53 protein-coding genes, 3 pseudogenes and 1 riboswitch (1 of these 57 only partly in view) are annotated in these 56,409 nt (G+C 61.9%); of the genes and pseudogenes, 37 read left to right on the plus strand and 19 right to left on the minus strand.

Annotated elements, in window-relative coordinates; all coding sequences use genetic code 11:
* Together G3N59_RS26365 and phbB are read left to right on the plus strand one after the other, a co-directional pair.
* Positions 1-127, plus strand: a pseudogene (locus tag G3N59_RS26365) (acetyl-CoA C-acetyltransferase); the annotation flags it as partial.
* Between the two features lie 228 nt (positions 128-355).
* Positions 356-1,099 carry an acetoacetyl-CoA reductase gene (phbB, locus tag G3N59_RS26370; RefSeq protein ID WP_205985757.1) on the plus strand — a complete coding sequence of 248 codons (744 nt, stop codon included), beginning with the start codon at positions 356-358 and terminating at the stop codon, positions 1,097-1,099.
* An 86-nt stretch (positions 1,100-1,185) separates the two neighbouring features.
* Here the strand turns inward: phbB and G3N59_RS26375 are convergent, their stop codons facing one another.
* Positions 1,186-2,415: an MFS transporter gene (locus G3N59_RS26375; protein WP_205985758.1), complete on the minus strand. Its 1,230-nt coding sequence runs from the start codon at positions 2,413-2,415 to the stop codon at positions 1,186-1,188.
* A gap of 306 nt (positions 2,416-2,721) precedes the next feature.
* Here G3N59_RS26375 and G3N59_RS26380 point away from each other — a divergent pair, with 306 nt between their 5' ends.
* The 4 genes from G3N59_RS26380 (at position 2,722) to G3N59_RS26395 (ending at position 5,147) form a co-directional block, all read left to right on the plus strand.
* The gene (locus tag G3N59_RS26380) at positions 2,722-2,982 is read left to right on the plus strand and encodes a hypothetical protein (protein ID WP_205985759.1); all 261 of its coding nucleotides are present in this window, start codon (positions 2,722-2,724) and stop codon (positions 2,980-2,982) included.
* Positions 2,983-3,263: 281 nt separating this feature from the next.
* Entirely contained in the window at positions 3,264-3,755 is a 492-nt protein-coding gene (locus tag G3N59_RS26385; protein WP_205985760.1) for an H-NS histone family protein, read from the plus strand.
* Positions 3,756-3,778: 23 nt separating this feature from the next.
* Positions 3,779-3,916 carry a hypothetical protein gene (locus G3N59_RS26390; protein WP_205985761.1) on the plus strand — a complete coding sequence of 46 codons (138 nt, stop codon included), beginning with the start codon at positions 3,779-3,781 and terminating at the stop codon, positions 3,914-3,916.
* Positions 3,917-4,025: 109 nt separating this feature from the next.
* The gene (locus G3N59_RS26395) at positions 4,026-5,147 is read left to right on the plus strand and encodes a PHB depolymerase family esterase (protein WP_205985762.1); all 1,122 of its coding nucleotides are present in this window, start codon (positions 4,026-4,028) and stop codon (positions 5,145-5,147) included.
* Positions 5,148-5,211: 64 nt separating this feature from the next.
* Here the strand turns inward: G3N59_RS26395 and G3N59_RS26400 are convergent, their stop codons facing one another.
* The 5 genes from G3N59_RS26400 to G3N59_RS26420 all read right to left on the minus strand — a co-directional run bounded on the left by G3N59_RS26400 (position 5,212) and on the right by G3N59_RS26420 (position 11,951).
* Positions 5,212-6,288, minus strand: coding sequence for an MBL fold metallo-hydrolase (locus tag G3N59_RS26400; protein WP_205985763.1), 1,077 nt, complete (start codon positions 6,286-6,288; stop codon positions 5,212-5,214).
* A gap of 128 nt (positions 6,289-6,416) precedes the next feature.
* Positions 6,417-8,315 carry a TonB-dependent receptor gene (locus tag G3N59_RS26405; protein ID WP_205985764.1) on the minus strand — a complete coding sequence of 633 codons (1,899 nt, stop codon included), beginning with the start codon at positions 8,313-8,315 and terminating at the stop codon, positions 6,417-6,419.
* 10 nt (positions 8,316-8,325) lie between these two features.
* Entirely contained in the window at positions 8,326-9,384 is a 1,059-nt protein-coding gene (locus G3N59_RS26410; RefSeq protein WP_205985765.1) for a HoxN/HupN/NixA family nickel/cobalt transporter, read from the minus strand.
* 95 nt (positions 9,385-9,479) lie between these two features.
* A riboswitch (cobalamin riboswitch) is annotated at positions 9,480-9,675 on the minus strand.
* Positions 9,676-9,790: 115 nt separating this feature from the next.
* Complete coding sequence (locus G3N59_RS26415) at positions 9,791-10,393, minus strand: UbiX family flavin prenyltransferase (protein ID WP_205985766.1); 603 nt, start codon at positions 10,391-10,393, stop codon at positions 9,791-9,793.
* A complete protein-coding gene (locus tag G3N59_RS26420) occupies positions 10,386-11,951 on the minus strand; it encodes a UbiD family decarboxylase (RefSeq protein WP_205985767.1) in 1,566 nt (521 codons plus the stop codon). Before G3N59_RS26420 ends, G3N59_RS26415 begins: the two co-directional genes overlap by 8 nt.
* Before the next feature lie 105 nt (positions 11,952-12,056).
* On the opposite strand from G3N59_RS26420, the gene G3N59_RS26425 reads away from it, so the two are divergent.
* The 3 genes from G3N59_RS26425 (at position 12,057) to G3N59_RS26435 (ending at position 15,351) form a co-directional block, all read left to right on the plus strand.
* Positions 12,057-12,935 (plus strand): LysR substrate-binding domain-containing protein, encoded by an 879-nt coding sequence (locus G3N59_RS26425; RefSeq protein WP_205985768.1) that lies wholly within the window; start codon positions 12,057-12,059, stop codon positions 12,933-12,935.
* 134 nt (positions 12,936-13,069) lie between these two features.
* Positions 13,070-14,053 (plus strand): aldo/keto reductase, encoded by a 984-nt coding sequence (locus G3N59_RS26430; RefSeq protein WP_205985769.1) that lies wholly within the window; start codon positions 13,070-13,072, stop codon positions 14,051-14,053.
* 218 nt (positions 14,054-14,271) lie between these two features.
* A complete protein-coding gene (locus G3N59_RS26435; RefSeq protein WP_205985770.1) occupies positions 14,272-15,351 on the plus strand; it encodes a tartrate dehydrogenase in 1,080 nt (359 codons plus the stop codon).
* Positions 15,352-15,377: 26 nt separating this feature from the next.
* Here G3N59_RS26435 and G3N59_RS26440 read toward each other — a convergent pair whose 3' ends face one another.
* Positions 15,378-15,671, minus strand: a complete 294-nt coding sequence (locus G3N59_RS26440; RefSeq protein WP_205985771.1) for a hypothetical protein — start codon at positions 15,669-15,671, stop codon at positions 15,378-15,380.
* Between the two features lie 72 nt (positions 15,672-15,743).
* Here G3N59_RS26440 and G3N59_RS26445 point away from each other — a divergent pair, with 72 nt between their 5' ends.
* Complete coding sequence (locus G3N59_RS26445) at positions 15,744-16,097, plus strand: hypothetical protein (protein ID WP_205985772.1); 354 nt, start codon at positions 15,744-15,746, stop codon at positions 16,095-16,097.
* Positions 16,098-16,306: 209 nt separating this feature from the next.
* Here G3N59_RS26445 and G3N59_RS26450 read toward each other — a convergent pair whose 3' ends face one another.
* The gene (locus tag G3N59_RS26450; RefSeq protein ID WP_205985773.1) at positions 16,307-16,447 is read right to left on the minus strand and encodes a hypothetical protein; all 141 of its coding nucleotides are present in this window, start codon (positions 16,445-16,447) and stop codon (positions 16,307-16,309) included.
* Between the two features lie 59 nt (positions 16,448-16,506).
* Here G3N59_RS26450 and G3N59_RS26455 point away from each other — a divergent pair, with 59 nt between their 5' ends.
* The 3 genes from G3N59_RS26455 (at position 16,507) to G3N59_RS26465 (ending at position 22,359) form a co-directional block, all read left to right on the plus strand.
* Positions 16,507-17,640, plus strand: a complete 1,134-nt coding sequence (locus tag G3N59_RS26455; protein ID WP_205985774.1) for a TPM domain-containing protein — start codon at positions 16,507-16,509, stop codon at positions 17,638-17,640.
* Between the two features lie 67 nt (positions 17,641-17,707).
* Positions 17,708-21,016: a DUF2339 domain-containing protein gene (locus tag G3N59_RS26460; RefSeq protein WP_346777939.1), complete on the plus strand. Its 3,309-nt coding sequence runs from the start codon at positions 17,708-17,710 to the stop codon at positions 21,014-21,016.
* The gene (locus G3N59_RS26465) at positions 21,013-22,359 is read left to right on the plus strand and encodes a DUF3999 domain-containing protein (protein ID WP_205985775.1); all 1,347 of its coding nucleotides are present in this window, start codon (positions 21,013-21,015) and stop codon (positions 22,357-22,359) included. The genes G3N59_RS26460 and G3N59_RS26465 overlap by 4 nt, the downstream gene beginning before the upstream one ends.
* A 79-nt stretch (positions 22,360-22,438) precedes the next feature.
* On the opposite strand, the gene G3N59_RS26470 is transcribed toward G3N59_RS26465, so the two are convergent.
* The 4 genes from G3N59_RS26470 to G3N59_RS26485 form a co-directional block, all read right to left on the minus strand.
* The gene (locus tag G3N59_RS26470; protein WP_205985776.1) at positions 22,439-23,506 is read right to left on the minus strand and encodes a helix-turn-helix transcriptional regulator; all 1,068 of its coding nucleotides are present in this window, start codon (positions 23,504-23,506) and stop codon (positions 22,439-22,441) included.
* Positions 23,507-24,179: 673 nt separating this feature from the next.
* Positions 24,180-25,142, minus strand: coding sequence for a PDR/VanB family oxidoreductase (locus tag G3N59_RS26475; RefSeq protein WP_205985777.1), 963 nt, complete (start codon positions 25,140-25,142; stop codon positions 24,180-24,182).
* A gap of 108 nt (positions 25,143-25,250) precedes the next feature.
* Positions 25,251-26,711: an NAD-dependent succinate-semialdehyde dehydrogenase gene (locus G3N59_RS26480; protein WP_205985778.1), complete on the minus strand. Its 1,461-nt coding sequence runs from the start codon at positions 26,709-26,711 to the stop codon at positions 25,251-25,253.
* Positions 26,712-26,724: 13 nt separating this feature from the next.
* Positions 26,725-27,873: a ring-hydroxylating oxygenase subunit alpha gene (locus tag G3N59_RS26485; RefSeq protein WP_205985779.1), complete on the minus strand. Its 1,149-nt coding sequence runs from the start codon at positions 27,871-27,873 to the stop codon at positions 26,725-26,727.
* A gap of 414 nt (positions 27,874-28,287) precedes the next feature.
* On the opposite strand from G3N59_RS26485, the gene G3N59_RS26490 reads away from it, so the two are divergent.
* The 7 genes from G3N59_RS26490 to G3N59_RS26520 all read left to right on the plus strand — a co-directional run bounded on the left by G3N59_RS26490 (position 28,288) and on the right by G3N59_RS26520 (position 34,736).
* Complete coding sequence (locus G3N59_RS26490) at positions 28,288-29,733, plus strand: cytosine permease (RefSeq protein WP_205985780.1); 1,446 nt, start codon at positions 28,288-28,290, stop codon at positions 29,731-29,733.
* 31 nt (positions 29,734-29,764) lie between these two features.
* Complete coding sequence (locus G3N59_RS26495) at positions 29,765-30,916, plus strand: porin (protein ID WP_205985781.1); 1,152 nt, start codon at positions 29,765-29,767, stop codon at positions 30,914-30,916.
* A 2-nt stretch (positions 30,917-30,918) separates the two neighbouring features.
* Entirely contained in the window at positions 30,919-31,953 is a 1,035-nt protein-coding gene (locus tag G3N59_RS26500; protein WP_277397933.1) for a LysR substrate-binding domain-containing protein, read from the plus strand.
* Positions 31,950-33,206 (plus strand): aromatic ring-hydroxylating dioxygenase subunit alpha, encoded by a 1,257-nt coding sequence (locus tag G3N59_RS26505; RefSeq protein ID WP_205985782.1) that lies wholly within the window; start codon positions 31,950-31,952, stop codon positions 33,204-33,206. The genes G3N59_RS26500 and G3N59_RS26505 overlap by 4 nt, the downstream gene beginning before the upstream one ends.
* A 121-nt stretch (positions 33,207-33,327) precedes the next feature.
* Positions 33,328-33,945, plus strand: coding sequence for a YdcF family protein (locus G3N59_RS26510; protein ID WP_241024200.1), 618 nt, complete (start codon positions 33,328-33,330; stop codon positions 33,943-33,945).
* A 129-nt stretch (positions 33,946-34,074) separates the two neighbouring features.
* Positions 34,075-34,335, plus strand: a complete 261-nt coding sequence (locus G3N59_RS26515; RefSeq protein WP_205985784.1) for a hypothetical protein — start codon at positions 34,075-34,077, stop codon at positions 34,333-34,335.
* A 122-nt stretch (positions 34,336-34,457) separates the two neighbouring features.
* Positions 34,458-34,736 (plus strand): high-potential iron-sulfur protein, encoded by a 279-nt coding sequence (locus tag G3N59_RS26520; RefSeq protein ID WP_241024171.1) that lies wholly within the window; start codon positions 34,458-34,460, stop codon positions 34,734-34,736.
* A 63-nt stretch (positions 34,737-34,799) separates the two neighbouring features.
* On the opposite strand, the gene G3N59_RS26525 is transcribed toward G3N59_RS26520, so the two are convergent.
* Positions 34,800-35,219, minus strand: a complete 420-nt coding sequence (locus tag G3N59_RS26525) for a hypothetical protein (protein WP_205985786.1) — start codon at positions 35,217-35,219, stop codon at positions 34,800-34,802.
* Positions 35,220-35,519: 300 nt separating this feature from the next.
* Between G3N59_RS26525 and G3N59_RS26530 the strand changes: the two genes are divergently transcribed.
* The 8 genes from G3N59_RS26530 to G3N59_RS26570 all read left to right on the plus strand — a co-directional run bounded on the left by G3N59_RS26530 (position 35,520) and on the right by G3N59_RS26570 (position 41,926).
* The gene (locus G3N59_RS26530) at positions 35,520-35,888 is read left to right on the plus strand and encodes a hypothetical protein (RefSeq protein WP_205985787.1); all 369 of its coding nucleotides are present in this window, start codon (positions 35,520-35,522) and stop codon (positions 35,886-35,888) included.
* Positions 35,889-35,911: 23 nt separating this feature from the next.
* Positions 35,912-36,913 (plus strand): Imm72 family immunity protein, encoded by a 1,002-nt coding sequence (locus tag G3N59_RS26535; protein WP_241024173.1) that lies wholly within the window; start codon positions 35,912-35,914, stop codon positions 36,911-36,913.
* A gap of 309 nt (positions 36,914-37,222) precedes the next feature.
* On the plus strand, positions 37,223-38,287 hold the full coding sequence (locus tag G3N59_RS26540) for an Imm72 family immunity protein (protein ID WP_205985789.1): 1,065 nt from the start codon (positions 37,223-37,225) through the stop codon (positions 38,285-38,287).
* Positions 38,288-38,901: 614 nt separating this feature from the next.
* Positions 38,902-39,096, plus strand: coding sequence for a hypothetical protein (locus G3N59_RS26550; RefSeq protein WP_205985791.1), 195 nt, complete (start codon positions 38,902-38,904; stop codon positions 39,094-39,096).
* 40 nt (positions 39,097-39,136) lie between these two features.
* Positions 39,137-39,964, plus strand: coding sequence for a hypothetical protein (locus G3N59_RS26555; RefSeq protein WP_346777937.1), 828 nt, complete (start codon positions 39,137-39,139; stop codon positions 39,962-39,964).
* Positions 39,965-40,090: 126 nt separating this feature from the next.
* A complete protein-coding gene (locus G3N59_RS26560) occupies positions 40,091-40,927 on the plus strand; it encodes a DUF3304 domain-containing protein (RefSeq protein ID WP_241024175.1) in 837 nt (278 codons plus the stop codon).
* On the plus strand, positions 40,878-41,687 hold the full coding sequence (locus G3N59_RS26565; RefSeq protein ID WP_205985792.1) for a hypothetical protein: 810 nt from the start codon (positions 40,878-40,880) through the stop codon (positions 41,685-41,687). Before G3N59_RS26560 ends, G3N59_RS26565 begins: the two co-directional genes overlap by 50 nt.
* Positions 41,688-41,734: 47 nt before the next feature.
* Complete coding sequence (locus tag G3N59_RS26570; RefSeq protein WP_205985793.1) at positions 41,735-41,926, plus strand: PAAR domain-containing protein; 192 nt, start codon at positions 41,735-41,737, stop codon at positions 41,924-41,926.
* Here the strand turns inward: G3N59_RS26570 and G3N59_RS26575 are convergent, their stop codons facing one another.
* Complete coding sequence (locus tag G3N59_RS26575) at positions 41,927-42,682, minus strand: SDR family oxidoreductase (protein ID WP_205985794.1); 756 nt, start codon at positions 42,680-42,682, stop codon at positions 41,927-41,929. It abuts the gene before it with no gap.
* Positions 42,683-42,783: 101 nt separating this feature from the next.
* Here G3N59_RS26575 and G3N59_RS26580 point away from each other — a divergent pair, with 101 nt between their 5' ends.
* A complete protein-coding gene (locus tag G3N59_RS26580; RefSeq protein WP_205985795.1) occupies positions 42,784-43,698 on the plus strand; it encodes an AraC family transcriptional regulator in 915 nt (304 codons plus the stop codon).
* A 15-nt stretch (positions 43,699-43,713) separates the two neighbouring features.
* Here G3N59_RS26580 and G3N59_RS26585 read toward each other — a convergent pair whose 3' ends face one another.
* On the minus strand, positions 43,714-44,571 hold the full coding sequence (locus tag G3N59_RS26585) for an oxidoreductase (protein WP_205985796.1): 858 nt from the start codon (positions 44,569-44,571) through the stop codon (positions 43,714-43,716).
* A gap of 122 nt (positions 44,572-44,693) precedes the next feature.
* Here G3N59_RS26585 and G3N59_RS26590 point away from each other — a divergent pair, with 122 nt between their 5' ends.
* A complete protein-coding gene (locus tag G3N59_RS26590) occupies positions 44,694-45,665 on the plus strand; it encodes a LysR family transcriptional regulator (protein ID WP_205985797.1) in 972 nt (323 codons plus the stop codon).
* A 170-nt stretch (positions 45,666-45,835) separates the two neighbouring features.
* Complete coding sequence (locus G3N59_RS26595; RefSeq protein ID WP_205985798.1) at positions 45,836-47,488, plus strand: hypothetical protein; 1,653 nt, start codon at positions 45,836-45,838, stop codon at positions 47,486-47,488.
* Between the two features lie 24 nt (positions 47,489-47,512).
* On the opposite strand, the gene G3N59_RS26600 is transcribed toward G3N59_RS26595, so the two are convergent.
* Entirely contained in the window at positions 47,513-47,953 is a 441-nt protein-coding gene (locus tag G3N59_RS26600) for a hypothetical protein (protein WP_205985799.1), read from the minus strand.
* A 184-nt stretch (positions 47,954-48,137) separates the two neighbouring features.
* Here G3N59_RS26600 and G3N59_RS26605 point away from each other — a divergent pair, with 184 nt between their 5' ends.
* The 3 genes from G3N59_RS26605 to G3N59_RS26615 all read left to right on the plus strand — a co-directional run bounded on the left by G3N59_RS26605 (position 48,138) and on the right by G3N59_RS26615 (position 53,410).
* On the plus strand, positions 48,138-48,539 hold the full coding sequence (locus G3N59_RS26605; protein ID WP_205985800.1) for an FKBP-type peptidyl-prolyl cis-trans isomerase: 402 nt from the start codon (positions 48,138-48,140) through the stop codon (positions 48,537-48,539).
* 85 nt (positions 48,540-48,624) lie between these two features.
* Positions 48,625-50,592 (plus strand): amylo-alpha-1,6-glucosidase, encoded by a 1,968-nt coding sequence (locus G3N59_RS26610; protein WP_205985801.1) that lies wholly within the window; start codon positions 48,625-48,627, stop codon positions 50,590-50,592.
* A gap of 100 nt (positions 50,593-50,692) precedes the next feature.
* On the plus strand, positions 50,693-53,410 hold the full coding sequence (locus G3N59_RS26615; protein ID WP_205985802.1) for a glucosidase: 2,718 nt from the start codon (positions 50,693-50,695) through the stop codon (positions 53,408-53,410).
* A gap of 19 nt (positions 53,411-53,429) precedes the next feature.
* On the opposite strand, the gene G3N59_RS26620 is transcribed toward G3N59_RS26615, so the two are convergent.
* The 3 genes and pseudogenes from G3N59_RS26620 to G3N59_RS26625 all read right to left on the minus strand — a co-directional run.
* Positions 53,430-53,897, minus strand: a complete 468-nt coding sequence (locus G3N59_RS26620) for a YaiI/YqxD family protein (protein ID WP_205985803.1) — start codon at positions 53,895-53,897, stop codon at positions 53,430-53,432.
* Between the two features lie 105 nt (positions 53,898-54,002).
* Complete coding sequence (locus G3N59_RS37365) at positions 54,003-54,137, minus strand: hypothetical protein (RefSeq protein WP_277397934.1); 135 nt, start codon at positions 54,135-54,137, stop codon at positions 54,003-54,005.
* Between the two features lie 163 nt (positions 54,138-54,300).
* Positions 54,301-54,498 (minus strand): annotated as a pseudogene (locus tag G3N59_RS26625) (SDR family oxidoreductase); the annotation flags it as partial.
* A 1-nt stretch (position 54,499) separates the two neighbouring features.
* Between G3N59_RS26625 and G3N59_RS26630 the strand changes: the two are divergent.
* From G3N59_RS26630 to G3N59_RS26640, 3 genes and pseudogenes are all read left to right on the plus strand, one after another.
* Positions 54,500-54,748, plus strand: a pseudogene (locus G3N59_RS26630) (helix-turn-helix domain-containing protein); the annotation flags it as partial.
* A 217-nt stretch (positions 54,749-54,965) separates the two neighbouring features.
* Entirely contained in the window at positions 54,966-55,403 is a 438-nt protein-coding gene (locus G3N59_RS26635) for a hypothetical protein (RefSeq protein ID WP_205985868.1), read from the plus strand.
* A 142-nt stretch (positions 55,404-55,545) separates the two neighbouring features.
* Positions 55,546-56,409, plus strand: partial view of a LysR family transcriptional regulator gene (locus G3N59_RS26640; RefSeq protein ID WP_205985805.1) — the 5' portion only. It continues 60 nt past the right edge of the window; 864 of the gene's 924 nt are visible here — the first part of the coding sequence; its start codon is at positions 55,546-55,548; the stop codon falls past the right edge of the window.

Here is a 56,409-nt window from a genome sequence, read left to right on the forward strand (position 1 = left end):
CGCATCGGGTTGCCGCATTCTGGTGACGCTGCTGCATGAAATGCAGCGCCGCGACGCGAAGCGCGGCCTGGCGTCGCTGTGTATCGGCGGCGGTATGGGCGTGGCGCTCGCACTCGAGCGTCTGTAACGAGGTTCTGAACCGTTTGCTCTGCCGGGTGCGATCCGGCAACCGGCGGAGCACGGCGTCAATCCAGCAGCAGATTTGTCGCGCATCACTCGATGCAAACAAGAAACCGCGCGATTTATGCCAGGCAGGCTTCGTGTCCCATGCGAAGCCGCCGGCCCACGTAAGACGCGGCGCCTCAAGAGAGACGCTGCGAGGACCACTGATTTTCTTCTCTCGCGGATATACAGGATGACTAAGCGTATTGCATTGGTAACGGGTGGTATGGGCGGCCTTGGCGAGGCCATCAGTGTTCGTCTGCACGACGCAGGCTACAAGGTCGTGGTGACGCACTCGCCGGACAACGCAGGGGCAAAGGACTGGTTGAAGCGCCAGCAGGACGCAGGCCGCGAGTTTCACGCGTACTCGATCGACGTGGCCGATTACGATTCGTGCCAGCGCGGTGCAAAGAAGATTCAGAGCGAAATCGGCCCGATCGATATTCTGATCAACAACGCGGGCATCACCCGCGACATGACGTTCCGCAAGCTCGACAAGGTGAACTGGGACGCCGTGCTGCGCACGAATCTCGATTCGATTTTCAATATCTCGAAGCCGCTTTGCGACAGCATGGTGGAGCGCTCGTGGGGGCGCATCATCAATATTTCGTCGGTGAACGGTTCGAAGGGTGCGGTCGGTCAGACCAACTACGCAGCGGCGAAGGCCGGTATGCACGGCTTCACGAAGTCGCTGGCGCTGGAAGTGGCGCGCAAGGGCGTGACGGTCAACACGATTTCGCCGGGTTATCTCGCGACGAAAATGGTCACCTCGATTGCCCAGGACATTCTCGACACGAAGATCCTGCCGCAGATCCCGATGGGCCGTCTGGGCAACCCGGAAGAAGTGGCGGCGCTCGTGCTGTTCCTGTGCTCGGATGAAGCCAGCTTCGTGACGGGGGCGAACATCCCCATCAACGGCGGCCAGCACATGCAGTAACTGCGTTGGGCAGTAAAGCCGCGCGGTGCAGCCGCGCGGCAAACCATCGATTCATTCGGGCCGGCGCCTTCCAGTGCCGGCTTTTTTTATGCCGTCTTGCGATCGAGCGCGAACGACACCATCAGCACCAGAATGCCGAGCACGGCCAGGATCGCGCCGACCCAACCCGTGGCGAGCCAGCCGAAACCCGCTGCAATCACGATGCCGCCGAGCCACGCGCCCAAGGCATTGGCGATATTGAACGCACTGTGATTGAGCGCGGCCGCGAGCGATTGCGCGTCGCCGGCCACGTCCATCAGGCGCGACTGGAAAGCGGGCGTGCAGGCCGAACCCACGCCTACGCAAAACAGCACCGGCAACATCAGCCAGAGGTGGGGCGCTGCGACCACGAACACCAGCAGCACGACCGTCGTGAATGCATACATGCCGAGCATGGTGCGCTTGAGCCAGCGATCCGCAAACCAGCCGCACGCCATATTGCCGATGATCATGCCGATGCCGATCAACGCCAGTGCCCAGGGCACGTGAAAGCTCGGCAGATGCGTGACCTGGGTGAGCGTGGAAGCCACATAGCTATACACCGAGAAAATCCCGCCGAAGCCCACTGCCGAAGCCAGCAGCGTGAGCAGCACCTGCGGGCGGCCCAGCGCGCCCAGTTCGGTGAGCGGACTGGCCTTGCTCGACAACGGCAAGGTGGGTACCGAATACGCAATCATGCCCGCCGTGATGAGCGCGATGACGGCAACCGCCGCAAAGCACGCCTGCCAGCCCATTGCCTGGCCGAGCCAGGTGGCGGCGGGCACGCCGACGACATTCGCCACGCTCAGCCCCAGCATGACCTTGCCGATGGCGGCGCCGCGTTTATGCGGCGGCACCAGCGCTGCTGCGGCCAATGCGGCGAGACCGAAATACGCGCCGTGCGGCAGCCCGGCGATAAAACGGCTCGCGAGCGCGAAGCCGTAACTATGAAACACCGCGGTCGCGCCATTGCCGATCGCGTAGAGCAGCATCAGCACGATCAGCAGCGCGCGGCGCGGCATTCTGGCGAGCAGCACGGTGATGAGCGGCGCGCCGACCACGACACCGGCCGCATACGCGCTGATCATGTGGCCCGCCTCGGGAATCGTGACGTGCAGATCGCCGGCCATTTCCGGGAGGATGCCCATGGCGGCGAATTCGGCCGTACCGATTGCGAAACCGCCGAGCGCGAGCGAAAGTTCGGCGAGTCCCAGCCCGTGCGGCGGCTCGATGAGTGGCGCGGAAGTGCCGGTTTCGGCGGCTTCGGCGCGCAGGGAAGTTTCTACAGGAGCATTCATCGAATAGGTCTAAAGCGGTCTAAAAGCGTGGGTGCGTGGGTTGCTTGATTCGTGTGATGGAATGTGATCGATAACATTTTGCGGGCGCGCTATTGCCGTACCGTTAAATTCCTGGTCAGTTTCCTGGGAAGGTGTCTTCGCGCGCAGAATCGAATGACATCGTCATGGTGCGAACGAAGTCGACAAACAAGTCCTTTGCTGCATGCATGGCATGCAAGGTTCGGATGAGGCAGTCTGGATGACGACGACGGACAACAGCAAACAGCAGGTCAACAGCGGGTAAAAAAGCAGGCAAAAGCCGAGGCGATGCAAGCAATCGATCAATCGAAAAACGGCGAGTGTTGCGCGAGGCCAACCGCCACGCGTATTTTAGAACATCTGATGTATTCGCGCAGGGCGCACAAAAAGCGCTGGAGCGTCGGCTTGCCGCGCTTTTTTCGATCGTTGCACACACGCTTGCCTGACAACACGCTATTCGATGTTTCGCTGAATGTGGCTCGCGCGACACTTCACGAACGCCATCGCGGCCATGCAGCGCGTTTCATTTTTTCAAATTCTGTATCCTGAAAGCCGAAAGCATTTAGAGCAATCGAATTCCAGCGATTCATGTGCCTGGTAGTTAGCGCGTGAAAGCGATCGGAAAACAATCGGAAAATTTTCCTGGTCAATTAAGACAGATTGGGTCTATGAATAGTGCAATGTGACTCAATGAATTTGCACACGCGGACGCTTTGTTGCCATAATTGACTTGCCACGATGGCAATGCCTATATGGACCAGCCCAAACTTCGAGGTGCAAACGAAGTTTCAACAGGTGTCTGGAGACGAAATCCGATAAGGGAGGTGAGTATGGTGACTTTGGACGCGATCAACCTCAAGATCGCAAAACTGCAGAAACAGGCGGAAACGCTCGTTAAAACGCAATCGTCGGTCGGCCTCACAAAGATTCGCGATCTGATGCATAAGCATGGTCTGAGCGTGGCCGATATCGAAAGTTTTGTCGGCAAAAAGCGCGGCCGCAAGCCGGGCGTTGCCGCCGCGAATGGCGTGGCCAAAGCCCCGCGCGCCGTGCAACACGTGGCGCCGAAATACGCAGACCCGAAATCGGGCGCGACGTGGACCGGCCGTGGCCGTGCGCCGCTGTGGATTCGCGACGTAAAAGACCGCTCGAAATTCCTGATCGACGCGGGCGCTGCGCCCAAAGCGGCAGCAGCGAAAAAAGCTCCGAAAGCGGCAACGAAGCGCGTGACGGCTAAAACGAAACCGGTTGGCGCCAAACGTGGCCGCAAGCCCGGCGCAGCGGCAAAGAAGACGCGTGCTGTCGCGCAGGCTGCTGCCTGAATAGCGTAAATGGCACGAATGGCATGAATGACGTTGAGGCCGGCGGTGTAAAAGGTTTAACCGATCTTTTCCGCGGCCTTCGTCATGGCTTGCGCGAGCCGGCGCAATACCGGCTCGCGCAATCGGATCGCCTGGATTTACCGTACTCCAGAATTGGCTGATTTCGCCGGGCGTCTAGTGTGGACGTCCGCTTTCTTTGCGGCTTTGGGCTGGCTTTGAGCTGTTTCTCTGGCTGTTCTGCCGCGTCGCTTCGCTCTCTCCGCTCTCGCCATGCCCAGGAAAAAGTCCAGCGTCTGGCTTCGAGGTTTAGACCTGCTCGCAAGCGTTATGCGGGCACCGCCGAAGAAAAAAGCCACACGACGTAAAACCGCCGCCATCAAAACCGTCGCCAGCGCGACGGTCAAACGCGCAAAGCGCGCAGCGCCCATTTCCGCAACGCCGCGTAAAGGCACACGCGCCACACCCGCCACGCCTGCAAAATCGGCGCAAAAGACTTTACCGGGCCGCTGGCTGCGCACGTTTTATTCCGCGTCGCCCACTGCCGGGCGTCTCGTCAATCATCTTGCCTACGCGCTGTATTTGCCCGCGTCCCAGCCAGCTAGCGCGGATTTGCCGCTGGTGGTGATGCTGCACGGCTGCAAGCAGACCGCCGAATCGTTCGCACGTGGCACACGTATTTGTCAGCGCGCCGAACGCGCTGGATTTGCGGTGCTGCTGCCCGAACAGGCCAAAACCGCGCACGCGCAAGGCTGCTGGCATTGGCACGACGATCCGGCGCAAACGGAGGCGCCGGCGGTGGCCGCGCTGATCGAATCGCTTGTGCGGGAATATGGTTTTGACGCGCAGCGCGTTTATCTTGCGGGTATTTCGGCGGGGGCGGGTCTGGCGGCGACGCTGGCTATTGCCGATCCGCGATTATTTGCCGCGGTGGGTTTGCATTCGGGGCCGGTATTCGGCGCCGCCACTTCCACGATGACGGCGATGAGCGTGATGCGCCGCGGCACGCGTGAAGATCCGGTGCAGTTGATCGATGCGCGTGTCGATGTGAATGCATACCCCGGCATGCCGACCATCATCATGCACGGCGATATCGACGCGGTCGTGGCCAAACGCAATGCGGAACAATTGACGCGGGAATTTGCGCGGCTGAATCGGCTGATCGACGCGCAGGGTGAATTGCGGGTAGGCGAGCAACGCAGTTATCACCGCGACGGCGCCGATTACACCGATTACGTGAAAGGCGGCCGCAATATCGTGCGCCTTTGTGTCGTGCACGGCCTGGGTCACGCATGGAGCGGCGGCGATCCGCGCGAGCCTTTTCATTCCGCGCGCGGACCGGATGCTACCGGCTTACTCTGGAATTTCTTTCGGCGTCAGCGGCGGATTGTGTAATTTTGGCGGCGGCTAATTGACCGGCTTCTGATTCAATCGTCGCCAGCAATGTTATCCAGACCATTTACGCCGCGCCGCTATCCGAAGCCACCGGTAACCCTTCCGCCCGCCACCGCAACATTCCGCCCGCCAGATTCGCCACCTGCCCGAATCCCGCCTTACCCAGCAAAATACTCGCCTGCGCCGATCTCACTCCCGAGCGGCACACCGCCACCACCGGCCGATCGCGATCAAATTCGTCGATGCGCGCTGTCAATTGCGAAAGCGGCACCAGTTTCGCATCGGGAAGATGCCCGAGTCGATCGATAAACTCCGTCGCTTCACGCACATCGACGATCTGCCACTCGCGGCCGTGCTCCAGCAGCGCCATCGGCTCGATTTCCCAGACACCGCTAAAACGCAGCGTCAACGGCGCCCAGTCCGGCGATTCGTGCACAGGCGCATCGCCTTCCGGCTTGCCGCAGCGCATATTCGCCGGCACGGCAATCGCCATCAGCTTGGGATGCGGCAGATTCAGGTTGTTCATATAGCCCGCGAAATCGCCGAGATCGACATCGCCGCCCAGACGCGGATTGAAACGCCGCTCTTCGGCCACGCTCGTCACGGTGATGCCGCGATAATCGTGCGCCGGGTAAAGCAGACAGTCGCCCGGCAGTGTCAGGATCTGCTCGCGCACGGAGGCGAACAATTGCTCGGGGCTGCCTTCCTGAAAGTCGGTGCGCCCGCATCCGCGGATCAGCAGACTGTCGCCGGTAAAGGCCATGCTGCCGTCGTCCAGCACATAGGTGAGGCAGCCGCTGGTGTGACCGGGCGTTGCGCGCACCTCCAGATAGCGCTGACCGAATCGCACCCGGTCGCCATGATGCAGCGCACGATTCACGCCGTCCGCGCCCACTTTCGCGGCGAGTGCGATCTCGCTGCCGCAGCGCTGACGAAGCCGCCACGCGCCGGTCACGTGATCGGCGTGCACGTGCGTATCGAGTGTCGCGACGAGTTTGAGGCCCAGTTCCTGCAGCAGCGAAAGATCGCGCGGCACCTGCTCGTAGACGGGGTCGATCAGCAGTGCTTCGCCGCTCGCAGGATCGCCGAGCAAATAGGTATAAGTCGACGATACGGGATCGAATAGCTGGCGAAAGATCACGGCGGGCCTCCTTGTGAAAGGTCGCGACGAAAGCGCTTCAAAAACCGCTTCAAATTGGCACTACGGCCCGCATGGTGTTAGTAATCGTTTGATTGCGGGCCGTGGGAAAAAGCGCAGAAAAAGCGCTTTTAGAACGTGTAGCTTACCTTGCCAAACGCCGTTCGTCCCAATGAGTTATAGCCATAGGCCGTTACATACTGGCGATTGAACAGGTTCGCAATCGATGCCGAAAGCGTCAGATGCGTATTCATCCGATATGAGGCGCGCAGCCCCACCGTGAAGAACGACGGCAGATAAACCGCATTGGACTGATCGTCGAACGTCGAGCCGTTATAAAGCAGCGAAACGCCGGTACTCAACGCGTGCAGATGAAACTCGTCCCATGTGTGATCGACGCTCAGACTGGCGGTTTGTCGTGGGCGGCGATTGAGCCAGGTTTGATCGGTTTCGTCCTGTGGATTGAGAAAGCCCAGCGAGAGACTGACCGGCGTCGATTGACCGAGCGTGCCCTTGTAAGACAGATCGATACCCTGAATATGCGCGCGCCCCACGTTCACCGGCAGATACGTTTGCGAATCGTAGGTAATGAGATCGTGCACGCGCGTATCGTAGATCGCTGCCGTGAAGGTGCCGAGCGACGTATTGGCATCGAGCGCGGCTTCGACGGTATCGCTGCGCTCGGGCAGCAGATTCGGATTCGAATAGCCCGGGTAATAAAGATCGTTGAAAGTGGGCAGGCGGAAGGCATTGCCGTACGAAACGCGCGCGGTATAGACCGGCGTGATCGCCCACGCGAGCGCTGCATTGCCCGTATTGACCGTTTGCCCCTGCACGATTTCATGACGGCCCGCGAGAAACAGCGTCACGTTGCCCAGCGTCGCCGCCTGGTGCAGCGAGATGGCCGAGTCGTTGCGCGTGGGTACGCCGCTCGGGATATCGACGGGTAAAAAAGCCTGCTCGCGCGTGAAGTCATAGGCGAGTTTGGTTTCGCCCGAAAGCGCAAAGCCGAATAGCGTATGCCCCGTTTCCTGATGCGTGATCGACGTCGACGTGCTCAGGCGCGTCGAATCGATTTCGTCGGTTGCGAGCGTGGCGTCGTTCGCATAGAGAAACTGGCGGTCGCTCGCATAGCCGATCGATTGATCGAATTGCGTGGTGGGCGTGATGTCGAGGTGGAACGCGAGGCCCGTCGTCAGTTGGTGATCGCGCTGGCGGTCGTCGCCGCCCAGATTGTCATAGGACAGATCGGAGCGGTGATAAAGCACGAAGCTCGAAATCGACCAGTCGCCGTGCGCGTAACCCAGGCGCGCGTCCACGTCCTGGGCGTGATACGGATTGCGGCCGTCTTCGTGGCCATAGGCGCCCGGTTGCGTGGCGTCGATACCCGCCGTGTTGTAGTCGTGCAGGCCGAGCGAATACGTCACGCCGCCCAGCGCGGCCAGCGCTCCTGTCGACGGCAGCGTGCCGGACGTGCGCACTTGCGTGTCGAAGGTTTTGTTCGAGCCGCCGCCGAACGACACGGTGGTCTGATTCGGCTGGTTCGACGCGTGGCGCGTGAATAACTGGATCACGCCGCCCATTGCGTCCGCGCCGAACGATGCGGCGGCCGGACCCGAAATCACTTCGACGCGGTCGAACGACGCCGTCGGCAGATCGGCCCATTCGACCGTGCCCGTGGTTGCCGAGCCAATGCGGATACCGTCGATAAACACCGCCACCTGGCTGGCCGACGAACCGCGAATGCTCACCGCGGCCAGCGCGCCCGGCCCGCCGCTTTGGGAAACCGTCACGCCCGGCAGCGTGGCGAGCGCCTGGGTGATGCTGGGATCGGCGGGCGAAAGGCGATCGAGGTCGGCGCGCGTGAGCACCTGCGTGCTGGCGTAGCGGCCGTCGAACGATTGAGGCAGATGCTGCGTGTCGCCGGTGACGAGGATGTTGGGCAGCGTGGTGTCGTCGGCGTGCGCGGTTTGCCACGCGCAGGCCGTGATCGCGCCGGCCGCGAGCCATGAGAAACGCTTCATAGTCATGGAACCTCGCTTACTGACCGGCCGGATGCACCGGCAGATCGTCGTAACCCTTGAGCCGATAGATGACGAACGACGCCACCCACGCGAACACAAACACGCCGATGATGACGAAGCCCAGGTTATTGAAGTTATCGTTGAGCGTGCCGATGGCATCCCAGAAGAGGCCCTTGAAACCGAACCGGTCGTTCAGCAGCCCGAGCGTTTCAATCCCGCCGATCAGCACCGCCACGGCCACCGAAACCAGCGTGATCGTGAGGTTGTAATAGAGCTTGCGAATCGGCCGCACGAAGGCCCAGTCGTAGGCGCCGAGCATCAGCACGCCGTCGGTGGTATCGACGAGCGACATGCCGGCCGCGAACAAAACGGGAAACACCAGCACTACGCTCATCGACACGCCTTGCGACGCCTGGCTCGCGGAAATGCCCAGCAGACTCACTTCCGTCGCCGTATCGAAGCCGAGTCCGAACAGGAAACCCAGCGGCAGCATCCATGCCGGATTCGACACCAGCCGGAACAGCGGACGAAACAGGCGCGCCAGCAGGCCGCGATTGTTGAGCAGCAGATCGAGATCGTCGTGGTCGTAGGGTTCGCCGCGGCGCACGCGCGTGAAGGCGCGCCACACGCCGCGCAGGATCACGATGTTCATCGCGGCGATCAGGAACAGGAACAACGCGGAAACGCTGGTGGAAATCACGCCGCCGATATCCTTCCAGGCTTCGACGCGGGTTTCCAGCGCGGCGGCCGTAGCGGCGACGGCCGCGGCCACCAGCAGCACCACGGCCGAATGGCCGAGCGCGAAGAAAAAACCGACGGTGACGGGGCGCTGGCCGTCCTGCATCAGCTTGCGCGTGACGTTGTCGATGGCGGCGATGTGATCGGCGTCGACGGCGTGGCGCAGGCCGAAGCCATAGGCGAGCAGGCCGGTGCCGAGCAGCAGCGGATGCGCGTGAAAGGCGATAAACGCCCAGATCCATGCGCCGATGTTGAAGGCGGCAAGCACGAGGTAAATGCCGGTGACGCGGCGGCGCAGACCGCCAGGCGCGGCGGCCGTGGGCAAAACAGTGGACATAAGACAGTTCCTGAGGTCGGGCTGTCCTTGCAACAGGCGCGTGCCCGCGCGAGCGGGCGGCGCTGGCGCATCGGGACACCCCGCCCGGCGCGGCTGCTTGGACCTCGGTCGATGGCAGGTCTCCTGGCTCGCGGGTCGCCGCCCAGGCCGGCCTTCCCGGTTTCCCAGTGGCACGTGTGGCATGGACTCGCCGCTCACAGTTGCGGGGGCAGCCGCAGACTTCAGGCGCGTGCGCCTCTACTGCGTTCCCTTTTGATTCCCTCGCGGGAAACCATCAGCGCGCAAGGGTAGGGGCGCAGGATCGAGGCGTCAACCGCGCGGGCGCGCGGCGTTGCGAAAATGCGCCGGTTGGTCCTCGCAAAGAGGGCAACCGGCGCGACCTCAGTGAAGTCTCATGGGAGGACCGTCATGCCGCCCGCACACTGGGCATATCGCGCCACGCCTCGATGCGCTCGGTGTCGAGGCCGAACTGGTCGAGCGCGCGGCTCACCGAATGATCGACCATCTCTTCCAGGCTCTGCGGCTTCGCGTAGAACGCGGGCACGGGCGGAAACACCACGGCGCCCGCTTCGGTCACCGTCGTCATATTGCGCAGATGAATCAGGTTCAGCGGCGTTTCGCGCACCATCAGCACGAGCGGCAGACGTTCCTTGAGCACGACATCGGCGGCGCGCGTGAGCAGCGTGCTGGTGACGCCCGAGGCGATCTCGCCCACCGTGCGCATCGAGCACGGCACCACCAGCATGCCGAGCGTGCGAAACGATCCCGATGAAATCGACGCGCCTACATCGGCGATCGCATGGACGTGATCGGCCAGTGCGTGGACTTCGTCGCGGGCGAGCGAGGACTCGTATTCGCGCGTGAGTTCGGCCGCGCGCGACATCACCAGATGCGTTTCCACGCCCATGTCGCGCAACAGGCGCAGCGTGCGCTCCGCGTAGATGAAACCCGTTGCGCCCGTCACGCCGACGATCAGACGCTTGCGGCCATCGAGTGCGCGCTTACTCATGATCGTCGCCTGCCTTATCGTCGAACAGCGACGGCGCCCACGGACGCGGATCGACTTCCATGAACTTCGCGCGCTCGAATTCGCCGCGCAGATGGAAGGGCGCCGTGCAGTCGAACACCACCTTGCAGGTCACGCCGCGCGCGGGCAGCGCCGGGTTGAAGTCGGGCGTCTGCGACGGGTCGAGCACGTGGCCGTTCACCTTGGGCAGCACCATCGACGAGACATCGCCCTGATAGCGCGTGGTCATGGCCCAGAGCACGTCGTCGCTGTCGAAGGGATCGACGTCTTCATCGACGAGAATCACGTGCTTGAGCTCCGAATACACGCCCAGCGCGATCAGCGCGGCCTGGCGCGCGCGGCCGTCGTCGAACGCGTTGCGCTTGTTGACCTGCATCACCGCGAGCAGCTTGCCGCCGCCGGCCGTGTGCGCGTAGACCTGGCTCACGAAGCCCGGCATGGCCGCTTCCACGGCGTTGTAGATGCTGGCTTCGGTGGGAATGCCCGCGAGGTTGGTGTGCTCTTCGCCGGGGCCGACGAGCGTCTGCATGATCGCGCCGTGGCGCATCGTCACGGCCTTGACCTTGATGACCGGCAGCGACGGATTGGCCGGGCCGTTATAGCCGGGGAATTCCGGCATCGCGTGACCCGTGTGGGTGTTCTGGTCTTCGACCACGCGCACATTCGGCAGGATTTCCCCTTCGATGACGATCTCGGCGCGCGCGATCGACTTCTGCGCGACGCTCACGCAATCGACCAGTTCGACCGGCGTGCCGCGCAGGCCGCCTGCGATCGACAGTTCGTCGAAACCGAGCGGCGTGGTGGGCGCCTCGAAACACGCGCCGATGTGGATCGCCGGATCGAGGCCCATGTTGATCGAGACGGGCAGCGCTTCGCCGCGCGCTTCGGCCTTCTGGCGGAAGGCGTCGATATGGCGGCCCGGTGCGAAGAAGATCGAGAGTTCGTCGCGGCTTTGCACGCACAGGCGGTGGATCGTGACGTCGGCGTGGCCGGTGTCGGGATCGCTGGCGAGCGCGAGGCCCAGGCACAGGAACGGGCCGGCGTCGCTCGTGGTGTTGGTGGGCGCGGGAATCAGCTTGCGCAGATCGAAATCCGGGTCGCTCGCCAGATGCACGGTCTGCTGGCAGGGCGCGTTTTCGCGCGCCACGGTGACCGGCGCGATGGCGTTGCGCACGGCTTCGGCCATGCGCTGCGTAAGGCGGCGCGACGGCGCATCGAACAGCATGCCGACGCGCTTGCGGCTGGCCATCAGGCCGACCAGCACGCGGCTTTGCGGATAACCCTTGATGTTGTTGAAGATCATCGCCGGACCGAGGCGCGTGGGACGCTCGACCGTGCCGCCCGCGCCGATGCGCTTGTAGACGCCCGCGAGTTGGCCGTGCGGATCGACTTCGTGGCCGGTTTCGAGAAGCTGGCCGGGCTCGTTGGCGATGCGCGCGAGCGCCGAGCGCAGGTCGTTGACGGGCGCGTGCTGTTCTTCTGCGTTGTGGGGAAGGTTTGCTGCGAATTCGTTCTGCTGATGCATGGTGTTGCGGTCCATCCGGGTTGCTGACGGGCTCTATTTGACCCCTTGCGAACGATTGAATCAATAAATCGAAACCGGTGATTTTGATAAGATAATCTTATTTTTAAACCGGAGCCGACGATGGATTTCCGTCACTTCCGCACCTTCGTGATCGCCGCCGAGGAACTGCATTTCGGCCATACGGCCGAGCGTCTGGGGATTGCGCAACCCGCGGTGACGCAGCAGATCAAGGCGCTGGAAACGCAGTTAGGCTTCAAGGTGTTTCATCGCGTGCGGCGCGGCATCGAACTCACCCCGGCGGGCACCGTGTTTCTCAACCATGCGCGCGCGGCGCTCGCGCAGGCCGAAACGGCCGTGCTGGCGGGGCGGCGTGCGAGTCGCGGCGAACTCGGCAAGCTGTGTATCGCCTACGCGAATTCGATCGTGCTCGAACCCGAATTGCCCGCGTTGCTCAAGCGCTTCACCCAGGCGCGCCCCGAGGTCGAACTGGAATTGCGCGGGATTTCGGTGCAGGAGCAGATGAGCGCGCTGGCAGACGAGCGGATCGACGTGGCGTTTTTGCGTTCGCCGCCGGGCCCGCTGCCGGGCTCGATCCGCATCACGCCTTTTTCGCGCACGCCGCTCGATCTGGTGCTCGCGCGCGATCATCGGCTGGCGCGCAGAAAGCGCGTGAGCTTGCGCGAAGTCGCGGAGGATCGCCTGATCGTGGTGGATGATCCGGCCGGCGTGGGCCTTGGGCATCGCGCGCTGGAGCTTTGTCTGGAAGCCGGGTTCGAGCCGGCCAGCACGCTGCGCACGACCGATTCCGTGGGCGTGATGCGCTTTGCAGCGGCCGGTCTGGGCGTGGGGCTCGTGCCGCGCACGCTCGCGCGCTTCGACGTGGAGGACGCCGTCTTCAAGCCGCTGGCGATGGCGAACGGCTTTAGCGAAGTGGTGATCGCCACGCGCGCCTACGATCGGGCGGCGGCCACGCGCGCGCTGCTGGAGATGGCAGTTTAAAAGTACGCGTTCCCAGATGGCGCTCGCCATAGATGAATTTTTCTCACTAGCTCATGCAGCTTCAGGCCGATTGTTGAGCCAGATATTGCGTCCTACACTGCGTGGCATCGCAATTCATCAACGGGAGAGCACGCATGGACAAGCGCACATTGGGCAAGAGCGGCCTGGAAGTCTCGGCGATCGGGCTCGGCTGCATGGGCCTGAGCTTTGGATACGGCCCCGCCACCAGCACGTCGGAAGGCGTGGCGCTGATTCGCGCGGCGTTCGAGCGCGGCGTGACGTTCTTCGATACCGCCGAAGCCTACGGACCGTTCGTCAACGAAACGCTGCTGGGCGAAGCGCTCGCGCCGATGCGCGATCAAGTGGTGATCGCCACCAAGTTCGGCTTTCAGGACGGCGATGCGAAGAAGCCGCTCGACAGCCGCCCCGAGCGCATTCGCGCCGTAGCGGAAGCCGCGCTCAAGCGTCTGAAGACCGATCGCATCGACTTGTTCTATCAGCATCGCGTCGATCCGAATGTGCCGGTCGAGGACGTGGCGGGCACCGTCGCCGATCTGATCAAGGAAGGCAAGGTCAAGCACTTCGGCATGTCCGAGGCTGGCGAGCAGTCGATTCGCCGCGCGCATGCGGTGCAGCCGGTTGCGGCGCTGCAAAGCGAGTATTCGCTGTGGTGGCGCGAGCCGGAAACATCGGTGCTGCCGGTGCTGGAAGAACTGGGGATCGGTTTCGTGCCGTTCAGCCCGCTGGGCAAGGGCTTTCTCACCGGCGCCATCGACGAAAACACGCAATTCGATCAGAGCGATTTCCGTAACGTGGTGCCGCGTTTCTCGGAAGAAAACCGCAAGGCCAATGCGGCCCTCGTGGACGTGCTGGGCGCGATTGCCGCGGGCAAGGGCGCGACGCGCGCGCAGATCGCCATTGCGTGGTTGCTCGCGCAGAAGCCGTGGATCGTGCCGATTCCGGGCACGACCAAGAGGCATCGGCTTGAAGAGAATGTCGGCGCGGCGGCCGTGACGCTCGATGCAGCCGATCTGGCGGCGATCGAAGCGGCGCTCAGGCAGGTCGATATCGTGGGCGACCGTTATCCGGCGCATTTGCAGAGCCGCGTCGGGCGCTGAGTCGGACGTCGACGGCTGACAATCTGGTTGCGCATGCAACCAGATCGATGCGGGAATGCGCGTGACATGCCGCATCATTCACGAATCGTGTTTAATGTCTCCACGCCTCGGGGGCTAATGTTTGTGCGCTTTCTGGGGCATGCTTGCGGTTATCGAAGCGCGCCAATCGGGGCGCGCCACATCGAGTCATCGAGCAAACGAGCAACGGAGAACGAGACATGAGCAAGACCTACCGCATCGCAGCGATTCCCGGCGACGGCATTGGCCTGGAAGTGATGCCCGAGGGCGTGCGCGTCGTGGAGGCGGCGGCAGCAAAATTCGGTCTGTCGATCGAATTCACGCATTTCGACTGGGCCAGCTGCGATTATTACCTCGAGCACGGCAAGATGATGCCGGACGACTGGTTCGCCACGCTCAAGGGTTTCGACGCGATTTACTTCGGCGCGGTGGGCTGGCCCGACAAGGTGCCCGATCATATTTCGCTGTGGGGTTCGCTGCTCAAATTCCGCCGCGAATTCGACCAGTATGTGAATCTGCGCCCGGTGCGTTTGCTGCCCGGCGTGCCGTGCCCGCTCGCGAACCGCAAGCCCGGCGATATCGACTTTTTCGTGGTGCGCGAAAACACCGAAGGCGAATATAGCTCGGTGGGCGGCAAGATGTTCGAAGGCACGGATCGCGAATTCGTGCTGCAGGAATCGGTATTCACGCGTCAGGGCACGGATCGCATTCTCAAGTACGCATTCGAACTCGCGAATCAGCGCGGCCGCAAGAAACTCACGGCGGCGACGAAATCGAATGGCATTTCGATCAGCATGCCGTATTGGGACGAGCGCGTGGCCGCCATGGGCGAGGCTTATCCGGATGTGAAATGGGACAAGCAGCACATCGATATTCTGTGCGCGCGCTTTGTGCTGCAACCGGATCGCTTCGATGTGGTGGTGGCGTCCAATCTGTTCGGCGATATTCTTTCCGACCTCGGTCCTGCCTGCACGGGCACGATTGGTCTGGCGGCATCGGCGAACCTGAATCCCGAGCGCAATTTCCCGTCGCTGTTCGAGCCGGTGCATGGCTCGGCGCCCGATATCTTCGGCAAGGAAATCGCTAACCCCATCGCCATGATCTGGTCGGGCGCGATGATGCTCGACTTCCTCGGCAACGGCGACGCGCAGTTCAAGGCCGCGCACGATGCGATCATGCAGGCAATCGAAAAGGTGCTGGTGGAAGGCCCGCGCACGCCGGATATGGGCGGCGAGGCGAAGACCGGCGATGTGGGCCGGGCAGTGGCGCAAGCGCTTTGATGTAGGACGTGCAGGCCTGCGTGACGTCAGATGCGTCGCGCGGGCGGCCACTGTTGTTGAGGTTGACGCGTGAGCGCCCGTTCGCGTGTTTCCGGAACGCGGCCCATGCGGCCGGGTTCCGGATTGTCGATCAAGATATCCGCCTGATTTTCTATTTCTTCGTCTACGTGGATAGCTGCGCACGTGTCGTAGGCCTTTTCATCCATGCGGATAGGGAGCATGGAGGTTTGGGCGGCCATGTCGATTCTCCAATTCTCTTTGAAACGCATCGGCGATTGCATCTCGATTGAGATGCGCCTGATTGCGGTCGCATTGTCCAATCGATTTTCAGGATGAACCCGCGCGCACCCGGGTTAGCGTTGACGTTTTGCAGGCGTGACCTGGGAGCGAGGATGCGTGAGAAAGGAGAGTTGGCGCGGCGTCTGATCGCGGCGATGCAGGACGGCGCAAGCGGTACGACGTCGGAGCTGGCGGTGCGGGCGCAGGTCGATGTGCGCAGCGTGCGGGCGATTCTGCGCCTGTGGCTGGACGCGGGCATCGTGCAGGTCTCCGAGGTGCTGGCGCCGCGCCGCACGCTGGTTTACCGCTACGGCGACGCCACGCCCGAAGCAGCGGGCGCGGCGGCGGTGCGTCAACCGCGCGTGCGGTCCATCGCCGAGATGCCGCCCGATCGCTGGCCGCAACTCGACCCCGATGTGGCGGCGGCCGTCGACGCGATGGTGCGGGTGAGTTCGCGCGAAGCGTGAAGCAAACCGGCGCGGCTTCGAGCCCGCGCCGCCATGCCTTACGCGTATCCAAAGCGGACGCTTTGCGACCGGCATCCATCAATACCATTCGAATATGCCGAATGGATCAATATCCGCGATGATTATAATCGCGCTTTTTTATCAATTATCTGCGCGTGAAACAATCAAAACGATAAAATCTCGCAGCTTATCGATGTTCAATAAGACGTTCAATAAGTCGCTGCCATATTCAATCCGGTAAAAAATGCGATTTTATCGGCCGAAATAACTTCAAGAGTAAAAGAGACCGGTTGCAGTGCCACCATTAACGACAGGATTGCAGCGCGGCCTGGCCGTGCCTGCTCGCGCATTAATAGGCCTCGCGATGATGCTCGCCTGTGCATGCGCGCGCGCCGACGGTTCGGAGCCAATGCCGGCCGATGTCGCCTCGCAGGCGTTAGCGCCGGTCGTTGCCAGCGCAACGGACGCGTGCTCGCATGTCGTGAACGCCGATGCCGCATCGTCCCCTCAAACGTCCGCTGGCGTTCCCGATCTCGCTGGCCGCGTGACCGACACCACCGGCATCGTCACGGCCGCCTGCAAGGCCGAACTGACGCGCCGCCTGGCCAGTCTCGAAGACACGACGGGTGTGCAACTCGCCGTGCTGCTGGTCGAAACGACCGGCCAGCAGTCGATCGAGCAATACGCCACGGCGGTCTTCGACAAGTGGAAGCTCGGCCAGCAGAACATCGACAACGGCGTGCTATTGGTCGCGGCGCTCAAGGACCATCGCGTGCGTATCGAGGTGGGTTACGGGCTGGAAGGCACGATTCCCGATGTTCTGGCTGCGGACATCATTCGCACGCGCATCGTGCCCGCGTTTCGCAGCGGCCATTTCGAACGCGGTATCAGCGACGCGGTGAACGCGCTGTCGCAGCACTTCGAAGTCATGACGCAGGAAATCCTCGCGCAGCAGGCGCGGGCCGCGCAGATCAAGCCGCCTGCGCCGAAACCCGTATCGCCGATTTTCTGGACCTTGCTTGCGCTCGCGAACGTGGTGTTGGGCGTGGCGGCGGCGTGGCGCAAGCTGTCGTGGAAGATTTTTCTGCCGGGCAGCTACCTGGCTTCTTCGGTTGCGCTGGTCGTCGGGTTGCCGCGCGGCACGGTGGACGCCGGAAGTTGGGGCTGGACCTTGGTGTTTGCGCTGCTGTTGCCGGTGCTGAGCGGCGTGGCGCCGATGTTGCTCGGCATCGGGCTCGTGCGTTCGGCGCGCGTGCGCATCTGGACGGCGGCCATTGCCGCCGTGCTGGGCGTGTGCATCGCCATCGGCCATTCGATGGGTTATTCGGTTGGCCAGGTGCTGGGCGCGATCGGCAGCACGATCGCCGTGGTAGGGCTGATCGTCACGCGCATCGGCGAGCCATTCGGGGTGTGGGGTTCGCGATCGTCGTCGAAATCGTCGTCTTGGTTTGGCTGGTTTTCGAAATCGGGCTCGGGCTCGTCGGGCCGGTTTTCCGGCGGCGGGGGCAAGAGCGGCGGCGGCGGGGCGTCGGATAGCTGGTGATGCCGGCGATGTCGCGGGTTGGGCAAGTCAAAAAATGAACAAGAAAAACGGGAGGTTCTGATTGATTGTGTGGATTCTGGCGGCGCTCGGCTTGGTGGCGGGCATATTGGTCGCGTGGAGTAATGGTGCCGATTCGATGTCGCTCGGGTTTCTGGGCGCCATGGTCGGCGGTGTGATCGGTCTGATACTGAAAAAGCCGCGCAAGAGCAGCACGCCGGCGGTGCAGGGCACGCACGTGTCCTGGCAGCAGAGCGTGAGTGTGCTGCACGAGCGCGTGGCGCGGCTCGAGGCCGAGGTGGCGATGCTGCGCTCGTCGATGGGCGTGGCCGCGCGCGAGGCGACCACGTTCGTGCACGGTCCGGCGGTGGTCGAGCCGCCACCAGCCACGCCGCAACCGGTCGAACCGGTCGCGCCGCCGCGCGAGGCACCGGCGCCCGAGGTCGAGCAGACGCGCGCACCGCAGGCCGAAGCGCCGCGCGAGGAACCCGCGCAACCGGTGCCCGAGGCGGCGTACGCCGAATTCGCCGACGATCAGGCCGCGCCCGCCATGGCTGCGGCCAAGCCCGCCGAACCGCTCAAACCCGCGCAGCCTGCCGAACCCGCCAAACCGAACATCATCGATCGCCTCATCAGCGCGGGGATCGGCTGGCTGCTCGGCGGCAACACGGTCGTGCGCGTGGGGATCATCGTGCTGCTGTTCGGCGTGGCTTTCCTGCTCAAGTACGCCGCCGACAACAGCCTGCTGCCGATCGAATTCCGCATCGCCGGCGTGGCGGCCGGCGCAATCGCGATGCTCGTCGCGGGCCAGCGCATCGGCATGCGCCGCGGCGCTTACGGCATGGTGCTGCAAGGCGGCGGTCTCGGCATTCTCTATCTGGTCGTGTTCGCCGCGGCGAAGCTCTACGACCTGCTGCCTGGCGGCGCGGCGCTCGGTTTCATGATCGCGATCTGCGGGCTGGGCGCATTCCTGGCCGTGCGCCAGGATGCGCGGCCGCTCGCCTTCATGGGCAGCGCGGGCGGCTTTCTCGCGCCCATCCTGCTGTCCAATGGCAGCGGTAACCATGTCGCGCTGTTCTCGTACTACCTCGTGCTGAACATCGGCATTCTGGCGATGGCGTGGTTCAAGGCGTGGCGCCCGCTCAATCTGCTCGGCTTCGTCTTTACCTTCACCATCGGTACGGCGTGGGGCGTGACGGCGTACCGGCCCGAACTGCTCGCGTCCACCGAGCCGTTCCTGATTGCCTTCTTCCTGATCTACGCGGGCATCGCGCTGCTCTACGCGCGTCATCGCGAGATCGCGCTCAAGCACTACATCGACGGCACGCTTGTTTTCGGCACGCCGATCGTCGTCGCGGGGCTGCAGGCCGCGCTGATGCGCAACGTGCCGTTCGGCCTTGCCTACAGCGCCGTGGCGCTCGCGGCGTTCTATCTGGGCGTGGCGGCGTGGCTGCGCCCGCGCCGTGCGCGTCTGGGCCTGCTGTTCGAATCGATGCTGGCGATTGCCGTGCTGTTCGCGACGCTCGCGCTGCCGTTCGCATTCTCCGGCCCGACGACGAGCGCCGCCTGGGCCGTCGAAGGCGCCGCACTCGTCTGGCTGGGCGTGCGCGAGCGACGTCTGCAGCCGTTTTACTTCGGCGTCTTCATGCAGTGCGCGGCCGCCTGCGCGTTCGCGTACAGCATCGCCGAACAAGGCTATTCGACGGGTCTGCCCTTGCTCAACTCGACCTGGATCGCGACCTTGCTGATCGCGCTGGCGGGCGTGTTCACGGGCTGGTGGCTGCACGGCCGCAACGAGGCGCGCGAGTGGCAGCCGTGGCTGCCGCAATGGGGTTTCGTGGGCGCGATCTGGGGCCTGACGTGGTGGCTCGGCGGCGGTAGCTGGGAAATCGTGCGTTTTGCGGCGGTGCATGCCTATCCGGCTTCCTCCGGTTTCCTGCCCGACGCGCTGCTGCTGCTGTTCGTCCTCACGGCATGGCTCGCGCACATCGCGCGCCGCCGGCTGTCGTGGCCGCTCGCCGAGCTGGTCGCGCTGGCGCTCGCACCGGTTATCGCCGTCACGCTGACGCGCGCATTCTTCGCTCAGTGGGTCCCGCTGCATTCGCTGGGCTTTGTCGCGTGGCCGGTTGCGTTTGTCGGCGCTTATGTCTTGTTGCTGCGTCAGCAGCGCGATGTCGCGGAGCATTTTCTCGCGCCGCTGCACACGCTGATGTTCTGGAATCTGTGTGCGTTCCTCGCGCAGGAAGGCTACTGGACGATGCGCGACTGGGTGCCCGAAGGCGCCTGGAGTTGGAGCGCATGGGCGTATGGCATGGGCGCGATGCTGCTGGCCATCGCGGGCGCGGGCTCGCGGCTGCGCTGGCCGGTGCAGCGCTTCGAGCGCGCTTATGTGATCTGGGGCGCGGCGCCGCTCGTCGTCCTGCTGTGGGCGTGGAGCGTGGCGAGCGCGCAGAGCGCCGGCGATGCCTCGCCGCTCGTCTGGATTCCGCTGCTCAATCCGCTCGATGTCGCGCAGATGCTGGCGGTGCTCGCCGTGGTCGTGTGGATCAGACGTCTGCGTGCGCTGGGCGTCACGCTGGAGTTTGCGGCGCTGGGTTACGCGGCGCTCGCGACCGCGTTCCTGTGGTTCAACAGCCTGATTCTGCGCGGTCTGCATCACTATGCGCTCGCGCCCTATGACGTCGGTGCCGTGCTGTCGACGTTCGCGTGGCAGGAGATCTTCATCGCCGGATGGTGCATGATGATTGCGGCTGCGCTGCGCTTCGTGCGCCGCGAAACGGCCGCTCGCATGATCACTTACGCGGCGGCGCCGCTCGTTGCGATCATGTGGTTCTGGACGCTGTTTGCCACGCTCACCGAGGATGGCGGGCGGCTCGCGCGTGTGCCGTTCCTCAATCCGCTCGATCTGCTGGCGATTGCCGTTTTCGCCATCGCGGCCTGGTGGCTTGCGCGCATGAAGCGCAGCCTCAGCCCGACCGACGACTGGCGCGTCGGCATGGCGACGCTCGCCGGCGCGACGCTGTTCCTCTGGCTCAACACCGTGTTGCTGCGCACGCTGAGCCACTGGGCGGACATTCCCTACGACATCGACGATCTGGTGCATTCGACGCTCGCGCAGGTGGCGGTGTCGCTGTTCTGGACGGTCTGTGCGCTTTCGGTGATGGTCTGGAGCACGCGGCGCGGCAAGCGCGTGCTGTGGTTTGTCGGCGGTACGCTGCTGGCGGTCACCGTCGTCAAACTGTTTATCTTCGATCTCTCGCACGTGCAGGGCGTGCAGCGCATCGTGTCGTTTATCGGCGTGGGTGTGTTGTTGCTGGTGATCGGCTATTTTTCGCCGCTGCCGCCGAAGCAGGTGCTGGCCGAGGAGGCGAAATCATGAAGCTGGCCCGACTCGCGCTGGGCGGCGCGCTGCTCGTTGCGGCGGGCGCAGCGCCTGCCGCCGATCCTCAGTTCGCGCATCGATACGCGATCGAGCTGACCGGCAATGCGGCCTACTACACGATGACCGTGCCGCAGAGCGTCTACGCCGCGAGCGCGCGCGGCGACCTCGGCGATCTGCGCGTTCTGAACGGCGCGGGCGAGCCGGTTGCCTACACGCTCGACAGCGCGGCGCAGCCGCTCAACGTCAGCCGCGCGCGGCGCAATGTCGAATGGTTCGCGCTGCCGGGGGCGAATGTCGACGCGTCGGGCGGCCCGCTGGGCGTGACGATCGCCGCCGATGGCTCGTTGCACGCGCGCGCCCAGGCGCAGAATGCGGGCGCGGCGCAGCACGGCGAGCTGGTCGATCTGGGCCAGGATCACGCGAACGTCGACGGCCTCTGGATTCATCTGCGCAACGATGGGTATCAGGGCCGCGTGACGGTCGAACAATCCGACGACCTGCGCGCATGGGAACCGCTCGGCGATACCGAACTGCTGCGCCTGAGCCGCGACGGCAAACTGCTCGTGCAGGAGCGCGTGGATATCGAAGGGCTGCGGCGGCGCTATCTGCGGCTGCATTGGCTCGACGACGCACCGGAGATCGGCGCCATCGAAATCGAAACGTCGTCGCGCGCGGCGGCCAATCCCGATTCCGACGCCACCCGCGAGCAATGGCGCGACATGCGCGTGCGCGCGGGGCAAACGGGCGGCGAATATCTGTTCGACACCGACGGCGCCTATCCCGTCGACGCGCTGCGCTTCGGCCTGCCTCAACGCAACACGCTGGCGAACGCGACGATCTACTCGCGCAGCGGCTCGCAACAGCCGTGGCTGGCGGTGGAGAGCGCCTCACTGTTCCGCCTCGAAGACAAGCAGGGCGAGAAGCGCAACGAGCCGATCAAGTTCGCCGCCAACACCGACCGGCACTGGCGCGTGCTGGTCGATACGCGTAGCGGCGGTATCGGCGATGGCTTGCCGGTGATTGCAGTAGGCTGGCGCGCGGCGCAACTGACGTTTCTCGCACGCGGCAACCCGCCGTTCGAACTGGCGATCGGCAACCGCACGCTCACGCCCGTGGCAATTTCGCGCGATGAGTTGCTGCCCGGCGGCACGCAGGAAATCGCGCCGGCGCGGCTTGGCGAAGCGCAAGCGGTGAGCGCGCCGGAACCCGGGCTTGCCGATGCGGATCAAGACCACGACGCGCGACGGCGCTACGTGTTGTGGGGGGCGTTGATTGCCGCGGTGAGCGTGCTGGCGCTGCTGGCGTTGAAGCTGGCGCGCGGGAGCGCGAGCGGCAAATAGCGGCAAATAGCCGATGAATGCGCGCGGGCGTGATGAGCGGTCCGCGCGATTCGTGCTTCTGTGAAGAGTCTGCGCGCGCTCAGGCCGCGCTATCTTCGGCGGGCGGTTGCGCGGCGCTTTGCATATCGGCGGGTTGCGCCGCGCGGCACAGCGCCGTGAGCCAGACATCCTCGCCATGGGGCGCGACGCGCGCCTGACCCTGTTCTACCACGAGGCGCCAGGTATCGTCGGGCAGCGACGCGCGATAGAGCACGCGATAATCGGCGCGACGCGCGAGTGCATCGTTGACGGCGCTTTCGCGTGCGGCGCGATCGTCGGGATGAATGTGCTGCGACAACTCGATGTAGTGACGCGGCGCCTTGGCCGGATCGACGCCAAAGAGACGACACCATTCGTCCGAGACGATCAGTTCGTCCTGCGCGCGCAGCCAGCGCCACGCGCCCACGCCGGCGATACGCGCGGCGTCGTTGAGCAGTTGCAGACGGCGTTGCAGCGCGGATTCCGCATCCTTGCGCGCGCTGATATCGATGGTCGTGCCCACCACGCGTACGGGGCGGCCCGCATCGTCGAGCAGCGTGGCCACGCGCGATTCGATCCAGCGAATCTGTCCATCGGGCAGGATGATGCGGAAGTCCCACACGCGCGGCGCCTTGCTCGCGACCAGATCTTTCAGGGCATCGGCATTGAGCCAGATCGAATCTTCAGGGTGAAGGATTTCCCAGAACTCTTCATTGCTGTGGATTTCGCGGCCGTAGAGCTTTTCGCAGTTGCTCGAGTAGATGAGTTCATCGGCGACCAGATTCCATTCCCACGTGACGATGCCGGCCGCCTCTTGCGCGTGCTTCATGCGGGCTTCGTTGGACATGATCTCGGCGGTGTAGCGGCGGCGCAGATCGGTCATGGGCAGCTCGGTGGTGCCTGCGATACCGAGATCGCGCACGGCTTCATCGCCGTAGCGCAGCCAGACCCAGTTGACGTCGAGGAAGGCTGCGAGGCGGCGCAGATTCGAATAGTCGATTTCGCCGCCGCGGGTCCATTTGTGCACGGCAGGGCGGGAGATGCCGACGGCGTCGGCCACTTGCTGAAGGCTGAGCTTCTTGTGCTCGAGCAGCACCTTGAGACGGAACGCGAACGTATCCTCGGACATCCATTTCCCTCTATGACAATTCGCGCGAGTGGCGCGGCTGGGCGCCGCTTGTTGGTGGGTGGGGTGGAGGTGGTAGTTTAGCGGATTGGGGTGGGGGGTGGTTTTTTTGGGGTTTGGGTTTGGGTTTGTTGTTGGGGGTTTTTGTTGGCATTTCCTTGTGGTCGTGTCGGTCTATTAGCGTTGCCCCTGTGCGGGGCGGCACCTACTTTTCTTTGCAGCGGCAAAGAAAAGTAGGCAAAAGAAAGCCGCTACAAACGCCAGAATGACGCAGTCCACAAACAGCCTTTTAGGGGGAAAGGTATAGGAGCATCCGGTCCCCCGCGCCACCAAAGCTAGTGACAAGGCGCCCGCCCACCCGGGGGCGCTGCGCGCCCCGATGGGCATAACGCAAACCGAAGGTTTGCTGGTTTCCGTGGCAAACCCAACCGTTGCGCGCGCAGCGAGCAACGGGATGAATGACGGCTTTGTCACTGGCTTTGAAGGTGCGAGGTGCCGGACGCCCCTATACCATTCCCCGTGTAAGGCTGGTTGTGGACTGCGTCACATTGGCGGTGTGAGCGGCTTTCTTTTGCCTACTTTTCTTTGCCGCTGCAAAGAAAAGTAGGTGCCGCCCCGCACAGGGGCGACGCTAATAGACCGACACGAAAACAAGGAAATGCCAACAAAAAAAGCATCAAAGATCAATAACAAGCCGCGAACCAAGCGCCCTAGAAACACAAAGCAAAATAGTCCTCTGCGCCGCCTTCTCATCATCATCAAGATACTGATCCCGATGATCCGCCTCACCTTCGAGAATAGCGACCTCACAGGTCCCACAAACACCTTCACGACAAAGCGACTCCACCGTCACCCCAACGCGTTCGATAGCCTTAAGAATGGACTCATCCTCACCCACTACCACCTCAATCCCAGACTTCGCCAGCACAACAGTAAAAGCCTTCCCCCCAGTATCACCCGCAGCAAACTGCTCCGAATGCAACTGCGCCTTAGGCCACCCCAGCAAAGCGGCATTCGCATAAACCGCATCATTGAGCCCTTGCGGCCCGCAAACATAAACATGCGCATCCGCAGGCAGAGTCTTGAAGAGATTCAAAAGATCGAGCCGCTGCCCTTCGCTATCGACATAGCAATGCACATTCCCCGCATGCGGCCCGGCCATTAGCTCATCGACAAACGCCCCATGCTCCGGACTCCGAAAGGCATAATGAAGCTCAAGCGCACGATCATCCGGGCCATGCTCAGCAAGCTGCGCAAGAAAAGGCGTAACCCCAATACCGCCAGCAATAAACACATGCTTGCTCGCGCCTTTAGCGAGTTCAAAAAGATTCGCTGGCGTCCCAATAGCAAGCCGCGTCCCCACCGCCACGCGTTCATGCATAAACGCCGACCCGCCCCGCGAAGCTTCCTCGCGCCGCACGGCGATCTGATACTGCCGCGTATCGTGCGGCGAACTGAGCAGCGAATAGGCATTGTGATGCCACTGCTCGCCGTCCTGCATCGAGACCAGCACGTGTGCGCCTCCGCTAAAAGCGGGCAGCGGCGCGCCATCGGGCAGCGCGAGCGTGAAGCGCTTGATCAGCGGAGTAAGTTGCTCGACGGCGACAACGTCGACAGTGATCGATTCGCGGGCGTTCATGGTGCCTTCCTTTACCGCTGGCGGGTAATTCTGATTCGAAATTCGGATAAATAGCGGATGCGATGACTCACCGCATCCGCGTACAACGCAGCGTGCTTCAGCGCGGTTTCAGCGTGTTACGCCGCCCATGCAGAGATACTTGATCGACAGATAATCTTCGATGCCGTACTTCGAGCCTTCGCGGCCGATGCCCGATTGCTTCACGCCGCCAAACGGCGCGACTTCATTCGAGATCAGCCCCGTATTGATGCCGACGATGCCGTATTCGAGCTGCTCCGCCACACGCCAGATGCGGCCGATGTCGCGGCTATAGAAATACGCGGCCAGGCCATAAATCGAGTCGTTGGCAAGCTGCACGACTTCGGCGTCGCTCGAAAAGCGCACGATCGGCGCGACAGGTCCGAAGATTTCTTCGCTGAGCACGGCCATGCCGGGTTGTGCATCGGCCAGCACCGTGGGCGCGTAGAAGTTGCCGCCGCGTGCGTGCCGCGCGCCACCCGTGACCACGCGCGCGCCTTGCGCCACGGCATCGCGCACCAGCGCATCGACTTTGTCGCGCGCGGCTTCGGTGATGAGCGGGCCGATATTCACGCCATCGGCGAATCCGTCGTCCACCTTGAAGGCCGCCACGCGCGCCGCGAAGCGCTCGCAGAAGGCGTCGTACAGCGAATCGTGCACGTAGAAGCGGTTCGCGCAGACGCAGGTTTGCCCCGCGTTGCGATACTTCGAAAGCAGCGCGCCTTCCACGGCGGCGTCCAGATCCGCATCGTCGAATACGATGAAGGGCGCGTTGCCGCCCAGTTCCAGCGACACTTTCTTGACCGTGTCCGAGCACTGGCGCATCAGCAGGCGGCCCACTTCGGTCGAACCCGTGAAGCTGAGCTTTTTCACGAGCGGGCTCGACGTCATTTCCAGGCCGATTTCGCGCGACTTGCCGGTGACGATGTTGAGCACGCCCGCCGGAATGCCGGCTTGCTCGGCCAGCGCCGCGAGCGCGAACGCCGACAGAGGCGTTTCGTTGGCGGGCTTGACCACCATCGTGCAACCCGCGGCCAGCGCGGGCGCGGCCTTGCGCGTGATCATCGCGGCCGGGAAATTCCACGGCGTAATCGCCGCGCAGACGCCAATCGGCTCTTTCGTCACGACAAGGCGTTGATCCGGGTTCGGGCTCGGGATCACATCGCCGTCGATGCGCTTGGCCTGCTCCGCAAACCATTCGATGAACGAGGCCGCGTAGGCGATTTCGCCGCGCGCTTCGGCAAGCGGTTTGCCTTGCTCGCGCGTCATCAGTTCGGCGAGCGTTTCCTGGTTCGCCATCACCAGTTCGAACCAGTTGCGCAGCAGGCGCGCGCGTTCTTTCGCCGTGGTCGCGCGCCAGCCGGGCAGGGCGCGCTGCGCGGCCGCAATCGCCGCGCGCGTGTCGTGCGCGCCCATGTTCGGCACATCGGCGATGTGCTCGCCCGTGGACGGATTGGTCACGGCCAGCGTGGCGCCGTCGGCGGCGTTGCACCACTGGCCGTCGATAAAGGCCTGCTGACGCAGCAGGCCGGGATGTTGCAGCGAAGTCATATCGGTCCCCGCCTTAATCCTGATAGTGCTGCGCGAGCAGGTTGTGGAAGTGCGCGATGCCGTGCTCGCTGATCCCGCTGCGTTTTTCGTCGACCATGATGCGGCCCTGGCCGCGATAGCCACGCGATTTCAGGCCCTTCTGCACGCTTTCCACGAGGCGCAGGTCTTCCGGGCGGAACACGGTGCGATACCACTCGATCAGCTTTTGCTGTTCTTCGGTCGGCTCGTCGTTGAGGAAGTAGATGTCGTAGTGCTGGAGCGTGACTTCGGCGCTCATCGGGAATTCGTAGATCACCGTCATGAAGTCGCTGCCCGGCGGCACGTTGAACATCGTGCACGGCCACGCCCAGTAGCCGTGGAAGCTCGGGTCCGTGATCGACGGATCGAGCTTGAACGAACGCTCCGACGATTGCGCCTGGCCGAATTGCAGCGTCCACTTGCCGTGCAGCGTGTGCGCGTACTGATCGACCTTGACCGAGTCCGAGAAGCCGGGGTGCGCCGGACCGCAGTGATAGCACTCGAGGTAGTTATCGACGATCGATTTCCAGTTGGCGGGCGTTTCCGTGACGAAGCGCGCGGCCAGCTTGAGGTCGTCGATCACGGGGCAGGCGTTGCGCAGGCTGGCTTCGAGGCCGGGCAGTTGCGCTTCGACGTTGTCCGCTTCCGGGTTCAGGTTGATGAACACGAAGCCCGCGTATTCCTCCACGCGCACCGGCACGAGGGTCGAATTTTCCTTGTCGAACGACTGCACGTGGTCGCAGTTGTTGGCGTGCGCGAGTGCGCCGTCCAGCTTGAACGCCCAGGCGTGATACGGACAGGTGATGACGTTCTTCGCCTTGCCGCTGCCTTCAAGCAGTTGATGGCCGCGGTGCGGGCAGACGTTATAGAAGGCGCGCAGCACCTTGTCCTTGCCGCGCACCAGCAGAATGCTTTCGCCGACGATCTCGCGCGTGACGTAGGCGTTCGCCTCCGCCAGTTCGCTGCGGTGTGCCACGCAGATCCAGGTGTCCTCGAAGATGCGCTTCTCTTCCGCCTTGTAGACCGACTCGGCGGTATAGAAGCTCGCGGGAATGGTCCACGCGAGATCCGGGTTGGCGCAGAAGTCAGCCGGCAGTTTGGGCAGGTCGGCTGGCTTGTGGAATTCGATCGGGAGATAGGTCATGGGGTCCGCCGCAGTGTGAGAGGTGCGTTAGAAAATTAACTGACAGTTACAACATAACTATGGGTTAACGCAAGAATAAGAGAAATTCTGCCGGCACACGATCAGGGTTATCCCTCGACGTTGTTGCGAAAAGACTTCCGCTTTGATGCGTGCCGCGTATCCTTAGTGTTGGATAGCGGGATCGCTTGCGCGGTCGCAAAGCAAATCGATTTCGGAGATGTCGTCAATAGGAGGATGCGATAGTGCGTCTCAACCCTCCAGGATGCGTACTATTGTTAACCAGTGGTTTGTTGTTAACCGTAGGATAACTGTGCCGTGGCCGGAACCGGAAAAGCTTTCCGCAGTCGCGCACGGTGCGCAGGATGGCTACGCGCGAAGCGTGGCTGCCTGCGCCACCCCACAACTGGAGGAGACATGACACAAGACGCAATGGCCGAAGTGCTGGCCGGCGAGCCGACGCGCGCCAAATCGCGAATCGAATCGCGCTCGATCGACTACGTGCCGCTCGCCGAACGCAAAGGCCGCGCGTGGCATCTGTGGCCGGTGTGGTTTACGGGCGATGCGAACCTCGCCACCATCGCGGCGGGCGCGATCGGCATCAGCATGGGCGGCAATCTGTTGTGGAGCGCGATCGCCATCGTGCTGGGCAATGTGCTGGGCACGTTCTTCATGGCGTTCCATTCGAGCCAGGGGCCGCAACTGGGTCTGCCGCAGATGATCCAGTCGCGCCCGCAGTTCGGCTATATGGGTGCGCTGCTGGTGTGGGTGGTCGCGCTGGTGACCTACATCGGCTACAACTCGTTCAATCAATTGATGGCGGGGCAGACCGCGCATCATCTGCTGGGCACCGAACCGCATCTGAGCTACATCGTGTTTACCGTGCTCGCGGTGGCGCTGGCGATCTTCGGCTATGACGTGATTCACAAGGCGCAGCGCTGGCTGGCGTTTGCACTGCTCATCGCGCTGACGATCTTCAGCGTGGGCATGTGCGTGAAAATGCCGTTCCCGGCAGCGCAACTGAGTTTCTCGGGCTTCAAGGCGACGCCGTTCCTCGTGCAGCTCTTTTCGGCTGCCGCGTATCAGCTTTCGTGGTCGATCTATGTTTCGGACTACTCGCGGTATCTGCCGCCCAACACCGGCGTGCGCGCCACGTTCTGGTGGACCTTCCTGGGCGCGCTGATCGGCGGTGTGTGGATGATGCTGGTGGGCACGGCTGCGGCGGCGCTCAACGCGCAGATCGAAATCTCCGACGCCGTGCAGCGCGCAGGCGATCTGATTTTCCCGGGCTTCGGCACCGTCACGCTGCTGCTTGCGCTGCTGGGTTTGCTGGCGATCTCCGGGCTGAACTTCTACGGCGCGTCGCTCACGCTGCTGAGCATTACGGACTCGTTCAAGCCGCTCAAATCGAATGCGACCAAGCGTATTGCCAGCCTGATCGTGGTGGCGCTGGTGGCGACCTCGCTGGCGTTCTCCGCATCCGATAACTTCATGGGCAAGTTCGGCGACTTCCTCGGCATTCTTGGCTATCTGTTCACGCCCTGGACCGCGATTAACCTGATCGACTTCTTTGTGGTGCGCCACTCGCATTACTCGGTGCGCGAGATCTTCAATCCGCGCGGTATTTACGGGCGCTGGAACTGGCGCGGTCTGACCGCGTATGCAGTGGGTTTCGTCGCGATGATTCCGTTCTTCAAGACCGAACTCTATACCGGCCCGGTCGCCCGCATGCTGGGCGGCACCGATGTGGCGATGCTCGTGGGACTGCCCGTTGCCGCGCTGGTTTATCTGTGGACCTGCCGCTCGCTCGACATCGAACAGGAACGCCGGCTCGTGCGCGAAGCCGATCGCGGCCTGAACTGATCCATCACGATAACAACGACAAGATAGAGACATGAATTCGATGAAGGCACTGCGCGTGAGCGCAATCCAGCTGGCCGTGCTCGCGCTGGCCGCGCTGCCCCTCGCAGCCCGCGCGCAAACCAGCGTGACGTTCTATGGCGTGCTCGACGCGGGCGTGACTTATGTGAGCAACGCCGGCGGCGCGCGTCAGGTGAAATTCGACGACGGCATTTCGTACGCGAACCGCTGGGGCATCAAGGGCAGCGAAGATCTGGGCGGCGGCTTGAAAGCCGTGTTCAAGCTCGAAAGCGGCTTTCATATGGGCAATGGCCAGATTTCGAACGGCGGCTCGCTGTTCGGCCGCGCGGCCTATGTGGGCTTGCAGAACGACTGGGGCACGCTGACCTTCGGTAACCAGATCGATATGACTCAGGAGATGGTTTATCTCTACAACGCTTCGGCGTGGGCGAGCGGCTATGCCATCAATCAGGGCGACTTCGACCGCATGAATGGCGACCATCTGCCGAACGCGGTGAAGTTCATGTCGAATACGTTCGGCGGTTTCCAGTTCGGCGGCATGTATTCGTTCAGCAATACGCCGGGCAGTTTCCACAACGGCAGCGCGTGGAGCGTGGGCGCGCAATACCAGCGCGGCGCGTTTTCGATGGGCACCGCTTATACGCAGTTGAATAACCCATCGGGGATTTACGCATTCGATCCTTACGCGATGATCGGCGTGCATTCGTTCTTTGGCCAGCCAACGGCGAGCGTCGATCCGGGCAGCGGCGCCGTGACCGATCTCTACGCGAATTCGCCGTTCCCGGTGGACAAGCAAGGCGCGTTTGGCGTGGGCGCGAGCTACGCGATCGGCAATGTCACGCTGATGGGCGACTTCACCTATACGCAGATCAAGGCGTTCGGCGAGAGCCAGCATATGCAGGTGGGCGAAGGTGGCGCGAACTGGCAGATCACGCCGGCGTTGAGCCTCGTGGGCGGCTATCAGTACACGCACTTCGACGCGCATCACTGGAACCAGCTTTCGGCGGGGATGCACTATCTGCTGTCCAAGCGTACCGATGTCTATATGTCCGGCGACTGGTTGAAGGCTTCGCAGGGTGTCGATGCGGTGATCGGCTATAGTTTCATGCCGTCCCACACCACTACGCAGGCCGATGTACGCATCGGCATGCGGCACTCGTTCTAATCATGCTCAAACTGCCTGGCACTCCCGAACTCGACGACCTTCGTGTGTTCTGCACGGTCGCGCGCAAATCCAGTTTCAGCGGCGCGGCTGAGGCGCTGGGCGCGTCGGCGGCTTATGTCAGCAAGCGCATTGGCGTGCTGGAGGCGAATCTGGGCACGCGCCTGCTGCATCGATCGACGCGCCGGGTGGCGATCACGGCGGCGGGCGAGCGCGTGCTCGCGTGGGCCGAGCGCATTCTCGACGACGTCGATCAACTTGTCGAGGATGTCTCCAGCACGCAGCGTATTCCGCGCGGCACGCTGCGGGTGTCGAGCAGTTTTGGCTTTGGCCGCAAGTTCGTCGCGCCTGCGCTCGCGACGCTATCGGACCGATATCCGCAACTGAATGTGCGGCTCGATCTGTTCGATCGCGTGGTGGATGTGGCGGGCGAAGGCTTCGATCTGGACATACGGATTGGCGACGACATCGCGGGTCATCTGATCGCGAAACGTCTCGCTACGAATTACCGCGTGCTGTGCGCGTCGCCGTCTTATCTGGACGCCCACGGCGCGCCCGACACGCTCGCCGATCTCGAATCGCACGCGTGCCTGGCCATCAAGGAACGGGACCACCCGTTCGGCGTGTGGCGTCTGGATGCCGGCGGCGAAACGGCGAGCGTGAGAGTGACCGGGCCGCTTTCGACCAATCACGGCGAGGCCGCCGTGCAATGGGCGCTGGCCGGGCGCGGCATCGTGCTGCGCTCGATCTGGGACGTGCAGCCGCTACTCGACGAAGGCCGCTTGCTGCGCGTGCTGCCCGAGGTCACGCAGCCTGCCAACGTCTGGGCCGTGTTTCCCGAGCGACTTGCGCAATCGGCGAAGGTGAAAGCCTGCGTGGATTTTCTCGCCGAGACGTTTGCAGCGGCGGGAATTGGCGAGGCGGCCGGTACGGCTTTGCCTGCAGAAACCGCATTGCGCGCGCCCGAGTCGCAGACTAAACCGGGATCATCGAATCCCCGCAATACCCGTAATACCCGTAAAAAGGAGCCGAAAACGTGACCGACCGCGCCCATGTGCGTGCCTTGCTTGCCGGGCGCCGCGAAGGCTACAGCCTCGCCCGCGAGTTTTATACGGCACCCGAAATGCACGAACTCGATATCGAGGCCGTCTTCTCGAACGAATGGATTTTCGCGTGCAATGTCGCGGAGATTCCGCACGAAGGCGATTACATCACGCTGTCGATTGGCGAGACTTCGGTGGTCGTGGTGCGAGGCAAGAGCGGCGCAGTGGGCGCGTTTTTCAATACCTGTCGCCATCGCGGATCATTGATCTGCACGCAGGCAGCGGGGCACGCAAAGCGGCTCGTGTGCCCGTATCACCAGTGGGTTTATGAACTCGACGGCACGCTAAAAAGCGCGCGCCAGATGCCGGCGGATTTCGATCGCAGCGCACACGGCCTGCGGCCTGTGCATGTGGAAACGATCTGCGGCATGGTTTATATCTGTATCGCCGATACCCCGCCCGATATCGCGCGTTTCAAGGCGGCGGTCACGCCGTACATCGCGCCGCATCATCCAGAGCGTAGCAAGGTGGCGTTTTCGATGACGATCGTCGAAGACGCCAACTGGAAACTCGTGATCGAAAATAATCGCGAGTGCTATCACTGCATTGGCAGCCATCCAGAACTGCTGGCTACGCTGATCGAATTTGCCTTGCCCGACGATCCGCGCGCAAACCGCGACTTCCAGTTGCTGATGCAGGAAAAGACGGCGCTGTGGGATAGCCTGGATTTGCCGCATCTGCCTGCGGATGGCGGCACGGAATTCCGCTGTATCCGCTTGCCGTTTCATCGCGGCGCGGTGTCGTTCACGGCGGACGGGCGGCCCGCCTGCAACAAGCTGCTCGGCGATTTCACGGAGCGCGATCTGGGGTCGGTGAGAATGTTCAGGGTTCCGAACAATTGGAATCATTTTCTCTCCGACCACATCATTCACTTCCGCGTGCTGCCGATTTCGGCGACGCAAACCGCGCTCAAGACCACCTGGCTGGTGCATGAAGATGCGGTGGAAGGTGTGGATTACGACATCGACACGCTGATCGAAGTCTGGCGCGCGACCAATGCGCAGGACGCAACGCTGGTCGAACATAACCAGCGCGGGGTGAATTCGAAGGCGTATACGCCGGGGCCTTACGCGCCTTCGGAGTTCATGCTGACGAACTTCACGAACTGGTATGCGCAGAAGCTCGACGATTATCTGAAACCCGCGCCTGGCCGCGAGAAAACGATACGGCTCGCCGTGGCACAGGGTTGAACGGCGCGCTCGACGCGGGTGAAACGGTCCGGTGCTATATTCACCGGCCCTATTTCGCGCTCGAGCTTTTATGTCAGTCCGCCGTCTGTTTCGAAGCACTTTCGCCCGCGTTGCTTTCTGGATGGCGATTGTCGCCGTAACGGTGTGGGTGGCGGCCGCCGTGTGGGTCTGCGCGCGCGGATTGAGCATGCCGTATGAGCGTGCCGATGTCGCGGTGGTGTTTGGCAATGCGCTGGAAGACGACGGCACGCCCAAGCCAATTCTCGCGGCGCGGCTGGACGTGGCGCTGCGCTGTTATCAGGCGGGCGAATGTCCGTGGCTGTTTGTGAGCGGCAGTATCGACGGTCCGGGTCTCGACGAAGCCGGCGCGATGCGTACGTATCTGCTGGCGCGCGGCGTGCCGGACGCGCGCATCGTGGTCGATCGCGCGGGCGACAACACGCTCGCCACCGCGCGTCACGCGGTCGCCTGGATGCGCGCGCAGGGGCTGTCGCGCGTCGTGCTCGTCTCGCAGTACTACCACCTGCCGCGCGCGCGGTTTGCGTTTCAGGAAGCCGGGGCGCCCGAGGTCTACGGCGCGTATCCGCGGGCGTTTCGCTTCATGGATCTGTATTCGAGCTGGCGCGAGGTGCCTGCGCTGGCGGTTTATCGCGTGCGGCTGGGCATGAATGCCGATGCGAAACCGGTTTCGTTCCGCCCGGTGCTGTTCCTGATGGGGCTGCTGGGGTGGGGCAAATGAGTATCCCAAAGGGGCCGAATCCGGCTGCGTCGGGCAATGAAACAGGGTATGGACGCGCTGGCGCGGGCGTCGTTGGGATACTGAAGAGAACCTCCTAAAGTTTGCGCGCCGGAGGCCGAAAATCCAGGCATGGCGCACGAACAACCGAAACTTCCCGAGAATGACCCGATCTGGGCCGAGGCACGCGCACTCGAAGCGAGTATCCGCGCCATCCGCCGGGCTCAGGGCAAGCGAAATCCCGAAGACTTTGCTTCGGACGACCCTGAATGCATCGAGGTGATGGAGGAGTTCGTGCGCGACGTCGGCCGGGTGCTGGCGCTCTACGCGAAAGACCCGCTCCGCGACGATGACGACGACGGCGATTTCCACGGTGCGGGCTCGACCGGCTAAGGGACTACAGGTGGGTTATCGGCGCAGCGCCCGATGCTGCACGAAATCCGGCAGCCTGAGACACTAGCGACTCCCTGAACGTGTCTTTCCCCACAATGACAATTACGCGTCGAACATTTCTGATGCTGAGCGTATGCTCGGCCACCTCTGTCGTGCTGGCCAACGAGGCTTGGGCGGCGGAGCCCGCGCTGGCCGAATCCGACGAAGCCGCGCGCAAGCTGGGCTATCGGACGCTTGCCACGACCGTGGATCGCAAGCAATTCCCTTCGTACTTGCCGGGCCAAAAATGCGGGACGTGCTCGCTGTTCCAGTCCGCGGACGACAAATGGGGCGACTGCATGCTGTTCAGCGGCAAACGGGTGGCGGAAGCCGGCTGGTGCAGTTCATACAGCACGATGTAAATGAAACGGGCCACTTTCGTGGCCCGTTGCTTTTTTGTTGCCGAATTGTGGCTTACTCGCGGCTTATTCGCCCTTGGCAGGGCGGCCCGTCTTCACGGTTTCCAGCGCGGAAAGTGCCGCGACCAGCCGCTTCGACGAAGCCGAGTCCAGCAACTGCAGACCGGCACGCAGCAACTCGCTCTTCTTCACCGTGACGCCCGCATCCAGACACTTGCGCTTGAGCAAGGCGATGCGCTCGTAATCCGTCTTCGGCATCGTGAAGCTGTCGCGAATGACCTTGTCTTTCTTCACGGTTTTCACGGCCTTGACCGTCTTGACGGCCTTCTCGCTTTTCACGCGCTTCGCCTTGGGTTTAGCTTCGGCTTCCTGCGCGCGTGCGGCCTTCACTTCGGCCGCCGCTTTGCGCTGCGCTTTTTTCGCGTCCGCGGTGGTGGGGAAGAAGAAAGCCTTCTTGGTGGGCTTGCGTGCAATCACAGTGGTCATGCTGGAATCTCGATCGAAAACGGTAGAAACAGTATATACGGTTTTTACCGTTCTTCGAGGCGTGGCGGGGCTGAGCGGCGGTTTGGGGGCGAGATTTGTCGATGCGGCGAGGGCTGGCATGTCGTCGATTGTCGCTCGACGAGGGTGGGTTTCGCGGTGTTGGGGCGAGAGCGTTGGTGCTACGCGGGCTGTTGAGCGAAGAAGTTCACGGACAAATATTCGTACCGCAACTGGTCGCGAAGTGCAGGGATTTTTGCGCCAGCCTGATCGAGACGATCAGCAAGACGATGCACTCGCGTATTGGATTGGCTCGCCGAGCGGTATGGAAGAGACAAGAGGCCGCAACAATACCTAGAAGGCGGCATAGAGCAAATTTTTATTGACTTCCGCACCCTGAGCCAAGAAATCAATAATATCGGCGACAAGCTCAAGCAAGGTTTGCTAACTCCGCCGCAGGAGTTGAACTGGAATGGAATTCGCGTCGAGTTCAAGAAAACGGACTGGACAAATGTGAGCGAAGTTTACGGTTATACGAACACGGGAGAAAGTCTTCACGGCACGGTTAATACGCGAAGACTCGCAACGGATGAAATTCAGACGAAGCTGACCAACAGCAAGATGACCGCCGCGGCGAGAACGGAGAGTGATATAAAAGATAGGGCGAACTGAGCGATCTGATGAATATATATGACATGAATGACCCCGATATTCGGGGGAAGGTTTTCTGGCAGTTAAAGCGCTTGACAAGTTTCAGTCTCTGGAAGCGCAAGCGGGATGCCTGGGAGCGATTCACCCGTGCCTACGAAGATGCCGTCAAAACGTGGCCGAAGAGTCAAGTGGAGCGGGTCGAAGCAGACGGGCTTAATTACGCCTACGGGATCTTGGGACAGTACAACAAGGGATTGGACGAACTTGAGAAGGGGAGGCGCCACGTATGGCGCGTCGAGCAGCCGCTGTATGAGGTAGTTGGGGCTTCGGCCATGATGCGTACCGATCTATACAGACATCCTGCATATTGGGAGCGCGGCATACAAATGGCTGCTTGGCCACCAAAGATCGAAGAACTGCATCAGTTGTTGATCAAATCGTTTTATCAGTGTGATGAAACGCCGCTGGAAGTTTTATCCCAACAGCGTTATGCAGAGGCGACGTTGCTGTGGGCGAATCCACTGCTGGATGGCGCCTTCTACAAGAAGGATTTTTACACCTTGCCTTACCCGGTTTTCCCGGATTGCCTCCCGAATCCTCCCGAGGCTTCAAGTCTGGAAATTTTATCGGGTCAAAAAGTACCGGTTGACGGCATTTGGGAACCGATACGCGATGAACGCACCCGCATACTGGGTATCATTGCAGTTGGTGAAAAGAAAATAGAAAACAATGGATGTTTCAACTATTTTGTTGGCGGTACAACTGCACCAAAGTATTCAAGTGAATCTGGTCCTGTGTCTACCCGATGGCGCCTTCTTTGGGAAGATGACCGTTATAAGGATGGAAAAATTCCTGATGAATCGGAGTACTTTATTGAACCCAAGTTGGGTAAAACTGACGAAGTAGTCGAAGGCAATATTGAAGTGAGGACAGGCGAAGTCTGCCCAAAGAGTGGACTTTGGGCCGCCAGGGATCATGAAAGCGCCTATAGGCGTAAAGGCTGGTTCGGTGATGCCGGATCTGCTGCTAAAGGATCATCTCGGTGAGCCGATCGTGCGATGGGTAGTCTGGAAACTGGAGAAGCCTGACTAACGTCCATATAATGGAATCCCCGTGACTCTAATATTGATCATGGGGATGGTGAAATGTCTGTTCAGTACATCGGCGCGTAAAACATGTCCATCATTTGCGCTAAGGTATCCGTTGACGCCTCGCGAACAGGATTGATCGCGCAAGCCGACCAGCAAGGCAAAGCCCCACGCCGCTAGTGCTCTCGCGATTTGACGGCAACCCCTCCGATTCGCCGCGGTGAGGACTCAGAGTGGCGTGAGGGACCGCGTGAAGTGAGTGATTGTATGAATCTTTACGACATGAATGAACCCGCTGTTCGGGCAAAAGTTTTCTGGCTATTAAGGCGACTGACAAGCTACAGCCTTTGGATGCGAAAGCGGGATGCCTGGGAGCGGTTCACTCATGCCTATGAAAACGCGCTCAAGACTTGGCCGAAGAGTCAGGAAGAACAGATTGAGGCGGATGCGCTTGATCGCGCTTACGGAGCACTCGGGCAATTCGATAAGGGATTGGGCGAACTTGAGAAGGGGCGGCGCTATGTATGGCGAGTTGAGCAGCCCCTTAACGTGGCATGGAAGGTCTCAGCCTCGATGCGGACCAATCTCTACAGGCATCCCGCTTATTGGGAGCGCGGCATACAGATGGAGCCCTGGCCACCAAAGATTGAAGCGTTGCATCAATTGTTGATCAAGTCATTTTATCAAGGTGATCAAACCCCGCTGGAGGTTTTGCCGCAACAACGAGTTTCACAGGCGAAGTGGTCATGGGCTGAACCACTGCTCGATTCGGAATTTTACAAGAAGGACTTTTATACCTTACCTTATCCGGTTTTTCCGGACCAACTTCCGCAACTTCCCGAAGCGCGAGACCTGGAAATTGTATCGGGTCAAGAAGTGCCAGTTGACGGGATCTGGGAACCGATACGCGATGAACGCACGCGCATACTGGGCATCATTGCAGTTGGTGAAAGGAAAATAGAAAACAACGGATGTTTTAACTATTTTGTTGGCGGTACGACCGCACCAAAGTATTCAAGTGAATCTGGTCCTGTGTCTACCCGATGGCGCCTTCTTTGGGAAGATGACCGTTATAAGGATGGAAGAATTCTTGATGAATCGGAGTACTTTATTGAACCCAAGTTGGGTAAATCTGACGAAGTAGTCGAAGGCAATATTGAAGTGAAGACAGGCGAAGTCTGCCCAAAGAGCGGACTTTGGGCCGCCAGGGATCATGAAAGCGCGCCTATAAGCGTAAAGGCTGGTTCGGTGATGCCGGATCTGCTGCTAAAGGATCATCTCGGTGAGCCGATCGTGCGATGGGTAGTCTGGAAACTGGTGAAGCCTGACTAAGGTTCATTTATCGGAATCCCCGTGACTTCAATATCGATCATGGGGATTTTGAACTGCCTGTTGAGCACAGCGGCACGCGAAACATGCCCATCATTAGCGCTAAAGCATCCCTTGACGCGTCGCTAACAGGATTGATTGCGCAAGTCCACCAGCAAGGTGAAGCCATGCGACGCGAATGCTCTCTTGATCTGACGGCCACTCCTCTGATTCGCTGCGGTGAGGACGGAGAGTAGCGTGCGGAACAGCTTGAATTGGGATGCTTCAACTATTTGGTGCCGGGATGACCGTGCCAAAATGCGCCAGCGAAGCGGGAGCGATGGCTACGTGTCGTTGTGGGAACAACTTTCGACGTCGGCGTATCCCGACATCGCACCATATCTGATCGCGATAGAACCAGGCATGCTTGACGGTACGGATATCCATCACGCGTTGCTGGAACAGCTGTGGTGGGATACCGCCAGCAGCCCAATGTTGACGTGGATGGCGTCGCCGTTCGGGCTTGACGCACTCGCGCAACACTTTCAACGCTTCTGTACGTTCCGCAACCCGGCTTCGCGGTTCTTTTTCCGGAGCGCATTGAGTCTCAGCTTGCTCGCGCGGCAGCACACGGCGTCGTGGGCGAGCAGAATCTCGCGCGTTACGCGATTCTAGGCGCGCTGGTTTCACCGACCTTCGACGAGCATCCCGCATTGCAGCCGGTCCTTCGGCGCCTGGCCGATGGCGACGAGGCGTCTGAGGTGCTCGACGCCGTGGAGCAGGCAGTCGAGCAGCACGTCGAGGAGTTGACGCGTGTTGCCGGTGGATTGTGACGAGCTTTGGCGACGAACAAAATCAGGAAAAATTCGAGGAATGAGTAAGAACAACATGGCGCTCACATCAACTGTGCGAATGATCCGCCGGGCTTCGATTGCACTCGGCGTGACGACGGCTGTCCTGCTTGCGGGTTGCGACAAGCTGTCGTCCGAGCCAGTGTATAGCGGGGTGAGTGTCGAAGGCATGAACTACATGCCATACAACCTTACCAGGTTCGTGATTCACGATAAATTCGGCAATACGGCGAGCGGTGGTGGCGATTTGATGCCGGGTGCAGGAGCCGGTAGCCTGAGTTGTTGTTACAAACTCAAAGGCACGGATTTCACGGTGGATTGGGAAGTCTACGATATTGACGACAATCCCAATCTCTACGCGCCACTGAAGAAAATCCGGAAGACGGCACAAGTACATATGCCGCCGACCAAGGTCTCAAGCAGCGCAGGTGACGTCGTCCTTGCCCTGCATTTCTATCCAGACGACCACGTTGAATTTGAGTTTCGCAATGACATGCACGGCTCCCGGATCAAATACCGGGATGTCTACTGGTGGCTGGAAAACAACTACGGAAAGCGTGTGTTTCCTGCGAACATCGACGACGCTAAAGAATTTCGTCTCACTGCACGCATTGCCGCAGATGGCTGGAAGAAGTATCGGTTGACGAGCACTGCCGACCTGCAGCAATACGTCTACTATGCACTCGCTGTGAATCCGCACTTCGACGAATCACCTGAGGTGCAGAAGATTCTTGCGCAATCCAGAGGAAAGCCTGACGCCTTTGCTGTGACAATGCAGAAGCTACCCATAAAAGTCGTGGAAGAAATCAGGAGATTCGATCCCGAGCAGAGCGAGTCTAGTCATGGCTGATGAGGTCGTTAACGGCAGAAATCTGGACACAGTCGACCAGGCACCTGTGATGAGGAGTTGACGCGTGTTGCCAGTGGGTTGTGACGAGCGCTTTGGCGGCAAGCAAAATCAGGAAAAATTCGAGGAATGAGGAAGAACAACATGGCGCTCACATCAACTGCGCGAATGATCCGCCGGGCTTCGGTTGCACTCGGCGTGACGACGGTTGTCCTGCTTGCGGGTTGCGACAAGCTGTCGTCGGAGCCGGTGTATAGCGGAGTGAGTGTCGAAGGCATGAATTACATGCCATACAACCTCGACAGATTCGTGGTCACTGACAAATTCGGCAATACGGCGAGCGGTGGCGGCGATTTGATGCCCGGTGCAGGAGCCGGTAGCCTGAGTTGTTGTTACAAACTCAAAGGCACGGAGTTTACGGTTGATTGGACGGCTTATGATCCGGAAGCGGCGCGACAGCAGATTCGGAAGCATCAGAAGATCACGAAGGTAAAGAAGTCGGCCCAGGTGCATCTGCCTGCAACGACGATCTCAGGCGAAGCGGGAGATGTGGTATTGGCCTTGCACTTTTACCCAGACGATCATGTCGAGGTTGAATTCCGGAACGACATGCAGGGATCGCGAATCGATTATGCAGAGGTCTACGGATGGCTGGACGAGAACTATCGAAAAGTCGCCTTTCCAGCGGATTTCGATGATGCGCAGGAGTTTCATCTCACTGCTCGTATAGCTGCACAAGCATGGCAGAAATATCGTCTGACGAGCGTGAAGGATATGCAGCAGTACGTCTATTATGCGTTGGTCGTCAATCCGAACTTCGACGAATCTCCTCAGGTTCAGAAGGTTCTCGCCGCCACCAAAGGGCAGCCAGATGCTTTCGGCGATGCAATGCAAAATTTGCCGCCCGATGTCGTAAGTGAAATCAAGCATTTCCATCCCGATCAAAAGGCGGCGAGCCACGACTGACGCAGCGATTAAGGGCAGCAAACTGGACCGCGTTGACCAGATGCCTCTTCGCTGGCTCGCGGTGCGCTACCAGTCGCCAGCATTCCGTGCTTCGGTCACAAGCGCGGGCGATCAGCTTAAAGCCGAGCATCAGCGTTTGCTCAAGGAAAAGCAGGACGCCGAAGCCGCGTACATTGCCACTCGCAATCGTCTCTTCAGCACCACGAAGCAAATTGTCGATGCGCAGATTCGCTTCGATAATGCCAGCGCCGCTGAAGACGAATCGTTGCGCAAGACCACGCTTGAGCTTTCCCGCCCAACTGAGAGCGTCTGGGAGCGGCTTCAGAGGGAATCCACGGATATGGTGACGGCGGCAGCGCGGCAGGCCGGGCTCAAGAAGTCGAAGGCCATGCTCGAAAAAGTGGGTGCCGAGCCTTGGGGGCTGGATACGAGCGACAGCGCCAAACTGATCGATTCGGCCATGATGGACCCAAATCAACTGGCGCTCGCGAATGCCTGGAGCGATGCGACGGCGGGCAAACACCTCTTGCCTGCCGAAGTGATGGCGTTATTTGATCTTCTGGTGCATGACACGATGCTCACCAGCTGGCACGATCATCTGCTTTCCGGGCCGCTGTACTTTCAGACGCGTGCGACGGATACCTTCGGCTCGACGGATTTTGCGGAGGAAAAGAAGCAGCGCGAGCGTGACGATCGCCGCTCGAGTGAGATCGATCGAATCACCCAGGTGACGAATTCGTCGATTCCGGCTGCGCGCTAATTCAAATGGAAAGTGCCTGTCGATGGCGGGCCGAGGCAATTTGATCCATGCAACGTTTCCTGATTCTCAACGGCGACAAAACTACGGCGAATGGCACGATTGTCGCTGTGGCAACGACGATCCAGCTCGAAGGGCGCGACGTGGCGCACGAAGGCGACAACGTGCAATGTCCCGCATGCAGGTCAACAGGCAAAATCAAATGCGACGCGCGATCTCCCTGGCGAGGAGACTCGGCGTGATCATGCGCCGCGAGCTTCCGCTGCCCAGGCAACAGCATCCGCACCAGCCGGAATATGCAGCGGAGCCGACGCATCGGTGGCCGCACGCCACACGGCTTCGGCCACGTCCTGCGCATAGGTAACCGGCGATTCCGTATCCGCAAAGCGCGCGAGCGTGCTCTGAACGATATCGGCGTAGGCCTCGTGATCGAAACCGTGGATACGCTCGCGCGCGTTATCGCCGAAACGCGTCGAAGGCGCGCGTCCCGGCATGACGATATGCGCGCGCACGCCGAACGGCGCGAGTTCCAGCGCCATCGACTCAGTAAATGCGTTGACGGCCGCTTTGCTCGCGCGATAAGCGGCAATCAGCGGCAGCGGTTTAAGCGTGACGCTCGACGTCACGTTCACGACCACGCCCGACTTGCGCTGACGAAACTGCGGCACGACGGCCTGCGTTACCGCGATGGTGCCGATGGTGTTGGTCTCGAACAGCGCGCGCACCGTATCGAGCGGCACGACTTCGGCGGGCGACGCCGCGCCGAAACCCGCGTTGTTGACGAGCACGTCGATCGGACCGGCGGCCTCGACGGCGGCGCGAATGCTGTCCGGTTGCGTGACGTCGAGCGCCAGCACGCGCAGATGTTCGGAGCGCGGCAGAACGTCGTGATCCGGCGTACGCATCGTGGCGACGACGCGCCAGTCGCGGGCCAGGAAGAAGCGGGCGATTTCAAGGCCAAATCCCGAAGAACAGCCGGTGATCAATACGGTTTTCATGAGGGCTCCAGTGGAGTAGTGAGCGTGTGCCCCTAAGATAGATCGCTCAACCCGTACTTGCTACAATAAAAGATCCGAAAAACATTGGCAGGAGTCCGGCGATGATCGATCCGCTCGCGGAAGTCGTCATGCTGCTTCAGCCGGGCGCGCGCTTTTCCAAGCTTGTGCACGGCGCGAGTCCGTGGCACGTCAGCCGTTCGGACGCGGGGCAGCCGTTCTATTGCGTGGTGCTCGAAGGCGGTTGCCGCATCGCCATCGACGGGCATGAACCCATCGAGCTTTTATCGGGCGATTTCGTGCTGATTCCCGCGGCCTACGGCGTTTCGATGTCGAGCCTCGTGCTGCCGCCGCCGGGCGTCGCAACGTCCGCGCCTGTTGCGCTGGGCAACGGCGAATACCGGATCGGCGCGCCGGATCATCCCGTCGATGCGCGCATGATGGCCGGCCATTGCAGCTTTGCTTCGCCCGATGCGTCGCTGCTGGTGTCGTTGCTGCCGCAGATCGTGCATGTGCGCGGCGAGCAGCGGCTGGCAACGCTCGTGGGACTGGTGCGTGAGGAGTCGCGCGAGCAGCGGCCCGCGCGCGAGGTGGTGCTGTCGAGGCTGCTGGAAGTGTTGCTGATCGAGGCGCTGCGCTCGATGGCGGGCACCCATGCGTCGCCCGGTCTGGTGCGCGGGCTGGCCGATCGACGGCTCGCGGTGGCGATTCGCGCCATGCACGAACAGCCCACGCGCGCCTGGACGGTCGCCGATCTAGCGAAGGAAGCGGCGCTGTCGCGTTCGACGTTTTTCGAGCGCTTCAATCACGCGGTAGGCGTGGCGCCGATGGAATATCTGCTCACGTGGCGCATGGCGCTTGCGAAAGACCTGCTGCGCCGCAACGAAGGCAAGATCGCCGAAATTGCGCAGCGTGTGGGCTATAGCTCGGCCAGCACATTCAGTGTGGCTTTTACGCGGCACGTCGGCCGCCCGCCCACGCAATATGCGCGTGAGGAACAGGCGGCCCTGGAGCATTGACGCGCGATTGAAGCGTCAAGCCGCAAAGTCAGTCGATGCCGAAAGCGCTTTCCATGTCTGCGTTTCCTGCTCCACGTAGGCGTTTTTCGCGGCAATCGCGGCTAGCGTGTCGGTGCCCAGCGGCAGACGCAGCGGCGGATTCGATGCGTCGACCAGCGTGACCATCGCAGCGGCGAGCTTCTTCGGATCGCCCGGCTGGTTGTGGTTCATCTGCACGGCGCGGCGGCGCACCGCGCCCGAGGTTTCGTCGTAATCGGCGATCACGTTCTGGGCGACGAGCAGCGAGGACGCATCGAGAAAGTCGGTGCGGAAATAACCCGGCTCGACCACGGTTGCCTGAATGCCTAGCGGTGTCAACTCGGCATGGAGCGCTTCCGTGATGGCTTCGACGGCAAACTTCGTCGACGAATAAGCGCCGAATCCCGCCGCCGCCCGATACCCGCCCACCGACGAAATATTGATCACATGCCCCGAGCGTTGCGCGCGCATCACCGGCAACACGGCGCGCGTGATGTTGAGCAGGCCGAACACGTTGGTGTCGTACATGCGGCGCACGTCCTTGTCGCTCGATTCTTCGATCGCGCCCAGCAGGCCGAAACCGGCGTTATTGATCAGCACGTCGATGCGGCCGAATTTTTCCGTCGCCGCCTGCACGGCGGTTTGAGCCTGCGCTTCGTCGGTGACGTCGAGCGCGACCGGCAGCAGTGCATCGGATTCGCCAAAACGTTCGACGATCGCCGCCACATTGCGGCCGGCGGCCACCACCGCATTGCCGTTTGCGAGCGCCGCTTCGGCGATCAACGCACCGATGCCGCGCGATGCGCCCGTGATGAACCAGACCCGCTTGAAACCGCCTTGTTGAACGTCACTCATGATGCTGCTCCTTGGGAAGAACGTGATGAAGTGAAGCTATGGTAGGCGTATCGATTGACACAAACTAGCGGTCGCCAGTTGGAGTCATAATCAACTTTTATTTGCGAATCGGGACGTCTGCGATGAACGGAATCCGTGCGATCAACACCTTCGTGCGCGCCGCCACACTCGGCAGTCTGCGCGCCGCGGCCGTCGATCAGGGCATCTCGCCGCAGGCCGCGAGCCATGCGGTCATGCAACTGGAGAAGGAACTGGGCGTGCGCCTTTTTCACCGCACCACGCGCAAGCTCAGCCTGACCGAAGAAGGCCAGCGGCTGCTGGACAGCGCGAAGCCCGCACTGGCGATGCTGGCTTGCGCGCTGGACGAAGCGCGACGTTCGACCGAAGAGGTGAGCGGCGTGCTGCGTGTGAATGCGCCGCGTTCGCTCGGCTTGCCGGTGTTGTGGCGCTTCTTCGAACAGTTCCAGCAGCGCTACCCGAACGTGCAGCTCGATGTGCAATTCGACGACCAGTTCACCGATCTCGTCACCGATCGCGCCGATGTCGGTTTTCGAGGCGGCCCGTCGCCCGCTGGCGGATCGATTGCGCGCCGGCTGGTGCCGATCCAGGCGATCGTGTGCGCCTCGCCCGATTACATCGCGCGCCACGGTGCGCCGCGCCATATCGACGATCTGGCGGGGCATCGTTGCACGGGTTATCGGCGCGCGAATACCGGCAAGCTTGCGCAATGGCAGTTTCGTGTCGGCGATGAGATCGTTTATCGGGATTTTGCGGCGGCCGTGTGCGTGAACGATACGGAGATGGAGGCGCAGGCGGTGCTATCGGGGCTCGGTATCGGGCAACTGGGCAGTTTTAGCGCCGCGCCGCATATTCGCAGCGGCCGGCTGGTGCCTTTGCTCACGCAGCATATGAGCGAATACGGGGCGATTTATATCTATTACGGTCATCGCACGGAGCAGTCGCTGCGCGTGAGGACGTTTATCGATTTTATGGTCGAGGCGATGGCGGGGAACCGGAGTTTTTATTTCGATGAGGGGGAGTTGCGGGGGATGGCGGTAACGCCGGGCGGCAAGAAAGCACGTGCGCCGCGCTAAAGTGCGGTTGACGGCGTAACTTCGCCTCGCCTACGATCTACCCCAAGCGGTGCAGGCCGCTACCGGGTCCGCGGAAAGGGTTGAACCCACCTGTTGTCGTCAGGCACGATTTCTCCATCCTTTGTGCTGCCGGTATTGCGGACCTTCGGCCAGACTGCACGAGGATGCTCATGAAAACGCTGCCTCCCAGGGCCCATCCCGATCACCTCAAGAAGCAGGCCAAGGACTTATTGCGCCTGTATCGCGCGGGCGACGCGCAAGCGCTTGCGCGCTTCACACAATCGCTTCCGGCCGCCGCGCATCTCGCGCCGTCACAACTGATCGCGCTGAACCTGCGCCTGCACGACGCACAATCCTGTATCGCGCGCGAGTACGGCTTCCATTCGTGGGCCGATCTCAACGCATTCGTCGAAGCCCAAGCGATCGCGCAGCAGGCTCAAAACGCGCTCGCGCGTCGCTGGCTCGAACTGGCCTATGGCGGCGATGTCACCGGCACATACGATGCGGCGCGCCCGCGCGTCGCCGCGCAACTGCTGCTGGAACATCCCGGCCTGGTCGATGCCGATATCTGGATTGCCTGCGCGGCGGGGCATCTCGAAGCGCTGCAACACGCCGTCGCAGCCGACGCAGCATGGCTCAACCGCGCGGGCGGGCCGCTTGCGCTGCCGCCGCTGGTCGCCGTCACGCATTCGCATCTGGGCCAGTTGCCGGAGTACGCGAGCCGTTTGCGCGAATGCGCGCGTTATCTGCTCGATGCGGGCGCGAGTCCCAACCAGCGCATCGGCAACCGCTATCCACCGGCGTCGCTGGCCGCGCCCGACGAAACCGAGCCGCTTTCCGCGTTGTACGGCGCGGCAGGCGTCAATCGCGATCCCGCGCTCACGGCGATGCTGCTGGACGCGGGCGCCAATCCCAACGACGGCGAATCGCTCTATCACTCGCTCGAAAACCCGGCCTGCACGCGTCTGCTACTCGATCACGGCGCGCAGGTGAACGGCACGAACGCGCTGCGCCGCGCGCTCGACATGAAGGACGCGTCGGCGCTCGAATGGCTGCTCGCGCATGGCGCAGATGCGAACGAGCCCGCAGGCGAAGGCCCGACGAAAACATGGGGCGCGCCGTTGCTGCGCGCAATCGCGGTGCGTTGCTCCGTTCGCCACATCGACGCCTTGCTGGCAGCGGGCGCCGATCCGCATGCGCAGACCGCTGCGGGAGTGAGCGCCTATCGGCTGGCCATGCTGACCGGTTTGCCCGATATCGCCGAACGTCTGCGTACAACAGGTGTGCCCGCGACCCTGAGTGCGGAAGACCGCTTCGTGTCGGCCTGCGCGCGCGCCGATGCCGATGAGGCCCGCCAACTCCAGGCGCAGCATCCGCACTTGCCCGCGAACATCGACGCCGATGCACTGCGCCTGCTCCCCGACGCCGCCGCCTGGGGATCGGCCGACGCGGTACGGCTGATGGTCGAACTGGGCTGGCCGATCGAAGTACGCGGGGGAGACTGGGACGCCTCGGCGCTCAATCACGCCATTTTCCGGGGCGATGCGGCGCTGACGGCCTTTCTGCTCGCGCACGGTGCGAACTGGCGCGCGGCGCAGGGCTACGGCAGCGATGCGCTCGGCACCTTGTCATGGGCGAGCGTCAACGAACCCGCGGGCATCGCGCGCCCCGACTGGCCGGCTTGCGCGCGGGCACTGCGGGCACACGGCCTGCCCGCGATCGGACGCGATCCGGCGCATCCCGAACACGTGCTGATCGAAGGCCGCGTGATGCGCTTTTCGGAGGAAGTGATCGAAGTGCTGCTGTCGCCCGCTCCGGCATAAAAGCGGGGCAGGGCGCACGAAGCTTCAGTGATACGTCATCGTCGATGACTGCAGCTTCGTGAACTTGCCGTCCTTGAAGCGATACCAGCCTTGCGAGCCTTGCAGGACGACTTCATCGGCTTGCCAGAACACGCGCTTGATCGTCATGGCCGTATTCGCATGCTGTACGCCGACCGGGCGGCGGCGCAGGTCGTACAGCACCGGGCCGGCCGCGCTCTGCACCAGCACGCGCGAGATCGAACCGTTCGCGCCGCTCGCTTCGTCGAAATGGGTGAGCGTCTTGCCGTCGAAACGGTCGAAGATCTCGCGGTCGAGCATGGCGACAAAATCGCGGTCGTCGCGCACGAACTGCAGTTCGCCCGCGGGCGTGAGGAACGGGCCTTGCGCGCTGACCTGCGCCTGGGCCGTGTTGGCGCCCGTTGCGAATGCGATGGCCGAAAGAGCCGCGAATATCAGTCGTTTCATGATGCTTTCCAGATAGGGCGGGCGCGCCGGCGCGCGGCGCACCGTGAATGAACGTTGGCGCCGAGCATTGTCGCCGGTCCTGGCCGCGCGCGCAAAGTCACGCCGGTCAACGTCGGGTCGCTATCAACGTCGAGCCCGCCCGGGCACCCGATATAATTGACGCTCTATTCAACGAGGACATCGCATGAAATCCCTGATTGCCTTGATCGCTGCCGCCACCGTCGCGTCGAGCGCCTTCGCCGCCAATCCCGTCGAGAAGCTGCCTTCGGGCGTCGTCGTCGAGACGCTCAAGCAGGGCACCGGCCCGCAGCCCAGCGCCGAAGACGTCGTGCGCGTCAACTATCGCGGCACGCTCGCGAACGGCACCGAATTCGACGCATCGGCCAAGCATGGCGGCCCGGCAACGTTCCCGCTCAACCGCGTGATCCCGTGCTGGACGCAAGGCGTGCAGAAGATGAAGGTCGGCGGCAAAGCGAAGCTCACCTGCCCGGCCGCAACGGCTTATGGCGACCGCGCAGTCGGCCCGATCCCGCCGAATAGCGATCTCACGTTCGAAATCGAACTGCTGGGCATCGGCGGCAACTAAGCTTGCCCGGATGCGCCGCGCGATCGTCGCGGCGGCGCATCCATTACACTCGGCGTCATCCGCTCAACCCGCTTGAGGCCACCCGATGACGCGTCTCGCCAGCCCCATCGATATCGATCGTCTCGCCGACGAATGGCTCGAAGCGGACGGCGAAGGCGGTTTCGCATCGGGCACGGTGGGCACGGCGCGCACGCGCCGTTATCACGCGCTGCTGCTGGCGGCGACGCAGCCGCCCACGGGCCGCGTCGTGCTCGTCAACGGGCTCGACGCGTGGCTCGAGCAGGGCGAACGCAAAATCGCGCTGACGATGCAGCGTTACGCGCCCGATCTCCTTTCTCCCGATATTTCCCGCAGCATTGCGAGCTTCGATACCTCGCCGTGGCCGACATGGCGTTATGCGCTGGATAACGATGCCGCTTTGATCGCCGAGGTTTTCGTCGCCAAAGCGAGCCGGGAAACCGTTCTGCGCTGGCGGCTCGAAGGTCTGGCCAACGCTCGCGCCTTCACCCTGAAAGTTCGCCTGCTGATGTCGGGCCGCGATTACCACGCGCTGCATCACGAGAATGCTGCATTCGCCTTCGCTGCGCAAACAGACGGCGATCTCGTGCGCTGGCAACCTTATGCCGATGTCCCCGCGATTGTCGCGCGTTCGAACGGCCGTTATACGCACGCGCCGGATTGGTATCGCAACTTCAGTTATGCCTGCGAGCAGGCGCGCGGGCTCGACTACACGGAAGATCTCGCGACGCCCGGCGTGTTCTCTTTCGATCTTTCCAATGGCGATGCCGTGCTTCTGCTACGCGCCAATACGCGGTCAGTCGCAACAGGCGATACCTGCGAAAACGCACTGCAACGCGCCATGCGGCTGGCTGCTCTGGAGGCTTTGCGCAGGGCATCCTATGGTTGCCATCTGCACGCTGCCGCATCGGCCTACACGGTGACGCGCGGCGACGGCCGCACGATACTCGCGGGCTATCCCTGGTTCACGGATTGGGGCCGCGATACCTTCATCGCCATGCGCGGCCTGTTGCTGGCGAACGGCCGAAATAATGATCAGGACTACCAGGATGCGGGCGCGATCCTGCTCGAATGGGCGGCGACCGTCTCGCAAGGCATGCTGCCGAATCGTTTCCCCGATGCGGGCGGCACACCGGAATACAACTCGGTTGATGCATCGCTGTGGTTCGTGATTGCCGTTCATGACTTCTTCGCGGTGGCGAAGGTGCCGTCGCAAACGCGACTCGTGCTGCAACACGCCATCGACGCGATTCTCGACGGCTACGCGCGCGGCACGCGTTACCAGATTGCCGCCGATCCGCGCGATGGCTTGCTGCGCGCGGGCGTTCCTGGCGTGCAGCTCACGTGGATGGATGCAAAAGCGGGCGATTGGGTCGTCACGCCGCGCATCGGCAAACCGGTTGAAATTCAGGCCCTGTGGATCAATGCGCTGCGTATTGCCGGCGCATGGAACACGCGCTGGCGCGAACTCGAAACGCGTGCGAGTGCTGCATTTGCGCAGCGTTTCGTCGATCCATCGAGCGGCGCGCTTTTCGATGTGATCGACGCCGATCATGTCGATGGCAAGGTCGACGGTTCGATCCGGCCCAACCAGATTTTCGCGGTGGGCGGCTTGCCGTACGCGCTGCTCGATGGCGACGCCGCGCGTGCGGTGCTCGCGCAGGTCGAAACGCATCTGCTCACGCCGATGGGTTTGCGCACGCTCGCGCCCTCCGATCCCGCCTATCGCGGGCAGTATCGCGGCGGGGTACTGGAGCGCGACGGTGCGTATCATCAGGGCACCGTCTGGCCGTGGCTGCTGGGCGCGTTCGTGGACGCGTGGCTGCGCGTGCATGGCGATGACGCGGCGCAGCGTGCCCAGGCGCACGCGCGTTTCGTCGCGCCGCTGCTGGAGCATCTCGACCACGCGGGGCTCGATCACATCAGCGAAGTCGCGGACGGCGACGCGCCGCATACGCCGGGCGGCACGCCGTTTCAGGCCTGGTCGCTGGGCGAATTGCTGCGCATGCTCAAACGGCTCGGCCAGCCCGCTTGATACGCGCGCTGCGTGCCGAAAAGCAAACCGCGCTAGCATGAGGCTCCCGGCGCGCCTGCGTGCCGCCGCCGTCCCGCCCGGACGGCCAGCCAACAAGAGGATGCCCATGCTGCAGCGCGCCGCCGGTCTGAACCTCACCACCGAAGGTCAACGCCTGTATTCGAGCGATTACGCACGCTGGCAGCGCTGGGGACCGTATCTGAGCGAGCGGCAATGGGGCACGGTGCGTGAAGACTATAGCGAGCACGGCACTGCATGGGATGACTTCCCGCACGATCACGCGCGCATGCGCGCGTATCGCTGGGGCGAGGACGGTCTCGCCGGCTTCGGCGACGATCGCCTTGGCTGGTGCATCGCGCTCGCGCTATGGAATGGCCGCGATCCTATTCTGAAAGAGCGGCTGTTCGGCCTCACGAATGCACAAGGCAATCACGGCGAGGACGTCAAGGAACTGTATTTTTATCTCGACGGCACGCCCACGCATTCCTATATGCGCATGCTCTACAAGTATCCGCAGGGTGCGTTTCCATATCAGGATCTGATCGACGAAAATGCGCGGCGCAGCACCGCCGTGCCCGAATACGAGATTCTCGATACCGGTATATTCGACGACGATAATTACTTCGATGTGCAGATCGAATATGCGAAGCACACGCCGGAAGATGTCGTCATGCGTATCACGGTGGAGAATCGCGCGGGCCAGCACGCGGCCATCGATCTGCTGCCGCAGATCTGGGCGCGCAATACCTGGTCGTGGAAGGCGCAGGACGGCAAGCCTTCGCTCACGCTGGTTTCATCGGCGCAAGGCGAGCATGTGGTTGCGCGCGGCCCTAAACATGAACCGCTGATCGTGACAGCGGCGTCGAAAGAGGCGATGAATGTCGAATGGCTGTTCTGCGAAAACGACACCAATGTAAAGCGGCTTTTCGGCATGGATGGCACGGGGCCATTCAAGGATGGCTTCAACGATTACATCGTGCACGGCGAGGAAACTGCAATTCGCCGCGACGCCGGAACGAAGGCCGCGGCACGCGTGCATCTCGAACTAGCCGCGCATGGGCGCGCTGTCGTCACGCTTCGCTGGCGGCCGTTTTCTACGCCGAAAGAAGATGTGCCGCTCGATATCGACGCGCTTTTCGCGCACCGGATCGCCGAAGCGGACGCGTTTTACGCAGCGCTGCAGCACGACATCGAAAGCGCCGATGCGCGCCTCGTGCAGCGCCAGGCGCTCGCGGGCATGCTGTGGTCGAAGCAGTACTACGAATACGATGTGAACCGCTGGATCGAAGGCGATCCGCTGCAACCGACGCCGCCCGCGAGCCGTCAACGCGGGCGCAATTCGGACTGGCGGCATCTGTGTAACGGCGACATTCTTTCGATGCCGGACAAATGGGAATACCCGTGGTACGCGTCCTGGGATCTGGCGTTTCAGGCGGTGGCTTTCGCGCTGGTCGATCCCATGTTCGCGAAGAAGCAGATGTTGCTGCTGGTGAAGGACCGCTATCAGCATCCGAATGGTCAGCTTCCCGCTTACGAATGGGCGTTTGGCGATGCCAATCCCCCTGTGCATGCGTGGGCCGCGTGGCGCGTTTATGAAATCGACCGTTCAATGACGGGTCACGGAGACCGCGAATTTCTCGAACTCATTTTCCATAAACTACTGCTGAACTTTACCTGGTGGGTGAACCGCAAGGACGCGGACGGCCACAATATTTTTCAGGGCGGTTTTCTCGGGCTCGATAACGTCGGCATTTTCGATCGCTCTTCGCCGTTGCCAACAGGCGGGCGGCTCGATCAGGCCGATGGAACCGCGTGGATGGCCGCGTATGCGCTGGACCTCATGCGCATTGCGCTCGAACTGGCGTTTGCGAATCACGTGTTTGTCGATATCGGCGTGAAATTCTTCGAGCACTTTCTGTATATCGCGGGCGCAGTCAGTTGCGACGATGGTTGCGATACGGGTCTGTGGGATAGCGTCGATGAATTCTTCTACGACAAATTGCGGTTGCCCGATGGCACGATCGAGCCGCTACGGATGCGTTCGATTGTCGGTCTGATTCCGTTGTTCGCCGTGCGCGTGCTGGAAGAACAGGTGCATGGCGGCCTGCCGGGATTGCGCGACCGGTTGATCTGGTTTCTCGATCATCGCCCCGATCTTGCGCGGCTCGTGTCACGCTGGAACCAGCCGGGCAAAGGCAATGCCTTGCTGCTCTCGCTCTTGCGCGGACATCGTATGAAAGCGCTTTTGAAGCGCGTGCTCGACGAAAGCGAGTTTTTATCGGCGCATGGCGTGCGTGCGCTGTCCCGCACGCATCTGGAAGAACCTTTTGTCTACCGATACAACGGCTGTAACTTCGGCGTGCAATATTTGCCGGCGGAATCCGATTCGCGCGTATTCGGCGGCAATTCGAACTGGCGCGGCCCGATCTGGATGCCGGTCAATTATCTGCTGATCGAATCGTTGTACGAATTCCACCGCTATTACGGCGATGAATTTCTCGTGGAATATCCAACAGGATCGGGCACGAAACTGTCGCTCGCGCAGATCGCCGATGAACTGGCGCGGCGTGTCACCACGCTATTTTTGCTGGACGATCGCAACGAGCGCCCGGTCATGGGCGCGTATCCGCAATTGCAGGCTGATCCCCGTTGCCGCGATCTGGTGCTGTTCCACGAATACTTTCATGGCGATAACGGGCGCGGCATTGGCGCCTCGCATCAGACGGGCTGGACGGGGCTCGTCGCGTTGATGCTGCAACCGCGTGCCATGAGTCCTTCGGGCAATGTGCCGCTCGCGGGTGAATTGAAAGAAGCCTGATTGAAAGGCTTATTCCGGATTATTTCGACTTGCCGGGCGATGCGGCGTGACGCGCGAGAAACCGGTCGAGCTGGCTCGCGAAGGTGTTGCTGTCACGCGTGGAAAACGGCGCGGGGCCGCCCGTTTCGATACCCGTGCTGCGCAATTGTTCCATCACGTCGCGCATTGTCAGGCGTTCCTTGATCGTGTCGGGCGTGAACCAGTTGCCGCGCGGATCGAGTGCATGTGCGCCCTTGTCGAGCACCGCGGCCGCGAGCGGAATATCCGCGGTGATGACAAGGTCGCCTGCTTCGGCCAGTTCGACGATACGCGCGTCGGCGACGTCGAAACCGGCCGGTACCTGAATCGCCTTGATGAACGGCGAAGGCGGCGTGCGCAGGTATTGATTGGCGACTAGCGTCACGCAGACCTCGACGCGGCGCGCGGCCCGAAACAACATGTCTTTGATGACGGACGGGCAAGCGTCAGCGTCGACGAAAATCTGCACGAGAAAGTATCCGGAAAATTCAAACGAGGATCATATAGCAAAACGCTGCTGTGTCCGCCTCAAATTCCCGGACAGCGCAAGTGTGCGCCAGTCGTCGATCGCAATTCAATGATGGCAGCGCGTTTCCCAATGATGATGCACCTTTACCTTATGGCAATTGTGGTGATCGTAGGCAAAAGCCGGTTGAATGGCGGCAAGCGAGACGAGCGTCGTGGCGGCAATCAGAAGCAGCTTTTTCATTGCAGATTCTCCCTATGGTCAGGCGGCCGGAAAGAAAGGGTGATAAGGCCGCGCAATGCCTGAGCAAATTGTTTGCCTGACCGACTGCTTACAGGGCTTACATTACCCTGCGCGGCGCGCTTTCATCAGTTGAAACGCGCCGCGCGCCACCAGGGCGATCAGATCAGATGTGAATACCGCCCGCAACTTCGATGCGTTGAGCGTTGACCCAGCCGAATTCGTCGGACAGTAGACCGGCAATCACGGGGCCGACATCTTCGGGGAGTCCCACGCGACCCAGCGCGGTGTGATCCACTACCGCCTTATTGACTTGCGGGTTGTCGCGCACGATGCCGCCGCTGAAATCCGTGGCGATTGCGCCTTTAACGCCGCTGCAATATCAGAAGCAGTTGCGTCTGCTCGAAGCGCGGCGCCTGATGATTTCGTGTGCCGTGAACGTTGAGACCGCATCGTTCGAAGTGGGTTACGAAAGCGCATCGCAATTCAGCCGCGAATACGCACGCATGTTCGGCAATTCTCCCAAACGCGATGCCACGGCCATGCATCAGGCGCTGCAACAGAATCGCAACGCCTCGCACATAAAGATGGAAGAACAAGATGTAAACGTTTGAAATAAATAGAACCAAACGTTGCTCTCAAGAAAGCATAGGCAACAGCCGTTGTACGGGTGCTGTCGATGTAAATTCAAACAAAAAGAGAGTCAACTTGAAAACTATAAATCTGTATTGGGCCGCACTGACAACAACGATCGCGCTAACCGGGTGTGTTACCGATCCTCAAGGCAATCTGGTTCTTGCTCCGAATGTTGGCGCGACGATTTCCGCAGTATTGACGCCGCCGCCGCCGGAACCCGTCGAAGTCTACGAACCCATGCCGTATGACGCGAATGTCGCGGTCGTGGCCGATCGCGACGTGGTGTTTGTCGGCGGCACCACCTATATCTGGGTCACGGGACCGGACGGAATCCGTCATCGCCAGTTCTATGCACATGGCGATCATCGCGCCGATGTGTTCCATCGACGTGACGAACTGCACAACGTCATGGCGCGTCACGACGGCCGCTTGCCCGATCATGCTGTGCGCCCCGCCGGAAATATGGCCGACCACATGGGCGGGCCGTCGCGCGGTGGAGCAGGCGAGTCGCATTCCGTTGCGCGCGCAACCGGTCCGCAACCGGCCGCAATGGCGTCGCACGGTCCTGGCCCGTCGCAGCCGCATCCTGCTGCGCAACAGCACGCGTCGGAAAAGGAAAAAAAGAAAAGCTGATCGATGAATCGCGCGTCCCTGTGTTGCTACAGGGACGCGTTCGAGCGCGACGAGCCAAACGTTTGCCTCATGAAACACGCCATCGCCGATCGCGGTAACATGCCGATGCCGTGCGGCAAACTGAAACTCATCATCACGGACTATGGACAATCTCGGTGACATCCGGCTTTTCGTCGAAGCGGCCAGTCAGGGCAGTCTTTCGGCGGCGGGCAGAAAGCTTGGGCTGTCGCCTGCTGCGGCCAGCGCGCGGCTTGTGAAGCTCGAAGGCACGTTGAGCACGCAACTCTTCGAGCGATCCACGCGCCGGTTGCGCCTGACCGACGAAGGCCGCGTCTATCTCGCGCACTGCCAGCATGCGCTGCAAACGCTCGAAGATGCGCGGGCTGCGTTGCAGGCGGGGCGTGCAACGGTGAGCGGCACGCTGCGTGTTTCGGCGACATCGGATTTCGGGCGCTCGGTGCTGCGTCACTGGCTCGACGAATTCAACGCGCAGCATCCGCAGGTCACGCTTACGCTGGTGTTGTCCGATTCGCTTTCGCATCTGCTGCAGGACGATATCGACATGGCGATCCGCTTTGGCGTGCCGTCGGACAGCGGCATGGTTGCCAAACGTCTCGCCGACAATCGCCGCGCGCTGTGCGCATCGCCCGACTATCTGGCGGCTCACGCCATGCCGCGCCATCCCGACGAACTCGATCAACTCGATTTCATTCTGCTCGGCTCGGCAGCGGGCCTCGCGAATAACTGGCGTTTCATTCGCGACGGCGAAACCGCGTCGTTTACCGCGCAGCCCGAACGCGCACGCCAGACCAATGATGGCGCGCTCGCCCGCGAATGGGCGATCGAAGGGCGCGGTGTGGTGATGAAATCGATCTGGGATATCGGCGCGGATTTGCAGGCCGGGCGTCTGAAACTGCTGCTGCCGCAGTGGCGTTGTCCCGATGTACCGGTGAACGCGCTGTTCCAGCGCACGCCGTATATGGCGCCGCGCGTGCGCACGCTGCTC

Origin of the sequence: Paraburkholderia sp. Ac-20340 (genome assembly GCF_017104965.1) — a bacterium.
Lineage (GTDB): Bacteria > Pseudomonadota > Gammaproteobacteria > Burkholderiales > Burkholderiaceae > Paraburkholderia.

Excerpts from the sequence above, each read along its gene's own strand:
- phbB (WP_205985757.1), top strand. The coding sequence starts at position 356 with ATGACTAAGCGTATTGCATTGGTAACGGGTGGTATGGGCGGCCTTGGC.
- G3N59_RS26375 (WP_205985758.1), bottom strand. The coding sequence starts at position 2,415 with ATGAATGCTCCTGTAGAAACTTCCCTGCGCGCCGAAGCCGCCGAAACC.
- G3N59_RS26380 (WP_205985759.1), top strand. The coding sequence starts at position 2,722 with ATGCAAGCAATCGATCAATCGAAAAACGGCGAGTGTTGCGCGAGGCCA.
- G3N59_RS26385 (WP_205985760.1), top strand. The coding sequence starts at position 3,264 with ATGGTGACTTTGGACGCGATCAACCTCAAGATCGCAAAACTGCAGAAA.
- G3N59_RS26390 (WP_205985761.1), top strand. The coding sequence starts at position 3,779 with ATGAATGACGTTGAGGCCGGCGGTGTAAAAGGTTTAACCGATCTTTTC.
- G3N59_RS26395 (WP_205985762.1), top strand. The coding sequence starts at position 4,026 with ATGCCCAGGAAAAAGTCCAGCGTCTGGCTTCGAGGTTTAGACCTGCTC.
- G3N59_RS26405 (WP_205985764.1), bottom strand. The coding sequence starts at position 8,315 with ATGACTATGAAGCGTTTCTCATGGCTCGCGGCCGGCGCGATCACGGCC.
- G3N59_RS26410 (WP_205985765.1), bottom strand. The coding sequence starts at position 9,384 with ATGTCCACTGTTTTGCCCACGGCCGCCGCGCCTGGCGGTCTGCGCCGC.
- G3N59_RS26415 (WP_205985766.1), bottom strand. The coding sequence starts at position 10,393 with ATGAGTAAGCGCGCACTCGATGGCCGCAAGCGTCTGATCGTCGGCGTG.
- G3N59_RS26420 (WP_205985767.1), bottom strand. The coding sequence starts at position 11,951 with ATGGACCGCAACACCATGCATCAGCAGAACGAATTCGCAGCAAACCTT.
- G3N59_RS26425 (WP_205985768.1), top strand. The coding sequence starts at position 12,057 with ATGGATTTCCGTCACTTCCGCACCTTCGTGATCGCCGCCGAGGAACTG.
- G3N59_RS26430 (WP_205985769.1), top strand. The coding sequence starts at position 13,070 with ATGGACAAGCGCACATTGGGCAAGAGCGGCCTGGAAGTCTCGGCGATC.
- G3N59_RS26435 (WP_205985770.1), top strand. The coding sequence starts at position 14,272 with ATGAGCAAGACCTACCGCATCGCAGCGATTCCCGGCGACGGCATTGGC.
- G3N59_RS26445 (WP_205985772.1), top strand. The coding sequence starts at position 15,744 with ATGCGTGAGAAAGGAGAGTTGGCGCGGCGTCTGATCGCGGCGATGCAG.
- G3N59_RS26450 (WP_205985773.1), bottom strand. The coding sequence starts at position 16,447 with ATGCGCGAGCAGGCACGGCCAGGCCGCGCTGCAATCCTGTCGTTAATG.
- G3N59_RS26455 (WP_205985774.1), top strand. The coding sequence starts at position 16,507 with ATGCCGGCCGATGTCGCCTCGCAGGCGTTAGCGCCGGTCGTTGCCAGC.
- G3N59_RS26465 (WP_205985775.1), top strand. The coding sequence starts at position 21,013 with ATGAAGCTGGCCCGACTCGCGCTGGGCGGCGCGCTGCTCGTTGCGGCG.
- G3N59_RS26470 (WP_205985776.1), bottom strand. The coding sequence starts at position 23,506 with ATGTCCGAGGATACGTTCGCGTTCCGTCTCAAGGTGCTGCTCGAGCAC.
- G3N59_RS26475 (WP_205985777.1), bottom strand. The coding sequence starts at position 25,142 with ATGAACGCCCGCGAATCGATCACTGTCGACGTTGTCGCCGTCGAGCAA.
- G3N59_RS26480 (WP_205985778.1), bottom strand. The coding sequence starts at position 26,711 with ATGACTTCGCTGCAACATCCCGGCCTGCTGCGTCAGCAGGCCTTTATC.
- G3N59_RS26485 (WP_205985779.1), bottom strand. The coding sequence starts at position 27,873 with ATGACCTATCTCCCGATCGAATTCCACAAGCCAGCCGACCTGCCCAAA.
- G3N59_RS26490 (WP_205985780.1), top strand. The coding sequence starts at position 28,288 with ATGACACAAGACGCAATGGCCGAAGTGCTGGCCGGCGAGCCGACGCGC.
- G3N59_RS26495 (WP_205985781.1), top strand. The coding sequence starts at position 29,765 with ATGAATTCGATGAAGGCACTGCGCGTGAGCGCAATCCAGCTGGCCGTG.
- G3N59_RS26500 (WP_277397933.1), top strand. The coding sequence starts at position 30,919 with ATGCTCAAACTGCCTGGCACTCCCGAACTCGACGACCTTCGTGTGTTC.
- G3N59_RS26510 (WP_241024200.1), top strand. The coding sequence starts at position 33,328 with ATGGCGATTGTCGCCGTAACGGTGTGGGTGGCGGCCGCCGTGTGGGTC.
- G3N59_RS26515 (WP_205985784.1), top strand. The coding sequence starts at position 34,075 with ATGGCGCACGAACAACCGAAACTTCCCGAGAATGACCCGATCTGGGCC.
- G3N59_RS26520 (WP_241024171.1), top strand. The coding sequence starts at position 34,458 with ATGCTGAGCGTATGCTCGGCCACCTCTGTCGTGCTGGCCAACGAGGCT.
- G3N59_RS26525 (WP_205985786.1), bottom strand. The coding sequence starts at position 35,219 with ATGACCACTGTGATTGCACGCAAGCCCACCAAGAAGGCTTTCTTCTTC.
- G3N59_RS26535 (WP_241024173.1), top strand. The coding sequence starts at position 35,912 with ATGAATGACCCCGATATTCGGGGGAAGGTTTTCTGGCAGTTAAAGCGC.
- G3N59_RS26540 (WP_205985789.1), top strand. The coding sequence starts at position 37,223 with ATGAATCTTTACGACATGAATGAACCCGCTGTTCGGGCAAAAGTTTTC.
- G3N59_RS26555 (WP_346777937.1), top strand. The coding sequence starts at position 39,137 with ATGAGTAAGAACAACATGGCGCTCACATCAACTGTGCGAATGATCCGC.
- G3N59_RS26560 (WP_241024175.1), top strand. The coding sequence starts at position 40,091 with ATGAGGAAGAACAACATGGCGCTCACATCAACTGCGCGAATGATCCGC.
- G3N59_RS26570 (WP_205985793.1), top strand. The coding sequence starts at position 41,735 with ATGCAACGTTTCCTGATTCTCAACGGCGACAAAACTACGGCGAATGGC.
- G3N59_RS26575 (WP_205985794.1), bottom strand. The coding sequence starts at position 42,682 with ATGAAAACCGTATTGATCACCGGCTGTTCTTCGGGATTTGGCCTTGAA.
- G3N59_RS26580 (WP_205985795.1), top strand. The coding sequence starts at position 42,784 with ATGATCGATCCGCTCGCGGAAGTCGTCATGCTGCTTCAGCCGGGCGCG.
- G3N59_RS26585 (WP_205985796.1), bottom strand. The coding sequence starts at position 44,571 with ATGAGTGACGTTCAACAAGGCGGTTTCAAGCGGGTCTGGTTCATCACG.
- G3N59_RS26590 (WP_205985797.1), top strand. The coding sequence starts at position 44,694 with ATGAACGGAATCCGTGCGATCAACACCTTCGTGCGCGCCGCCACACTC.
- G3N59_RS26595 (WP_205985798.1), top strand. The coding sequence starts at position 45,836 with ATGAAAACGCTGCCTCCCAGGGCCCATCCCGATCACCTCAAGAAGCAG.
- G3N59_RS26600 (WP_205985799.1), bottom strand. The coding sequence starts at position 47,953 with ATGAAACGACTGATATTCGCGGCTCTTTCGGCCATCGCATTCGCAACG.
- G3N59_RS26605 (WP_205985800.1), top strand. The coding sequence starts at position 48,138 with ATGAAATCCCTGATTGCCTTGATCGCTGCCGCCACCGTCGCGTCGAGC.
- G3N59_RS26610 (WP_205985801.1), top strand. The coding sequence starts at position 48,625 with ATGACGCGTCTCGCCAGCCCCATCGATATCGATCGTCTCGCCGACGAA.
- G3N59_RS26615 (WP_205985802.1), top strand. The coding sequence starts at position 50,693 with ATGCCCATGCTGCAGCGCGCCGCCGGTCTGAACCTCACCACCGAAGGT.
- G3N59_RS37365 (WP_277397934.1), bottom strand. The coding sequence starts at position 54,137 with ATGAAAAAGCTGCTTCTGATTGCCGCCACGACGCTCGTCTCGCTTGCC.